General features: G+C 58.8%; 47 protein-coding genes and 1 tRNA gene (1 of these 48 running past the window's edge). 16 read left to right on the top strand and 32 right to left on the bottom strand.

Annotated elements, in window-relative coordinates; translation table 11 throughout:
• Position 1: 1 nt before the first annotated feature.
• The 4 genes from QMZ05_RS01770 to QMZ05_RS01785 all read left to right on the top strand — a co-directional run bounded on the left by QMZ05_RS01770 (position 2) and on the right by QMZ05_RS01785 (position 5,013).
• Positions 2-2,086, top strand: a complete 2,085-nt coding sequence (locus QMZ05_RS01770) for a DEAD/DEAH box helicase (RefSeq protein WP_353699199.1) — start codon at positions 2-4, stop codon at positions 2,084-2,086.
• A gap of 460 nt (positions 2,087-2,546) precedes the next feature.
• Positions 2,547-2,624 (top strand) — tRNA-Met (locus QMZ05_RS01775).
• A gap of 82 nt (positions 2,625-2,706) precedes the next feature.
• Positions 2,707-3,381, top strand: a complete 675-nt coding sequence (locus QMZ05_RS01780; protein ID WP_353699200.1) for a DUF2971 domain-containing protein — start codon at positions 2,707-2,709, stop codon at positions 3,379-3,381.
• Positions 3,382-4,164: 783 nt separating this feature from the next.
• Positions 4,165-5,013, top strand: a complete 849-nt coding sequence (locus QMZ05_RS01785; protein WP_353699201.1) for a restriction endonuclease — start codon at positions 4,165-4,167, stop codon at positions 5,011-5,013.
• Between the two features lie 112 nt (positions 5,014-5,125).
• Here QMZ05_RS01785 and QMZ05_RS01790 read toward each other — a convergent pair whose 3' ends face one another.
• From QMZ05_RS01790 to QMZ05_RS01825, 8 genes are all read right to left on the bottom strand, one after another.
• Positions 5,126-5,845 (bottom strand): hypothetical protein, encoded by a 720-nt coding sequence (locus QMZ05_RS01790; protein ID WP_353699202.1) that lies wholly within the window; start codon positions 5,843-5,845, stop codon positions 5,126-5,128.
• A gap of 71 nt (positions 5,846-5,916) precedes the next feature.
• Positions 5,917-6,897, bottom strand: coding sequence for a restriction endonuclease (locus QMZ05_RS01795; protein WP_353699203.1), 981 nt, complete (start codon positions 6,895-6,897; stop codon positions 5,917-5,919).
• A gap of 37 nt (positions 6,898-6,934) precedes the next feature.
• Positions 6,935-7,519 carry a hypothetical protein gene (locus QMZ05_RS01800; protein ID WP_353699204.1) on the bottom strand — a complete coding sequence of 195 codons (585 nt, stop codon included), beginning with the start codon at positions 7,517-7,519 and terminating at the stop codon, positions 6,935-6,937.
• A gap of 136 nt (positions 7,520-7,655) precedes the next feature.
• Positions 7,656-8,387 (bottom strand): hypothetical protein, encoded by a 732-nt coding sequence (locus QMZ05_RS01805; protein ID WP_353699205.1) that lies wholly within the window; start codon positions 8,385-8,387, stop codon positions 7,656-7,658.
• A 64-nt stretch (positions 8,388-8,451) separates the two neighbouring features.
• A complete protein-coding gene (locus tag QMZ05_RS01810; RefSeq protein WP_353699206.1) occupies positions 8,452-11,850 on the bottom strand; it encodes a TM0106 family RecB-like putative nuclease in 3,399 nt (1,132 codons plus the stop codon).
• A gap of 35 nt (positions 11,851-11,885) precedes the next feature.
• The gene (locus tag QMZ05_RS01815) at positions 11,886-14,123 is read right to left on the bottom strand and encodes a DEAD/DEAH box helicase (protein ID WP_353699207.1); all 2,238 of its coding nucleotides are present in this window, start codon (positions 14,121-14,123) and stop codon (positions 11,886-11,888) included.
• Positions 14,092-15,423: an ATP-binding protein gene (locus tag QMZ05_RS01820; protein WP_353699208.1), complete on the bottom strand. Its 1,332-nt coding sequence runs from the start codon at positions 15,421-15,423 to the stop codon at positions 14,092-14,094. The genes QMZ05_RS01815 and QMZ05_RS01820 overlap by 32 nt, the downstream gene beginning before the upstream one ends.
• Positions 15,420-17,750 (bottom strand): TerB N-terminal domain-containing protein, encoded by a 2,331-nt coding sequence (locus tag QMZ05_RS01825; RefSeq protein ID WP_353699209.1) that lies wholly within the window; start codon positions 17,748-17,750, stop codon positions 15,420-15,422. The genes QMZ05_RS01820 and QMZ05_RS01825 overlap by 4 nt, the downstream gene beginning before the upstream one ends.
• A 312-nt stretch (positions 17,751-18,062) precedes the next feature.
• On the opposite strand from QMZ05_RS01825, the gene QMZ05_RS01830 reads away from it, so the two are divergent.
• Positions 18,063-18,425, top strand: coding sequence for a helix-turn-helix transcriptional regulator (locus QMZ05_RS01830; protein WP_353699210.1), 363 nt, complete (start codon positions 18,063-18,065; stop codon positions 18,423-18,425).
• A gap of 27 nt (positions 18,426-18,452) precedes the next feature.
• On the opposite strand, the gene QMZ05_RS01835 is transcribed toward QMZ05_RS01830, so the two are convergent.
• Positions 18,453-19,478, bottom strand: a complete 1,026-nt coding sequence (locus tag QMZ05_RS01835; RefSeq protein ID WP_353699211.1) for a phospholipase D family protein — start codon at positions 19,476-19,478, stop codon at positions 18,453-18,455.
• A 182-nt stretch (positions 19,479-19,660) separates the two neighbouring features.
• On the opposite strand from QMZ05_RS01835, the gene nolL reads away from it, so the two are divergent.
• From nolL to QMZ05_RS01855, 4 genes are all read left to right on the top strand, one after another.
• On the top strand, positions 19,661-20,773 hold the full coding sequence (gene nolL / locus QMZ05_RS01840) for a nodulation factor fucose acetyltransferase NolL (protein ID WP_353699317.1): 1,113 nt from the start codon (positions 19,661-19,663) through the stop codon (positions 20,771-20,773).
• Positions 20,774-21,135: 362 nt separating this feature from the next.
• Positions 21,136-23,829, top strand: coding sequence for a PAS domain S-box protein (locus QMZ05_RS01845; protein ID WP_353699212.1), 2,694 nt, complete (start codon positions 21,136-21,138; stop codon positions 23,827-23,829).
• The gene (locus QMZ05_RS01850; RefSeq protein WP_353699318.1) at positions 23,829-24,503 is read left to right on the top strand and encodes a response regulator transcription factor; all 675 of its coding nucleotides are present in this window, start codon (positions 23,829-23,831) and stop codon (positions 24,501-24,503) included. Before QMZ05_RS01845 ends, QMZ05_RS01850 begins: the two co-directional genes overlap by 1 nt.
• 93 nt (positions 24,504-24,596) lie before the next feature.
• Positions 24,597-24,983: a response regulator gene (locus QMZ05_RS01855; RefSeq protein WP_353699213.1), complete on the top strand. Its 387-nt coding sequence runs from the start codon at positions 24,597-24,599 to the stop codon at positions 24,981-24,983.
• 119 nt (positions 24,984-25,102) lie between these two features.
• Here QMZ05_RS01855 and glmS read toward each other — a convergent pair whose 3' ends face one another.
• The 4 genes from glmS to QMZ05_RS01875 all read right to left on the bottom strand — a co-directional run bounded on the left by glmS (position 25,103) and on the right by QMZ05_RS01875 (position 31,267).
• Positions 25,103-26,929: a glutamine--fructose-6-phosphate transaminase (isomerizing) gene (gene glmS / locus QMZ05_RS01860; protein WP_353699214.1), complete on the bottom strand. Its 1,827-nt coding sequence runs from the start codon at positions 26,927-26,929 to the stop codon at positions 25,103-25,105.
• A 980-nt stretch (positions 26,930-27,909) separates the two neighbouring features.
• Entirely contained in the window at positions 27,910-28,761 is an 852-nt protein-coding gene (locus QMZ05_RS01865; protein WP_353699215.1) for an alpha/beta hydrolase, read from the bottom strand.
• Positions 28,748-29,989, bottom strand: coding sequence for an MFS transporter (locus QMZ05_RS01870; RefSeq protein ID WP_353699216.1), 1,242 nt, complete (start codon positions 29,987-29,989; stop codon positions 28,748-28,750). Before QMZ05_RS01870 ends, QMZ05_RS01865 begins: the two co-directional genes overlap by 14 nt.
• 126 nt (positions 29,990-30,115) lie before the next feature.
• Positions 30,116-31,267, bottom strand: coding sequence for a glycosyltransferase (locus tag QMZ05_RS01875; protein ID WP_353699217.1), 1,152 nt, complete (start codon positions 31,265-31,267; stop codon positions 30,116-30,118).
• A 501-nt stretch (positions 31,268-31,768) separates the two neighbouring features.
• On the opposite strand from QMZ05_RS01875, the gene QMZ05_RS01880 reads away from it, so the two are divergent.
• The 3 genes from QMZ05_RS01880 to QMZ05_RS01890 all read left to right on the top strand — a co-directional run bounded on the left by QMZ05_RS01880 (position 31,769) and on the right by QMZ05_RS01890 (position 34,355).
• Positions 31,769-32,089, top strand: a complete 321-nt coding sequence (locus QMZ05_RS01880) for a hypothetical protein (RefSeq protein ID WP_353699218.1) — start codon at positions 31,769-31,771, stop codon at positions 32,087-32,089.
• A 162-nt stretch (positions 32,090-32,251) separates the two neighbouring features.
• Positions 32,252-33,337 (top strand): GDP-mannose 4,6-dehydratase, encoded by a 1,086-nt coding sequence (gene gmd, locus QMZ05_RS01885; protein WP_353699219.1) that lies wholly within the window; start codon positions 32,252-32,254, stop codon positions 33,335-33,337.
• Positions 33,318-34,355 (top strand): GDP-L-fucose synthase, encoded by a 1,038-nt coding sequence (locus tag QMZ05_RS01890; RefSeq protein ID WP_353699220.1) that lies wholly within the window; start codon positions 33,318-33,320, stop codon positions 34,353-34,355. The genes gmd and QMZ05_RS01890 overlap by 20 nt, the downstream gene beginning before the upstream one ends.
• Positions 34,356-34,558: 203 nt before the next feature.
• On the opposite strand, the gene QMZ05_RS01895 is transcribed toward QMZ05_RS01890, so the two are convergent.
• Positions 34,559-35,824, bottom strand: coding sequence for an adenosylmethionine--8-amino-7-oxononanoate transaminase (locus QMZ05_RS01895; protein WP_353699221.1), 1,266 nt, complete (start codon positions 35,822-35,824; stop codon positions 34,559-34,561).
• Entirely contained in the window at positions 35,815-36,462 is a 648-nt protein-coding gene (gene bioD, locus QMZ05_RS01900; protein ID WP_353699222.1) for a dethiobiotin synthase, read from the bottom strand. The genes QMZ05_RS01895 and bioD overlap by 10 nt, the downstream gene beginning before the upstream one ends.
• A 696-nt stretch (positions 36,463-37,158) precedes the next feature.
• Between bioD and QMZ05_RS01905 the strand changes: the two genes are divergently transcribed.
• The 3 genes from QMZ05_RS01905 (at position 37,159) to QMZ05_RS01915 (ending at position 39,682) form a co-directional block, all read left to right on the top strand.
• A complete protein-coding gene (locus QMZ05_RS01905; protein WP_353699319.1) occupies positions 37,159-37,518 on the top strand; it encodes a Dabb family protein in 360 nt (119 codons plus the stop codon).
• Positions 37,519-37,634: 116 nt separating this feature from the next.
• Entirely contained in the window at positions 37,635-39,029 is a 1,395-nt protein-coding gene (gene pabB, locus QMZ05_RS01910; protein ID WP_353699223.1) for an aminodeoxychorismate synthase component I, read from the top strand.
• The gene (locus QMZ05_RS01915; RefSeq protein ID WP_353699224.1) at positions 39,026-39,682 is read left to right on the top strand and encodes an aminodeoxychorismate/anthranilate synthase component II; all 657 of its coding nucleotides are present in this window, start codon (positions 39,026-39,028) and stop codon (positions 39,680-39,682) included. The genes pabB and QMZ05_RS01915 overlap by 4 nt, the downstream gene beginning before the upstream one ends.
• Positions 39,683-39,862: 180 nt before the next feature.
• On the opposite strand, the gene QMZ05_RS01920 is transcribed toward QMZ05_RS01915, so the two are convergent.
• From QMZ05_RS01920 to QMZ05_RS01940, 5 genes are all read right to left on the bottom strand, one after another.
• Positions 39,863-42,967: a multidrug efflux RND transporter permease subunit gene (locus QMZ05_RS01920; protein WP_353699225.1), complete on the bottom strand. Its 3,105-nt coding sequence runs from the start codon at positions 42,965-42,967 to the stop codon at positions 39,863-39,865.
• A gap of 111 nt (positions 42,968-43,078) precedes the next feature.
• Positions 43,079-43,744: an FkbM family methyltransferase gene (locus tag QMZ05_RS01925; protein ID WP_353699226.1), complete on the bottom strand. Its 666-nt coding sequence runs from the start codon at positions 43,742-43,744 to the stop codon at positions 43,079-43,081.
• 56 nt (positions 43,745-43,800) lie between these two features.
• On the bottom strand, positions 43,801-44,052 hold the full coding sequence (locus QMZ05_RS01930) for a hypothetical protein (RefSeq protein WP_353699227.1): 252 nt from the start codon (positions 44,050-44,052) through the stop codon (positions 43,801-43,803).
• A gap of 150 nt (positions 44,053-44,202) precedes the next feature.
• Positions 44,203-45,171 (bottom strand): cytochrome-c peroxidase, encoded by a 969-nt coding sequence (locus tag QMZ05_RS01935; RefSeq protein ID WP_353699228.1) that lies wholly within the window; start codon positions 45,169-45,171, stop codon positions 44,203-44,205.
• 890 nt (positions 45,172-46,061) lie between these two features.
• Complete coding sequence (locus QMZ05_RS01940) at positions 46,062-46,262, bottom strand: hypothetical protein (protein WP_353699229.1); 201 nt, start codon at positions 46,260-46,262, stop codon at positions 46,062-46,064.
• Positions 46,263-47,167: 905 nt separating this feature from the next.
• Between QMZ05_RS01940 and QMZ05_RS01945 the strand changes: the two genes are divergently transcribed.
• Positions 47,168-47,317, top strand: a complete 150-nt coding sequence (locus QMZ05_RS01945) for a hypothetical protein (protein WP_353699230.1) — start codon at positions 47,168-47,170, stop codon at positions 47,315-47,317.
• A 7-nt stretch (positions 47,318-47,324) separates the two neighbouring features.
• Here QMZ05_RS01945 and QMZ05_RS01950 read toward each other — a convergent pair whose 3' ends face one another.
• The 12 genes from QMZ05_RS01950 to QMZ05_RS02005 form a co-directional block, all read right to left on the bottom strand.
• Entirely contained in the window at positions 47,325-47,564 is a 240-nt protein-coding gene (locus tag QMZ05_RS01950) for a DUF2274 domain-containing protein (RefSeq protein WP_082747439.1), read from the bottom strand.
• A gap of 4 nt (positions 47,565-47,568) precedes the next feature.
• Positions 47,569-48,780: a TrbI/VirB10 family protein gene (locus QMZ05_RS01955; RefSeq protein ID WP_353699231.1), complete on the bottom strand. Its 1,212-nt coding sequence runs from the start codon at positions 48,778-48,780 to the stop codon at positions 47,569-47,571.
• A complete protein-coding gene (trbG, locus tag QMZ05_RS01960) occupies positions 48,777-49,811 on the bottom strand; it encodes a P-type conjugative transfer protein TrbG (RefSeq protein WP_353699232.1) in 1,035 nt (344 codons plus the stop codon). Before trbG ends, QMZ05_RS01955 begins: the two co-directional genes overlap by 4 nt.
• Positions 49,808-50,491: a conjugal transfer protein TrbF gene (gene trbF, locus QMZ05_RS01965; RefSeq protein ID WP_353699233.1), complete on the bottom strand. Its 684-nt coding sequence runs from the start codon at positions 50,489-50,491 to the stop codon at positions 49,808-49,810. The genes trbG and trbF overlap by 4 nt, the downstream gene beginning before the upstream one ends.
• 91 nt (positions 50,492-50,582) lie before the next feature.
• Positions 50,583-51,818: a P-type conjugative transfer protein TrbL gene (gene trbL, locus QMZ05_RS01970; RefSeq protein WP_353699234.1), complete on the bottom strand. Its 1,236-nt coding sequence runs from the start codon at positions 51,816-51,818 to the stop codon at positions 50,583-50,585.
• Positions 51,815-52,186, bottom strand: coding sequence for a putative entry exclusion protein TrbK-alt (gene trbK-alt / locus QMZ05_RS01975; RefSeq protein WP_353699235.1), 372 nt, complete (start codon positions 52,184-52,186; stop codon positions 51,815-51,817). Before trbK-alt ends, trbL begins: the two co-directional genes overlap by 4 nt.
• Entirely contained in the window at positions 52,183-52,914 is a 732-nt protein-coding gene (gene trbJ, locus QMZ05_RS01980; protein ID WP_353699236.1) for a P-type conjugative transfer protein TrbJ, read from the bottom strand. The genes trbK-alt and trbJ overlap by 4 nt, the downstream gene beginning before the upstream one ends.
• The gene (trbE, locus tag QMZ05_RS01985; protein ID WP_353699237.1) at positions 52,911-55,352 is read right to left on the bottom strand and encodes a conjugal transfer protein TrbE; all 2,442 of its coding nucleotides are present in this window, start codon (positions 55,350-55,352) and stop codon (positions 52,911-52,913) included. Before trbE ends, trbJ begins: the two co-directional genes overlap by 4 nt.
• Before the next feature lie 10 nt (positions 55,353-55,362).
• Positions 55,363-55,626, bottom strand: a complete 264-nt coding sequence (locus tag QMZ05_RS01990) for a VirB3 family type IV secretion system protein (RefSeq protein ID WP_353699238.1) — start codon at positions 55,624-55,626, stop codon at positions 55,363-55,365.
• Positions 55,626-55,952, bottom strand: coding sequence for a TrbC/VirB2 family protein (locus tag QMZ05_RS01995; RefSeq protein WP_146991615.1), 327 nt, complete (start codon positions 55,950-55,952; stop codon positions 55,626-55,628). Before QMZ05_RS01995 ends, QMZ05_RS01990 begins: the two co-directional genes overlap by 1 nt.
• A 1-nt stretch (position 55,953) precedes the next feature.
• A complete protein-coding gene (trbB, locus tag QMZ05_RS02000) occupies positions 55,954-56,868 on the bottom strand; it encodes a P-type conjugative transfer ATPase TrbB (RefSeq protein ID WP_353699320.1) in 915 nt (304 codons plus the stop codon).
• A 226-nt stretch (positions 56,869-57,094) separates the two neighbouring features.
• Positions 57,095-57,671, bottom strand: partial view of an MFS transporter gene (locus tag QMZ05_RS02005; RefSeq protein ID WP_353699239.1) — the 3' portion only. The gene runs 758 nt beyond the window's last position; the window shows 577 of its 1,335 coding nt (coding positions 759-1,335); its start codon lies off the right edge, out of view; the stop codon is at positions 57,095-57,097.

The raw sequence follows: 57,671 nt of genomic DNA on the forward strand, positions 1-57,671 counted from the left end.
GATCAATGGGCTGCTATCGATCCAGAACGAATTGGCTGCCAGAAATCTGTTGATACAGCTGCTGGCAGACTTGGATCGGGCCAAGACGCCCTACCCTCAGTTGGTAAACCATATGATCCGGGCGACCGGCCTTTTTCCCTACCTGCAGCTTGAGAGCGCATCGTGGGATCAGAAATACGTGCATCGCGCGTTCGAGGTCGACGTTGGCCGCCGGTTGGCAACCCTGCACCGAGAGCAATCCTCTGTCCTAGCGAGGCTCCTGAACGGAAAGAGCATCGCGGTAAGCGCCCCAACGAGTTTCGGGAAAAGCTTTATCATTGACGCGTTCGTCGCCGCGAAGCACCCCGACACGGTTGTGATCATCGTTCCAACAATCGCGCTGATGGACGAAACACGAAGGCGGCTATTCAAGAAGTTCTCTGAACATTACACGATTATAACCGCTCCAGATACACGGCTCGGCCCTAAGAACATCTTCATCTTTCCGCAGGAGCGCGCCTTCGGATACCTCGCATCCCTGGAGATGATCGACCTTCTCGTCGTAGATGAATTCTACAAGGCGAGCCAAGAGCACGACCCTGAACGGGCCTCCACTCTTATAAAGGCGATTCTAAAACTTTCGAAGAAGGCGAGCCAGCGGTACTACCTAGCGCCGAACATCAAGAAGCTTAACGACAATGCGTTCACGCGCGACATGGAATTTGTTGAACTCCTCGATTTCAATACGGTGTATTTGAACATCCAAGAACCTTACAAGGAATTTGGAGGAGACGCCGCCAAGAAGGGCGCGAAACTAATCGAGCTGATTTCGCCCGGCGATCAAAAGTCACTCGTGTACGCTGGCACTTACTCTGAAATCCGAAAGATTGCAGACCTTGTAATCGAGAATCTTCCGCGCGTAGATCGGATATACACCACTGCGTTCGCCAAGTGGCTGAGGGACAACTACGAAAACGACTGGCTCTTGGCCGATCTGGTTGAGCGGGCCGTCGGGGTGCACAATGGCAGCATGCACAGATGCCTCAGCCAGCTGCAGATCAAGCTTTTCGAATATGAGGACGGTTTTGACAGCATCGTTTCCACGTCCTCGATCATTGAGGGCGTCAACACTTCCGCTCAGAACGTGATCGTATGGCGTAGCAAGGTTGGCAGCACGAACCTCAAGGATTTTACGTACAAGAATATCATTGGCCGCGGCGGCCGCATGTTCAAGTACTTCGTCGGCAATATCTTCCTGTTGGATGCACCTCCTAAATCCGAAGATGCCCAACTCGAGATCTCGTTTCCGGACAAGATGCTCGGGACGCTCGACGAAGATGGCGATGCGGACCAACTGACAGACATTCAAATTGAGCGAATCGTCGCGTACAAGACTCAAATGTCCGACCTCATTGGCGAGGAACACTTTGCGCGCCTGAAGAAGGAAAATGTTCTGCAGGACAGCGACGCAGATTTTCTGCTGAGCTTGGCGAAAGATATGAAGGACGCACCTGATGAGTGGAAGGGCTTTGGCTATCTCAATTCGTCAAATCCTGCCCAATGGGACACTATGCTGTACAAAGTACTCAAACTTAAGCCCGGCGGTTGGGATACTACGTGGACGAACGTGGTGAACGTCACCAAAGCGATTGCGTACAATTGGCGTGATGACTTGTCCCAGATTATTTCGTCACTGAGACAGAATGGGATAAGCATAGAAGACTTCTTCAAACTGGAGCGGACCGTTACCTTCAAATTGTCTGCCCTCCTCGGGGACGCCAATGAGCTTCATAAGATCATTGTGAACCCATCTGTCGATATCTCAGGCTTCGTAGGCAGGATGAGCCGCGCGTTCCTCCCCAGTGCAGTCTATCATCTGGAGGAATACGGCCTGCCGCGCATGATATCGAAGAAGATCCATGCGGCCGGCCTCATCAACTTTGAAGATCCTGAGATGGATCTCATCAGGACACTTGAGCGATTCAAGTCTTTGGGAACTAACGCTGTGCTGGGGATCAAATCTCTGGGACCTTTTGATCGATACGTGGTGCGTTTCTTCTTCGATGGCATCACCCCCGATGAGCTCCAGACGCCGGAAGACGCTTGATGCGATGTTGCACGCAAGGAAAGGCAATTCCACCAGGCGCAGTCGCGTGGTCCCGCAAGCGACAGTCGGTCGCTAGATCGTGTCACCGCTGGGCTCGGCTGGACGCTGGCAATTGCGCGTTCCATGCCGCATTTTTGCGCATCGCGATTAGCTTCGCGGGCGATCGCGCCGCCGCCAGCCACGGCAACTGGCTCGGCCTCTTCGCCCATTCTGCGCCGGCATGAACCCAGCGCCGCGCTTGTTCGCCAACATCACAACCGGTCCGCCATTTCGAGATATCTGCAAAAGGCATTGGCAAGCTGCATTTGCCTCGGCGTCCGACGGCGTATCGCCGCCTGGGTTTATGGTGCGCTCGGAGGGCGGTCGCATTTGGCGTGATTTCAAAGGGTTACGGCTAATGACAACGCGTTTTGGTGCATTTCATGCCCAAAAGTACCTTTGGCCCAGTTGCTGTAGAAGAGCCCTGCCCTACGCGAGGTCAGGTTGGCCCGCCGCTCATGACGGTCTGGTTGCTGGTTCGAGTCCGGCCAGGGCACCAAGCGCCTTGGAACGAAGCGCAACGAGGCACACCAGACCGCACGCATATGCAACAACTTGCTTCTTGACTAGAGGGTTTCCCGATGGCTGAAGTCCGCACACCCGACGTCCCACCGCGCCTATTTCGTTACTGCCGCCTCGACCGACCCAACGACATGGAGCATGAGCGGGAAGCCGCGATTATGCGCTACATCCATTGCTCGATGTACAAGCGCATGAACGACCCGATGGAAGGCTTTTACGAACCGAGCATCCGGTTGAAGAAGGAGCCCGCGTGGCGAAGCAAGTACCGTGAAATCCTCAATGCAAAGCAGGCGGTCGGCATCGCCTGTTTCAGTGAGACCTACGACAATGAGATTATGTGGGCGCACTACGCTGGCAACTGTAGCGGCATGTGCGTGGCGTACTCCTCGCCGAAGCTATTGAAGAATCTGCCGCCGACTGCCCGCCTCTCAAAGATGGCGTATGCCGAGAAGCCCGTTCGCCTCTCCAAGCACGATCAGGGCGACGTGTACGCCGCAGCTCACAAGATCCTCAGTCAGAAGAAATACAATTGGGCCTATGAGCGTGAGTGGCGCGTGCTCGGCGAGTATCCCGGTCAATTGCCGTACCAAGGCGATATCGTCACCGACATCTACTTCGGTTCGCTCACAGAGGCGCACCATAAGCAACAGATAAAGAGCGCATTTGCGGGTCGGTCAGTGAACTTCCACGTCATGAAAGTGACTGGCTATAAGCACAGGTGGATGAAGGCGTGAGGACTGGCGCCCCAGCTCATCTTTTCAGAACTAGTGATGCAACGATCCACGTCACGATAAGCACAGCGACGACGCCGACGGTGAACGTGCCGTCAGCGGTCAGCTCAAGCCAGGCGAGCTTGATGTGCAGGGAATCGACAGGGACATTTTCGGGAGACACGACGCACCTCTCAGCAAAAGAGAATCGGTGCGAACACAGGGGTTATAGGGGGACATGGTTTGGTCTGTGTCAAATCGCGGTCTAGACCGCCAAATCTCAAAAACTAACCTATTGGCGGACCGGTGGAATTTAGAGTTATTTCCCCACGCAACGTACAACGCAGCTCCTCCGTAACAACTTCGCCGCTATATCGCTAAGTAACTGGTATTGTTGCGGATTTTGTGAGCGGCAGAATCCACTAAACCTATCAAGCACTTACTGTCGAACCGCTGTCTGCGTGGTACGATTCGAGAGTACGCGGACAGCGTCCGCACTCTGAATTTCATTCAGTGATTTCAATGACCGACGAGCAGATGATCCAGCTTGAGAGAGAGATTCAGCCACCCTCTTCCTGTGGTCTCTGCACTGGGTGCCCGCACGTGCCGGACTTGTCGGTTCGATACGTCAGTGTCTTGGCTGTCTGTTGCCAGCATCGTTTTGCGCATGTGACGGCCAAGGTTTTTCAATTCGCATAAAGAGATATGGCTAAAGGCGGCGCAAGACCGGGTGCAGGCAGACCACTAGGCTCGACACAGAGGCCTCTACTCCGCGAGCATTCCAACCCGATTCCATAGGGACAGGGCATGGCTAACGATGGCAAGGACCTGCAGCGCCTGATTCGCATCATCGAGTCAGCGCGTGCGGCAAGGACAGGTATCAAGATCGAGTCGCCGAAGTTCTTCACGGACAAGGTGACGGGGAAACAGCGCGAGCATGACGTCGTGTTGACGATAACCCATGACCATCACGAACTCGTCGTCGCTCTCGAATGCCGCGATAGGTCAAGGCCCGTCGGAGTCGATGCGGTCGAGGCCTTTCATACGAAATGCAACGACACCGGCATTCACTCCGGCGTTATCGTTTCCTCCAAGGGTTTCTACAAGACCGCGCGCACCAAAGCCCAATATTACGGCATCCGCTGTCTAACCCTGGACGAGGTCGAGGGCTTCAATTGGTTCAAGCCCACCGATCTGAACGTCTTATCGTGCGAGCTTGTTCAGGCCCGGCTGTTCGTCGCATTTGATCCGTATCTCGATGTGCAGCTCTCAGACCTGTTAGTCTCGACGGGGGAGACCCTGACCAACGAAGCCATCAACGCCACAGCTTGCAGCGTTCTCGATACGAATCGGAAGACTCTGTCGAGAGACCTCGGAAAGCACGAGATCCATGTCGATATCGTGCCCGGATTCAGCGCGGTCATCGACGGCGTGACCCGTCACACCAGCCGCGTTGTCTTGACCACCGAATATGAGAATAAAATCACCCGCGCGCCGTTCCAGTTCCGCGATTACCGCGACCACGACAAGGACGGCCAGATTACCCAGTTCGCCGTCGCGAACGTCTCTATCGGCAATTTCAAGGCGGACTTCGTCGCCTCTACCAATCCTGACGGCACGATAGAGGTCTCGGTTGTTCCAACACCGAAAGAATGAAGCCTATGGCTCACCAGCTCGCATTTCCCATTACCAATGGTCATTACCGACAATCTGTCACTGGTCATGATGTTCGCGTACCCCATGGCGCTCGCATTGCAACGACCGGGGGTCATTTAGCCGGAGCGCGAATCGCCATCAGTACATCCGCATAGATTTTCTCCTTCGCCTTTTCATTCAGCCCTTTCATGCCTCCAGACATTCTGGTCGGTGTTGGTAAAATATAAAACGCGATCTCCCGGCCCTCGATATACTCGGACAAGATCGGCCCCCTACATTTTTCTGCGATCCGCTTCTCGTCAGATCGCAGACGCTTGCAGATTTCGTTCCGGCGGGAGATTGCGGCTCTGTATCGAGCGCCTAGCTGCGTCGCGGAATCGGACAATTTTTGAAAAGTCCAATCTGCTGCTTGCTGGCTTGTAACGGCGATCTTGTTTATGCGCCGCTTCGCCGCAAACACCAGCCGAAAGTTTGTGAGATCGAATTCTTCTATGTCGGCGTCCCGTGCGCTCGCTTCTTTCCCGCTCTTTCGTTTATATTCTTGCAATACGTCGTACATCCAGAGGTCGTTGACCATAAGGAAATTATGCCAGTTCGCTCGTCTTTGCGCGTTGTCGGATTCTTCCAGCAAGGAAATGCCAGTGACCCTGCTGAGAAGTCGCCACATCCTGCTACTCTTCGATCCGTAGTAAAAGCAGGTATCACCCGCGAGTAGGCTCATATCGGGCCGGGAAAAACGCTGCGGCGGCGCTGTACCAACGATAATCGTCGAGGCGTTGTCCGGTATCGCCTCAAGACAGTTGTAAGGATGCTTTTCGGTATGGCGCTCCAATTTATCCTCGCTGTGTCGGCTCGCGGCAAGATGCCCGTCGCCCGTCCAATATCAACTGGTGCCAGTCTCGACTAAGCTGAAATGTCCCCAACGGGCGGGTGGAAATCGAATGACGGTGGTTCTAAGTGCCAGCGCACCAGATCATCCATCGCAATAAGCACGATCCTGTCTGTCAGAGCCGCTGAGTGGATGGCGTCATCGGTGAAACTGGATGTCGTAATGATGAAACCACGGTGAGCGCTTTGTTCTTCAGCGACGCCCTTGAATTGTTGGACGGTTGGACGGCCCACTTTGTTTTCCGTCGAGTTTCGCTTGCATTGCACGATAATCAATCCGTCAGGGTGGACGGCAAAACCGTCAACGCCAAAATCGTTCGATTTTCGTGTAGCCCACGCTTCGAGTCCCGCCCTTTGAAAAAAGCTCATGCTATGTCTTTCAAAATTGAACGGGTCCATGTCGAACAAATGCTGCCGCAGCGCCATCTCCTCCTTCGGCATTGCGAAACGGGTGGGATCCATCGGCTGCTCTTTCATCGCAGCCTTCATTTCAGCGCTGGTGCGACGCAACCGTTCATCTGAAATAATCGCGTCGATAATTTCCGCAACGTGAGTTTGGGCCTCTGGGCTTGTCACGACAGCTTCAATGATTGAGGTGATGCCCGCGGTTCCGAGAAAAATCAGTAGAAGCACCGGGACGCCGAAAGCGCCGCCAAATGCTGCGATCCCGGCCGCATGACCACCAACCAACGGAATCGCGGCGAGGGTTGCAGGCAGCGCGATCTTCATGGACCAAGGCAGGTTCGATTTGCGGTAGCTCGAGACTGCCTCCGAGACACTGTTCGCAACTGCTACGATGGCCGTGCGCGAGTTGATGAGCGCGTTCAGTTGTTTGAATTTGTCGATCGCGCCGATGTCGCTCGCAACAACATCGCGCGACTGGCTGAGCCATCGTATCGCAATCACCCGATCCCCCGGCCGGGAAGTGTGTTTGATTGCCGCGGCGAAGACGCCAATCAGCCACTTTTTAATGCCGTCAGTTACATTGTCGAACACGGCCCCTCCAAACGGGCATAGCTGCGATGTAGGTACTCTATTTGCAACTGATCTCTAAATCGTCCGTATCGCGCGGCAATTCCCCTTTCTCATTCGCCTTTTGGCTTACGAATTTCATATTGACCCGAGGCGGAACGGCGAAATCTACATCGAGGTAAGCTGTGCCGAGCTTCATGGTGTTCTGGATGCGCTTCGCCGTTGCGGCGCTCGTAATGAGAGCAGAGATCAGAGCGCCCCCGCTCGTGCCCTTTGCGGCGATGGCGTTCACTTTTTGGATGTCCGCGTTGCCATTCGATTTCAACCGCAACCTTGCCTTCGGCGGAAGTCCCCAGGTCACTTTGAAAGTCGTGACCTCGTAACCCATTTGTTCGAGGATCGGCAGTGCATCGCCAACTCGTTGCGTGAAGGTATTGAACTCGGTCATGAGTTTGCCGGTCGTGTCGGAAAAATCAGGCAGCGACAAATCTGGCATCGATGGCATCGAGACGGATGGCAATGAAGGCATCGCGGGTATCATGTCCCGCGCCGATTTGGTGATGGTGTCGATGCGGCTGGGCGCATCGTCAGCCTGAGCGGGGGCCAAACTCGAAATTAGCGCAGCTATCACGAGAAGCGATCTCATTGCATTTCCTTCGGGCAGGACGGAGTTTCTTTCGCCAAAATTGACGCCAAAACGCTAGGTTGTCGAGAGGGATATGTCCGACTTGCGGTCGCGCAGGCCGCGAAGTCCGTCAAAGAGTCGGAGGCGGAGCGGACATCTAGACTTCCCAATCAACGACATGGCCGCACTCGCGACAGATGGATGAGCCGAACATTCCGGCTAGGTAATCCGAAGCCTGACCTTCGCTCATGTCGTCGGAATCTTCGTCAATAAGGTCTAACGAGTCCGCGGCATTGCACGCTGGGCAACGAGCGGGTGAATGATGCCCTGGTCCAGCGTCAGAATCGTTTCGCGTTGGCGGCTGCTCAGAAGTGGACTCGCGCTCCCTCCAGCGAGTTCTTGCGCCCTTCGCCTCAGCCACCGCATCTTGATACGGTCCCCAATCGATTTCCCACTCGACCTCTGAACGCCGCTGGTGGATGGACAGCGCGCGTTTGGTGCGACGGTCAAAATCCACCTGCCGACAGCGATTGACCCGGCGGAAGTGCTTGCGGAGCGCCATGAGAGTCTCGTGGCTTATCGCGCCACTGAGGATCAGGCGAACCGTATTTCCCCAATGAGCAATGGCATGGCAAGACCAGCAAATGATCTCGACGCGAACCAGCGTTGCTTTGCCGCGCTTCAGTCCCTCCTCATACTTCCACACTTCATGACCGTGCAGCCTATCGCTGGATCCACAGATGGAGCATTTACCGCCAGCTTCGTTCAATAAGCGGCGGCGAAGCGCTTTCCATCGCTGTGGACCAAGCCCGTGTTCCGACGAGCGAAGATTGTGGCCCCACAAGGTGCGAGGCACGAGGTCAAGCTTTAGAGCAGATGGTTTGGCCATGGGGCGTCCCGTTATACGTATACGCGACGACCTTCGCATATTCGACGCAAGACACGCTTCGTTGTTAATTCAGTCGTATCGACAATTCCAGATATCGACAAAACGCATTCGCCAGTTGCATCTGTCTCGGCGTTCGACACTCCGCTTCGAATAGTCGTGGCGATGCGACGATCACGCAAATACACTTCGCGCGCGAGGTCGCGACATTCAAGCGATTGGCGCTGTACAGGAACTCCATACCGCGGGGCGCATCGTCATGACTTGACGTCGTCATCGAATAGATCACGATCGGGGCCTCTCGCCCCTGGAATTTGTCCACGGTGCCAATCCGGGCGCCGGGAAGGCGCTCCTGCAACTCGAACACCTGAGCGTTGTAGGGAGCGATAATCAATATCTCGCCCAAGCCTACCGGCGCTTCGATGCCTTCGCGGTTTATCCAGGTCGTCCCGCTCCCCATAATGTCCATGACGAGGTCGCGAACGCAGTCGGCCTCTTCCCGCGACGAGCTCTGATTGCCCTCGTGCTCCACGGAAAGGTAGCGAAGACCCGTTCCTTGCAATCGACCGCTGGACCGAATCGACTGGTTATCCAGCCCCGGGCGAGGATATAGACGGCTTTCGTAGAACATCTCCGAATTGAAGCGGCATATCGAAGGATGAAGTCGCCACGTTTCCGGCAGAAAGAGTCCGCGATCGACCGGTACGGTCGCGTGGACGCCGAGAATGTGATCGAGGGAAGAGACGTCGACGCCGTCCGGATGACTGCCCTGGATAGGTTGCTCGAGTTGCCGGGGATCTCCGAGCAGAACGATGCTCTTGGCGGCCTGTGACACAGCCAGGACGTTCGCAAGCGACATCTGAGCGGCCTCGTCGATGAAAAGAACGTCGACGCTGCTCGCGGCATCGGTTCTCGCCCAGAACCAAGCCGTCGCTCCGCCGACCTTGCAGTCCGAATGCAGGGCGTCGAGGAAGTCCGCATTGTCGGTCGTGAACCTTAGCGGCGGCTGGTCGTCCTCTCTGTCGAATACCTTCTGGATGCATCCGATCGAGATACCCTCGCTGCGGGCCGCCACGACGACCTCGTCGAGAAGATTGCCGATCACCTTGTGACTGTTCGCGGTGACACCGACGGACCTGCCGCCCTTCGCCAGTGCGCAGATCATGCGAGCACCCGTGTAGGTCTTGCCCGCGCCGGGCGGTCCCTGCACCGGAAGGACGCTTTCCTGGAGATTCAGCGCGGCTCGAATGGCCGCGGCGAGGGTCTCCTCTCCCGCGATCTGGAGCGCTTGTCCGCGCAGGCGGGGTGCGACGCCCATCAGCAGATCTCGCGCCGCTCTGTGCTCGCCGACGCCCTCCATGCCGTGGTCCGCGGCATACTCGCCGAGCCGCATGAGGGAATCGGAAAGCACCTGGGTGTCGACGTAGCTATGGGCGAAGACGGCCTCGGGATGCAACGTGGCGGTATCTCCTCGCTTCTTGATATCGATGGTGCGTTCTTCGAGCGAAATCTCCACGACGCGCCCGAACTTGTCGCCTCCGATGCTCCTGAGTTCGTCGCCGTCGCGGATGTCCGTGTCCTGGAGCGCGAACGCGTATCGATGAACGGGTACCTTGGCCGTGCCGCCGACCTGTTTCAGGAATGTCATGTCCGACAGGCCATCGCGTTCGTGAAGCAGGTCCTCGGCGGACAGGTCGCGAAGCCGAAAGTATTCCCACCAGACGGCCTTCTTCTCCCGGCCGTGCCAGTCGAGCATGAAGGCGAGGAGCCAGCGGGCCTGCTGTTGCGGGCTACGCTGTAATATGTCGTCCGGCACGCCGAGGGTAAGCCTCGCCACGAGCGCGGCAACCTTCTTCTGCCACTCGTCGAGCTCGGCACTGATCTCGGCGGTCGGGGCCGCCGGCCTTTCGATGGTCGCCCCGTCGGCGACCACGGCCGTTCGAACCATTTCCAACCAGTTCCGCAAACCCTTTGTGGAGACGCAGTCGTCACAATTGTAGCCCTTGATGGCGATCTTGTCGGCTTCGGGAATGCCTGAAGGATCCGCAAGTTCGAGACGCGCCTGCGTCCGGGCCATCACGGCTCCGACGTCGGCCAACGGCACGTTACGGACAAAGCCGTAGAGCGGCTCGAGCTTCTTGATCGAATAGCTTTCCACGCTGGCTCTGATGGCATGACGTACGACCGAGAAGAGATCGACGAAGATCTCCCCGCGAAGAAGATTGTCGACCTCGTTTTCGCGCGTCGCGTAACGACCCATCAGGCGCTTCATCGCCGCCGGCTCGTACGGAGCGAAGTGATAGATGTGCAGGTCCGGATATTGCTTCAGACGCAGCGTCACGAAGTCGACGAAACGCTCGAAGGCCGCCCGCTCCTCCTGCCTGTCGGAGGCCCAGTCTCCGACGTATCGCTCCGACCCGTCCGCATCGGCGTAAACGTATCCAAACAGGAACTCGAGGCCGCCGTCGCCGACGAACGGATCTCCCTCGAAGTCGAAAAAGATATCGCCCGGTGACGGCTCCGGAAGACGCGCCAATCCGAACCCTGCCGCAGGAGCGAGCGTCTCGTACAGGGTTCTGCCGGCCTTGATCCCCTCGATCTGGATTCTCGCCTGCTCGCGTATCTTTTCGAAGCTCTTGGCGGCCCCACGATCGGGTCTCCATTGCAGCGGCAGAGGCACCGCCGCGAGCTCCGTGGTCGTGCGGACCCCTCGTCTTTCCAATTCGCCGATCTGGGACTTGCTGATGCCCGCGACCAGCGACATGTGGTCGTCGGCCCTCCGCTTCTCGTCGCAATGAACGCGCCAACGGCAGATTTCGCAATGCTCGATCGGCTCCGGATAGGCGGCGACGGCGTCCTGACCCGACACGGCGTTCTCGAGGCTGGCCCTGACATGGCGGTAATAGGCCGCGTAGTCTGCAACCCGGTGTTCCTCAGGCGTGAAATCCGTTCCCGGAGTGACGACGAAAGCCGAGTCCGCTTCGCAACCTTGCATCTCGGAAAGGAGATCGGAATACAGCGATATCTGCAGGATCGTGTTGCCCTTCGTTTCGCGGGACAACTTCGTGTCGGTGACCTGATACGACCACGCGCCTAGCCGGCTAGGCTTCTCGACGCGGTGAAGGACGTCGGCCCTGCCGCTCCACACGCCGCTTTGCAGCGCCGCCTGCACGATGATGGGGTCGCCCCTGCCAAGAGCTTCGCGGGTGGCAGCGACCGCCGTCGCGTCGACGCCCACACCGTCGATCGAGGTCGCGACCGTACCGGTCGAAGTCAGATGATCGACGTAATCACGCTCGTGCAAGGCACCGCGCTCCGCCAGCGTTTCGAGCACCGGGTCCCAGATCTTCGGCTTGGTCAGTTCGCCGTTCGCCACCTTGAGGTCGAGCGCGGTCAGGTACCGGCAATTCAGGTGCCCGACGAGGTCGCCGGCGCTGAGAAAAAGATTCCCGCTCGTTCGGTACATATTGTCCCTCCCCCTCGCGGCCGAAGCTCGGACGGCTACCTGCCGCCGGCCATCGCCGATATGTCGGCTATCTTTGCGCGGTTCTGCTTGGCCCAGAGCGACCGCGCCAATCCTTCGGGGACCTGCTCTCTGAATTTTCCGACCTTGATATTGGCGACGAATTCCGAAACGTCCTCTGGATCGATCTCCCGCATCTGCGCGAGCTTGTCCAAGATCGGCCGGAGCTCTTCCTGTTTTATCTTGGACACCGACACGCCGAGTTCGTGAACGCCGGACTTGAGGCCCGCCATCGCCAAGGCCGCACTGAAGACGGCCGTCGCCTGAGAACCTCGCCAGAGAAAAACGTGCATGTCCCGATCCTCGGGGACGAGCCATCGGTGTTCCAGATCCAGATTTCTGAACATCTCGCGCCCTTCGGACAGCAGGCCTCTAGCCTTCTCGTCGAGGTAAGGCGGGACATCGTTCGCGAGATAGACCGATCGCATCTCCGCGACCAGGCGGTCGTGCGCCGGCTCACCAGCCGCAGGCTCGAAGCGTGGCACGACACCGCCCGGATGCGGCGCGACCACCAACGTCATCGTCTGTTCGTCCAGGTCCAGTACGACCCACCGTCGTCCGGCGAAGACGACCAGGCCATCCTTGTGGACGGGATAGGTGATCGGCAGAGTCCCTAGCGTCCGTCCGCCGACCGTCAGTCGCCATTCTTCGCCGGACTCGAAGACCGCGAAGAAGTTGCGCGACTGCGCGGTCTTTTCGCCCTCCTGTCCGAGCATCAACGTGCCGTCCTCGGCCTGCTCGACGAAACGCACGTCGCGGGATCCGAGATGGCGCAGCAGGTTCGCGAAGTCGGCGGGAGCGATGGACGCGAAGGGCCCGGGCCCGGACAGAAGATCGTATAGCGGTTTGGGTCTGATTCCTCCCCGCTCAACGATCACAGAGAGTATTTGATGGATCAACGTCGATGCGATCTCGGGCGACGTGCCGGCCTCTTCGACGAATCCCTGAAGAAGCAGTCTGACGACGGCGACCGACCTGATCGTGTTGGACCGAAGACGGTCGAGAATTCCGGACTTCTGGTCGATGTTGGGCTCTCTCAGGTAGATGCGCAGGACCGACGGGGTGCCGCGGCGTCTGCCGGTCCGGCCCAGCCGTTGCCTTAGCGACGCCAGCGAACGCGGCGCCCCTATCTGGGCGACCGACTTCACCGAGCCGATGTCGACGCCAAGCTCCAGGGTCGAAGTGCAGACCGCCGTCGTAGGCAGCCTCCCGTCCTTGAGGCGGTCCTCCAGCTCCTCCCGCAATACCTTCGAAAGACTTCCATGGTGGGGATAGAATTCGTTCGGCACGTTCAGCTTTTCGGAGCGTCGTCGTAACCGGTCGGCGGTCGATTCGACGGTTCGCCTCGATCCGCCGAAGACGAGATTGTTTTCGCCTCGCAGCGTCTCGAAAAGATGGTCCGAGATCGAATCTAGTGCGATCCGACGGGGCAGATCTTGTTCGCTCCCTGTCCCGCCCTCGGCGTGATCCGGATCGTCCAGGTCGGGTGGCTCGACGTATCCTCTGACCTGAAGCCTCAACTCGGGCGCATCAGACTTCGCCAGAAGTTCTGCGACGCGATCTGGATCGGCTGGTCGCAGCCAGGCGCGCGCTTGTCCCAAATCGCCGATGGTCGCCGAAAGACCCACCCTACGCGCGGGGCGCGCCGCCATCGCGTCGATGCGCCGGAGCAGGCTCGCGACGTGAAGGCCCCTCGGCCCCTGCAGGAACGAGTGGAGTTCGTCGACGACGATGAAGTCGGCGGCCGAGAGCAGCCTTTTGGCGTCCGCAGGGCGACGGACGAACATCGCTTCGATGGACTCCGGCGTGATGAGCGCGATCCCGTCTGGTTTGCTCATCGCTTTCTTCTTGTCGGCTTGCGGCGCGTCGCCGTGCCACTTGACGACCGGGATCTCCATGCTTTCGCAGAGCTCCTCCAGACGCCGGAATTGATCGTTGATGAGAGCCTTGAGCGGACTGATGTAGAGAACCGAGAAGCCCGAAGCCTTCCGGTCCGCGATCGAAGTCAGGATCGGCAGAAACGCCGCCTCTGTCTTGCCGGCGGCGGTCGTCGCCGCGATAAGGATATCGCGGTCGCCGTCGAGCACCTCCATGATGGTGCGGGCCTGGATCTCACGCAGTTCATCCCAGCCCTGGTCGCGAATCCAGCGGCGGATCTTCGGATGGAGCCTGTGATAGGCGGATTCAAGTCCCGATGCGGAGGCTGGTGAGCTCATCGTCATCTCCCGCTTGCGGGCCCCCCTCCGGGACCATCTCCTCCTGACCGTGGAGGTCGGCCGCGACTTGCACCTGCCCCAGCAGATCCTGCCATTTGGCGCCCGGATTCTGTTCCAGAACGGACAGCAACTGGACGAACGCCTTGACCGTCGTCCGTGGCGTGCGGAAATAGGCTTCGCCGATCCGGCCGTCGCAGTGATGCATGAACGCGGGCAACGCCTCGTCCGGGACCAGATATTTGGAAGGATCGCCGGCCGCGAAGACGTTTCTGATGTTCGACAGCAGGACGAGAAGATCCTCAGGCGTCAGACTCTGAAGATTGATGACCGGTCCCGAAAGATCGACCAGGCCTCCCGTCGCGAACTGGTTCTCCGCGAGCCGCGACTGCAACGCTTCGTAGCTGTACAGCCCTCGTCTAGTGTCCATCAGGAACTGCGGCGTGCCGCACATCATAAAGCCGATGTTGGTCGTGTTGCCCTGCAGCGCGTCGTTGACTATGCGGAGGATCTGCTCAAAATTCAGCTTCCGCGCCTGGGCGCTCTGCAGCTTGTAGATGTTCACCATCTCGTCGAACATGACGAGAAGCCCGGCATAGCCCGCCACCTTCGTCAGGCATGCGAGGGATTTCAAGGAATCGTACACGCTGTCGTCGTCGATGATCGTCCTGACGCCGAGCGACTTGTTGGCTTCCGTCTTGGTCGAGAATTCCCCGCGCAGCCACCGCAGCGCCGCCGTCTTGAGGTCCTCGTTCGACGTCTCGCTGCCGCGCCAATATGCCTTCAGGACGGTGGCGAAATCGTAGCCGCCGACGAATTCCTGTATCGGCGCCAATTTTTCGTCGATGACCTTTTCGACCGCGATCTGCCGTTCTCCCGCTTCCTTCACGGCGTCCGTCACCAACCGTTCCACGACGGCCGCCAACGCGCCGCCTTCCGGCTTCGTCCGCGTAGCCATGTTGCGGACCGCTTCGGAATACAGTGCCCTGGCCTGGCCACCGCCGGCATGGATGCGCCGGTCCGGTGCGAGATCCGCATGGACGGTGACGCACTTCCGCTCCAGCGCGATCAATCTGATGAGGTTCGCGAAAAAAGTCTTGCCGGCGCCGTAGTCGCCGATCACGAACCTGACGGCGGCTCCGCCGTCGGCGATGCGGTCGATGTCGCGCAGCAGGGCTCCGATCTCCGCGGCTCTGCCGACCTGGATATGCGGAAGACCTATTCGCGGAACGACGCCCGCGCTGAGCGCCTGGATGATGGTATCCCGTTCCTTCGGCTTTATCGCCTTCGGAGCCTTGCTCATGTCGTCGTCTCTCTCAGCTCAGCCAATCGCGGTCGCAGTTGCGGCGCCATGACGATTTCGTCTCCCTCTTCCAAAAGAGGTTCGTCGAAGCGGTCGAAGGACCAGTCGTTTATCCGCTCCAGAGCACCCTCGGGGAGGAGCTTCATCGCGCGAGCCCGCTCCTCGAATTCGACCTTCGGTATGGATCCCTTCAGTTCGATCAGCTCCAGCAGCTCGGTATGCGGCCCGTCCAGGCCTTCGAAGGATGCACCGTTCGCCGCAGAGGCGACCGGCGTCTCGACCGTGGAAGGCGCCGGCTCTTCCTCGAAGATGTTCGCGAGCAGCTCGGAAACCACCGCAGTTTCGCGCTGAGTTCGGGCGAGACGCACGGCGTCGATCTTCACGCCTGGCGTGAAATCGGGCTTCGGAGGCGCCTCCTTGGGAATCGATATTCCGGCTTCGCGCCTTTCTTCCGAGATCGCCACTGGTTCATCGTTTCGCGGTGCCGCTCGGTGCAGCTCGGAATAGACGCGCTCCTTGGGTAGGCCCAAAGCCTTGTGGAGCCGCTCGAGGAATCTGACCTCGTCCGGGTCGACGCTGCCGCTGCCCCCTACGACGGCAAGCGCGGCGTTGGCAATCGCCTCGCGTTCGGCGTCGCTTCGCTCCGCCAATCGTTTCATCACCCTCGACAGCTTCGGCGGGCTGTTGAAGGTCGTCACGGCGAAGGCAATAAGACGGGCCCGCTCGATCGCGCTGAGGTCTTCTTTTCCGTCCCGGATGCCGGCGATCACGCGCGACATCTCGTCTCCGGACGTTTGGCCGTCCGCTGCTGCAGCGAGTACGGCGACTTCGACCTGAGCTTTCATCGTCCGATAAGCCGGACGCTCGGGATCGACATGCCCGCCGCCGGGAACGCTGAACAGGAAGACCTGATCGTCCAACTGCGGGACGGCGCTCCCAAACCGGCGATCCGGCTCGATGGCGACATCGACGAGGTCAAGCACCTGGCTCAATTGGTCGGCGAGCCCCGGCGATACCTTGCCCTGTTCCTGAACCTCGAAATTCGCCGCCTGAAGGACCGTCCGCATCTTGGTGCTGGCGCGACCCTGGCCGCCCATCACCTGCGACAGGCGGGCCTTGAACTGGTTCAATGCCTCGAAACCCGCCTCCGACAAGAGATCGCGCGGAAGCATGAGCGCGGCCTGCACCGAATTTCTCGCGTCCGGCCGTTTTCCCAGCAATCGGCTGAAGCTATCGAGTTCGTCGGTACAATCCTGCACGAGCTGCCTCAATCGTTCGGGAGATTTCGTCGCCTTCGCGACGTCCGGATAGTCTCTGTGCGGCCCGTCCACGTGCACGCTGAAAGCGCCGCTTGCCGCTTGGTATTGGACGTCGATGTTGCCGGACGTATCGACGATGAACCCCTCGGCAAACCTCGCCCGAAAGCGCAGGTGCCACAAGGCGACGAATTCGTCGAAGCACCGAACGGCGGCCGTGCGCAGGTACACGTCCTGCAGGGCCAAAACCCAGATGAGAGCATCTTCCGACAGGAGAACCCGCGACTGCGAAAGGCGCTGCCCGACATGGATACGCACGCCGAGGTCTATCTCCGTCGAATACGAACGCTCCGGAGAAATTTCCGGGACGGGCAACGGAATGCCGGCCGCGCACCTCGCCACGTCGAGGAAACGTTTCGCGTATCCCTGAAAGGAATCGCTGTCCGTACGCACGGCCGCCAGCCGCTCGACTTCGGCGATGAGCTCGGGCGCGCTCGCGAGATCGCGCTCGACGAACAACCGGTGCTCCAACCCGTAGAAGAAAAGAAAGACGTGCCCGATGCCGTACGAGGTCGACCGACGTCCGGTGGACATCCAATCGAGAAACGCGCACCTGGCCGCAGGAGGCACGTCGGCGTAGGACGGCCAGTACGGCATCGAAGCCCCCGCAACGTCCGGACGGGACGATTTCGCGGGGAGCTGCGGATTTACGGCGTAGGCGTCGATTTCCCGTCCTTCGAACCATAGGGACGGTCCGAAGTAGAATAGGCCCGAGGATACGTCGATGCTTTGAATCGTGACGGCCTCGCCTGGTCGTACCCACTTGGCCGTGCCTGGCCGTTTGGGGGGACTTTTCCCGCCGGATTTCGCGGAAGATGCCCTCGGCCCGGCGCCGATCACCGGCGCGCGGTCGATAGATCCCGCGACAGGAACCGGAGATTGTTTGCGCGTTCCGAACCTGACGAGAAGGAAAGCGAGCGCGAGAACTAAGCAGATCGTCCCGACTGCGGCCAGATGCTCAACGACGAATTGGTATACCGCCGTCAGGGCCGCGATCAGCACGCCCAACACGATCAGAAGGCCAGTTCCTGAGTTTGATCCGCTTTTGCGCCGCCCCATACACCGTCAGTCCGATGCCCGCTCGACTTCCGAAAGGCATAGCGTGTGACGACCGACAAGTACAATCGACCATTGTCTGGGTTCGACCGACCGGCAATGACACGCTAGCAGGCTTGGAAATATCCCAGAACTGGAATATTCTGCGGACTGTTCGACGATCGGCCGTCCCGACGGGCGCCGCAGCGAACCTGGTATTCCGATGAAAAGGCGGGGATCTCGAATTTTGCTGGCCGGAAACGTGGGACCGCATCGAGGGCAAAACACGTGACCCGAAGCCGCGATCGCCGAACGCCGGCCGGAGAGATCGGCTCGAACAATGTCTTCGCCGACCTCGGCCTGCCGAATCCGGAAGAGCGTTTGCTCAAGTCCAAACTCGTCTCCAAGATCTCCGATGTCATCGAAAAGCGAAGATTGACCCAGGCCGAGGCCGGCAAACTGATGGACCTTCCTCAGCCCAAGGTCTCGGAGCTGTGCAATGGCCGCACCGAAACCTACAGCATCGAAAGGCTATATCGACTGCTGACGCGGTTGGGAGTCACGGTTTCCGTCGTGCTTGAGGACCAACCTGGCTGGAAGACCGGCACCGTCGAGGTCATGGGAATTTCTGCAAAGGAAGGCCATCGCTAGTCCGCGGCGGCAGCCTGGCTCCGCCGATCAGCGGCGCCGAGAAGCCGCATTGCGGGAGAGTCCGCAGATCCTTGCGACTGCTTCCAGCTCGAGCAACAGACCAGGCCGCCGGCGTGTCGCCCTAAAGAGACGCTTTCCGTGCTTCTCGATGGCTCGCTTCTCGTCATTCGACAGCCTGAAAGATCTGGAGCCGACGAGCACGGAACGTGTCCGGTAGGCGAACTGCACGTTGCTTTCGGACAGCTTCACGACGCCACGCTCCCACACGCGGAAGATGCCTTCGTACCTCGGCCTCTTCTGATCCATGTACGAGCAGTCGATGAGCCAGGCCCCCGCAGGCATCTTGCGCCAGTTCTCGTAGGCGGCCATTCCGCTCGACCTCACGACCAGCCCATCGACGAAACGCTCCGTCGACTTGAGCGACTTCCATTTTCTTTCGGCCGCAGCCGCTTCTTCGCTGACATCCTCGCCATACATCGCGAGGAATATCTTCTGGTCGCGGAAGGCCGCAGGATCCTCGACGAACGCCTTCAGCAGCGTCTTGTTCTCGATCGAAAGGATCTTCGTTTCCTTCGCCCGCTCCTTCCACTTTATCTCGGCATCCTTGAGGCCCTGGTCGGTGATCGGCTTCGCTTCCTTCCAAAGATCGTTGAACCGCTTTCCGACGTCGCGAAGCAGATCCGCCTGATCGACCCAAAGGTTCGCCTCGCGCCATCCCTTCGCCTCGGCGGCCCCGACGACCAGACCGTTGGCGGAAACGTTCGACGAACCGATCACCGCCGCTTGTGGCGACCAATAGATCTTCGCGTGCAGTCGCGGGTGGCTCTTCATCTTGAATTTTTTGGACGCCCGGCGAAGCTTCCGGATTTCCTTGGGGTTGCAGGCGCCAGATTCGAGATTGCAGATGATGCGACCGTTCCTGGCGCCTTTCAGCGACAGCGTTTTGGCTCCGTCGGCTCCCCAGAAGGCGACGGCGACCCGCAGGTCCCTGCACCCTTTCGCGATCTTCCGGATCGGGGCATTGACGCTCTTTTCATCGTGAAATTTCGCCATTTTCTCTCGATATCAGGTCGGCCCGATCGTGGCGCGAATCCCCGCGACCGCATGCCGTGGACACCTCTACCCCGTCTAAGTAAACATCTTGATGCGAAGTCGTCTGCCTAGAGACCGCACAACTATCTTTCAGAAACGGATAGTCCGCAACAGTGCTGCGGCACAACGAAGCCAGAGGTTTTATGCTTTATCACGCAACTCTATCGACCGGCCACGGCTCACACTCGGCCGGAGCAGACAAGCGAGATCTAAGCTTTGATTTTGCCAAAGGCATACTCATTATCTTGGTGATCATTGGACATCTGCTGCAATACGTCATCTACCGAGACAATGGCTATTGGGATTCGCCCTATTTCAAGTCGATCTACATGTTTCATATGCCTCTCTTTATGGCGATAAGCGGATATCTGTCTTCGAGAGCCCTCCTGCGAAAATCATTCGCCCGTAGCGTCAATGAGCGCGCAATACAATTGTTGCTGCCGACGCTGTTTTGGTTCGCCCTTTTGGAGGCGGCCAAAGTGGCGGTCTTTTCGCCCTCGAGCAGTATAGTTGGCGGAGCCTTCTTGAACGATTTAGTCGGCTCATACTGGTTTATATGGGCGACATTTGCTTCTTTCCTTGTCGTAAAGGTTCTTCTAACGATTTTCCGTCGCCTATCGATGTGGATCGTATGCATATCTGCATTTGCGGTCGCGGTCTTGCCTGTCACCTTTTCGATAGCGCCCTCGATAAGGTACACTTACCCGTTCTTCTGCCTGGGATTCTTGCTCTCCCAGTCGACCGAATATCGGACGCACTTCCTTCCGCGCAACAGATCTCTTCTGATGTTCTTCCTCGCTGCAATTGCTTGCGCGTGCTTTCTTGCTTGGGGCAAAGACACCTACGTCTACAACAATCTCGCGCTGATTCACGACACTGCCTCGGCTGAGCAAGTGTTGCTGATGTTCGTTGGCTCCGCAGCGGCCTCTTGGATCGCGTTTGAAATAATCGTTCAGCTCTGGAAATTCAGTTCCTCAACTCGAATGGCTCGTTTTGTCGCGGTGGAACTGGGCCAGAGCACGCTGCTTCTTTACCTGCTCCAGGGCACCGTTTTTCGTCTCATGGATCTGGTTCAGTTCGGAGAACTATGGGATCTCTCGACCAGAATCTCCGTTGCCGGCATGCTCGGGGTGTCAATCGTTGTCATCGCGATGACCGTTCGCTTCCTTGTGCGCGACCTCGGATGGTTGTCTCGGATTGTGGTCGGAACGTCGCCACGCTCGGAAGCAATCAAAGCTCAGTCGGCAACCAGCTAATCAAGTCCTGTCGGCTCTGTGACAGAAGCATCAATCTGCGCAATACCGTTGGCGCCGTGTAACCGCGTTTACAGCAGGCCAGTGCATGACGATCCGTTGCAGCAATCGATCGGGGCGGGGTGGAGATGCGGGCCAAAAGCTTGAGACGCGCGCTCAGGCACCATTGTGAGCATTTGATATTGAAAGGTTTAAAAGAACTATACGAACGTTTGTAATGCGCCTTCCTTCGGCTCATGCTGAGTTCAGTGACCGCCGACCGTTCTCGGCACCGCCCACAAGTGCTGTTCGGGGCGAAAGGAACTGCCGCATTTTTGCCCAACATGTTAATCTCTTCCGCCAGAGAAGGGCGGATGGCTACAAGCATGTATTATAACCAGCTCACCAAGTTCAGACATTCAGTAACGCAGCTTATTTTCGGCAGCATTGCGCTGGCGGCGGTGACGCTAACTTCCGCATACGTTCACAGCCACTTCGCAGCGACAGCGTTTGCCTATCTGGTGGTGATATTGCTGTTTTCGCTAATGGGCAGCTTCATCGCATCCTCCGCGCTTTCCATCGTCTCCGTCGCGGCTTTGGCCTACTTGTTTACGCCACCAACATTCAGTCTCCGGATCGATGACCCCCAAGACCTTCTGGTGCTTGTCGCTTTCCTTACCGCATCAATTGTCGCAACGCACCTGATCCGAAACGTCCGCCACGAAAGGGAGACTGCGCGTGAGATCGCAGCCAAGCTACGGCACAGCGAGGCCGATTTGCGCGACCGCGAGAAACGCTGGCGCGCGATCTTTGAGCATAATCCGGTCATGTACTTCATGGTCGATGACGTCGGAACAGTCCTCAACGTCAACACCTTCGGTGCGACACAACTCGGCTATGCGCCCGAGGAAATAGTCGGCCTATCCGTGCTGAAGATCTTTCGGGACGAAGATCGCGAGGTCGTCCGCAAATGCATCGAAGCGTGCCTTACAAATATCGGCCAATCGCACACCTGGGATATCGAGAAGGTCAGGAAGGACGGCTCGGTTCTGTGGGTACGCGAAAACGCCAAAGCCATGCTGTGGGCCGACGACAAACCCATCGTCCTCATCGCTTGCGAAGATATCACTGAGCGGAAGCGGACGGTACTTGCTCTGCGGCGGAGCGAAGCCCATCTGGCCCAGGCGCAGGAATTGAGCCACACCGGCAGCTTCGGCTGGAACGTCGCCACCGGCGAGATTTTTTGGTCCAAGGAGTTTTTTCGGATTTTCCAGTACGATCCGGAGATGAAACCAGCATCGCAACTCGTCCTGGATCGCGTCCACCCAGAAGACAGGGCCTCGGTCCAAGAGACTATGGATCGAGCGTATCGAGTCGAGGATCGAGCGTTTCGAGGTCAGGATTTCGAGCACGAATACCGACTGCTGATGCCCGACGGGTCGGTAAAGCACATTCACGCGCTGGCACGGGCCACGAGAACCGCCTCTGGCGATATAGAGTTTGTCGGGGCGGCGACGGACATCACGGCAACAAAGCAGGTGGAACAGCAGCTGCGCCGGAGTGAAGCCTATCTGGCCGATGCGCAGCGGCTCAGTCACACGGGCACCTGGTCCTGGGACTGCCACCGTCGCTGTTTTGCGTATCGCTCCGCCGAAGTCAGCCGTCTGTTTGGCTTCGATCCCGAAGAGCCTGTATCGCTTGAGGCCATCCGGTCGCGTATCCATCCAGACGACTTGGCGCTGCAACAGGAAGTGCAGCGTCAGGCTATCGAACAGAAGACAGGGAACTTCGAATATGACTTCCGAATCCTCCTTCCCGATGGAGCGATAAGGCACATACACGCAGTCGCGCACGCCGTGTTGGGAAGCGATGGTTCGACCGTCGAGCTCATCGGAACGCATATGGACGTCACCGAGCAACACGCAGCCAGGGAACGGCTAGAAAACACTCTTGCTGCGCTGCGCGAAAGCGAGCAACGCTTTCGCGACTACGCCGAAACGGCGTCCGACTGGCTATGGGAAACCGGACCAGACCACCTGCTTACCCAATTTTTGGAGCACGCCAGCGCCGCGGGCGTCGTAGCTAAAGGGGTCATCGGCCTGCCCCGCCGGGAAATTGCGCGCGACGTCGAAGAAGAACCCGAGAAGTGGCGACAACATCAGGCGACGCTAGACGCACATCTCCCATTTCGAGATCTGATCTATCGCACCGTCAACCGGCTCGGCTCTCCGACCTACGTCCGGACCAGCGGCAAGCCCTTTTTTGACGTAAGTGGTAACTTTCATGGCTACAGGGGCGTCAGCACCGACATCACCGCGATGATTCGGGCAGATCAGGCCGAACAAGAGCTGCGGAAGGCCCAGGCGGAGCTAGCGCATGTGACGCGCGTGACGACGCTTGGGGAGCTGACAGCCTCCATCGCCCACGAAGTAAATCAACCGCTCGCAGCCATCATCAGCAACGCCGACGCGTGCCTCGGTTGGATGGGTCGCGAGACGCCTGACCTACCTGCTGCGCGCAGCTCGGTGGAATGGATCATCGAAGATGCGATCCGAGCAAGCGAAGTGATCCGCCGCATCCGCGCACTTGCGAAAAAAGGTGAGATCGAGATGGTCACGATCGATATCAACGACGTCGTTAAGGACGCCATCGCACTGGTGACGCGCGAGTTGGTCAATCACCAAGTCACCTTGCGGACCGAGTTGGCGCCGGCGCTTCCCGCGATTCTGGCCGACCGGGTTCAACTGCAGCAGGTGATCATCAATCTGGTGATGAACGGGATCGAAGCCATGCAAGCGGTTGACGACCGAACGCGCGAACTCGTGATTCAGTCATCCCAGGATGATATGGGGCGAGTGCAGCTCTCGGTGACTGATTGCGGCGTCGGGATCGCCGAGGATGACACCGACCGCATCTTGGATCCATTCTTCACCACCAAATCGAGCGGCCTTGGAATGGGTCTCTCGATCTGCCGTTCCATTGTCGAAGCTCATGGAGGGCGCCTGTCAATCGTCCGCAAGCAGGAGCCGGGCGCGACCTTTCAATTTGTTCTGCCATTGCATGAGGAGGTTGTATCGTGATTGGGCGCTTTGACTCGCCGCAAGAGAGCAGGAAGGCTGCGGGGCCGACAAGTGCGATCGTGTTCGTTGTAGAGGATGACGCCTCGATGCGTCGGTCGCTCGCAAACCTTTTTCAATCGGTGGGTCTGGACGTGGTGACTTTCGGATCAGCGCACGAAATGCTGCAGAGCAACGTACCGGATGTTGTCAGCTGTCTGGTTCTTGACATCCGTCTACCGGGACAGAGCGGGCTTGAGTTCCAGGCTGAGCTGGCAAAGTCGAACATTCATATTCCGATTATTTTCATCACCGGTCATGGCGACATTCCCATGAGCGTCAGGGCCATGAAGGGGGGAGCGGTCGATTTTCTCACCAAGCCGTTTCGCGAGCAGGAACTTCTTGATGCGGTGGTGGCGGCGACCGAACGGGATCGCAAGAGACGGGAGGCTGAGCAGACGGTCGCGAACCTGCGTTCTCTGTTCGATACCTTAAGCCCACGCGAGCAAGCGGTATTGAAACTGGTAGCTACTGGCCTAATGAACAAGCAAATAGCCGCTGAGCTCGGGCTCGCCGAGATTACCGTGAAGATCTATCGGGGACACGTGATGAAAAAGATGCGTGCGCGGTCGCTCGCCGATTTGATCAGAATGGCTGAGAAGCTCGGACTTCATGCCAACCGCGGCGAACAAACCTAAGTATGATTTTACAAGCTCGCCCCTCATGCCCACTTTATCGTCCAGGGTGCTGATGCCGTCGGCAAGCGCTTTCCAGCGTCAGGAGGGCTGGTCTTGTCAACGCCTTTGATTTCCGTTGTCGACGATGACGCCTCAGTCCGTGCTGCGATAGAGAACCTGCTCAAGTCGCGCGGCTACATCGTCCATACATTTGCGTCGGCCAAGGAGTTCCTGGAGTCGCCTCAGCTGGACGAAACGTCCTGTGTAATTACGGATGTGCAGATGTCGGTGATGAGCGGCTTGGATCTAGTCGCAGAAATGCGGGCTCGGGACTACGACGCGCCTTTCATTCTCATCACGGCATTTCCCAATGACCGCGTTCGTGCTGCTGCGGAGGGTGCCGGAGCCATCGGGTTCCTGGCGAAGCCCTTCGCCGCACATATGTTGATCAAGTGCCTTGATACCGCACTGGAGAAGCACCGCGGCGGCCCCGGCATCTGAACCAACGAGCCGTCCGCCCTACTCTACATCTGATCTGAGCGCCGCTTTGCCGGCATGCGCGCCCGAACGAACAATTGAACATGCACAAGCCGCAAGGAGCACTTCCGGCGACTATCGGCTTATTCGACTGTTACCGATTTCGCGAGATTGCGTGGCTGATCAACGTCCGCGCCCATCAGGATGGCAGTGTGGTAGGCCAAAAGCTGCAGCGGAATAACATAGACCATGGGCGTAAAGGTTGCGGCCATGTCCGGCAGCACAATGGTTACAATGGAGTCCATTGCAGCTTCCGAGGCTCCCTTCGCATCAGTTATCAGGATGACGTTACCACCTCGAGCCGCGACTTCTTGCATGTTCGAGACGGTTTTTTCGAAGAGCCGATCGTAAGGCGCGATCACCACCACCGGCACGGTCTCGTCGATCAGCGCAATCGGACCATGCTTGAGCTCGCCGGCGGCATAGCCCTCTGCATGAATATAGGAGATTTCCTTCAGCTTGAGCGCGCCCTCCATCGCTAGGGGAGACGACGTACCGCGGCCGAGATAGACCACATCGCGCGATCTGGCGATATCATGCGCAAGCTTCTCGATCTGCGGCTCGATGGCCAGTGTTGCCGCAATCAGCGGCGGCACTTCGATCAGCTCGTGGACAAGCTTGATTTCATCGATTTCGGACAATTCGCCTCGCTCTCTGCCTGCTGCGACCACAAGCGCCGCGATCACCATCAGTTGGCAGGTAAAGGCTTTGGTCGACGCAACGCCGATCTCCGGCCCCGCCAAGGTCGGCAGCACGACTTCGCTCTCGCGTGCGATCGTTGACGTCGGCACGTTGACCACAGAGATCGTGTGCAAACCCTGCGCCTTGGCGTAGCGCAACGCGGCCAGCGTGTCGGCGGTCTCCCCAGACTGCGAGATGAAGATCGCGAGATCCCCCTTGCGCAAAGGCGCCTCGCGATAGCGGAACTCGGAGGCCACATCGATCTCGACCGGCACGCGCGCCAGTCGCTCGAACCAGTATTTGGCAACCTGGCCGGCATAGCTCGCCGTACCACAAGCCGTGATCCAAATGCGCTGTACGGCGTTAAAGTCGAACGGCAATTTGAAAGGCAGTTCTATGCGCTCGCCGGCCATATCGACATAGTGCGCCAGGGTCTGCCGGACTACTTCCGGCTGTTCGTGTATTTCCTTCGCCATGAAGTGACGATAATTCGCCTTGTTGACCAGGAGCGACAACGTGCCATGGCTTGACGTTTCGCGGTGGACGACGCTGCCGCTCGAGTCATAGATGACGCCGTTCGCGCGGGTAAGCACGGCCCAGTCGCCGTCTTCAAGGTAGATGATGCTGTCGGTGAAGGGCGCAAGCGCAATAGCATCCGATCCTAGATACATTTCGCCATCACCATACCCAATCGCAAGCGGCGATCCCTTGCGCGCGCCGATCATGAGGTCCTCGTGGCCTTTGAACAGAAACGCCAGCGCGAAGGAACCGCGCAGCCGCGGCAACGACGCCTTCACCGCGTCCTGCGGCGAGTAGCCATTCTTCAAATAGGATTCGACGAGATGTGCCACCACCTCGGTATCGGTCTCGGAGGCGAAGTCCGCGCCATTCTGTTCGAGTTCGGCGCGTAGCACACGGAAATTCTCGATGATTCCATTATGAACGACTGCAACGTTGTCCGCCATATGTGGATGTGCGTTGCGCTCGGTGGGCTTGCCATGGGTGGCCCAGCGCGTGTGGCCAATACCAGCGTGACCCGACAGCGGATCGCAGTGCAACTTCTCCGCAAGATTTTTCAGCTTGCCCTCGACGCGCCTGCGCTCGAGATGACCGCCCTCGAGCGTCGCAACGCCCGCTGAATCATATCCGCGATATTCTAGTCGCTGGAGTGAATCGACCAAATGTCCGATGACCGGACCACGACCTAGGATGCCAATAACTCCGCACATACCGACCAATGCGCCCCAACTTCACACCACGACGTTAACTTCGGAACCACGGAACAATTAATTGATAGCGGATTCGCCGTGGAGGGCTGGCGCGGATGGACCAGGGCTGGATGTTCTCCGTCCAGCCATCAGCGTCATGCAAAGTCCGAGCTAGATAGTACGTTTTAACCATCTAAGCTCAATCAGCCTCACCGCTGCTTGGCGCGCACCGCTGGCTAAGCGGAAACACGGCAGCAGACGAAAGCGGATCTCAGATGAGCCGAACGTTCAGGTAAGTCTCGATAATCGCGCATGACAGCCAGTTCGGGCATAACCAGACCCTTCGCGCGACAAGGAAGGTGGCAGTCAGGGTCGCATTGGACGGGCTGCGTGGACACGTCTTGCAAGTCGGCTGGCCCTTGAGATGGGCGGGACTCAATGGAGGGCGGCGAACCGCTTGTCCTGCAATAGAACTTCATAATCGCAGCCCCCTCATCTTGCCCATCAAGTGCCATTCATGGTCATCCCGCCAGATCTCTCAAGAACACTCCGCTTCTCATCTTCTCTCCGGATATGTTCTGCGGCTGAATGGCGTGACCGCTATCATGCGTATCGCGAATAACGTTTTTGGCGGGATCCGGCCCTTAAGGAAGGCGGCACTAAGGACCGATGCAAGCCGTGCTAGTTCGATAGGGACGAGATTAGGTCAATTGAGAACGATGGCTCAATTGTACGGAGGTAATGCTCCGATATCGAAAAGTTTGAAGAACTATACGAGCGTTTGTCACCGCCTCCTACTGACGCCAGCGGTACCGCGCACAGGGCCAGGCCATAGGGACCCCTTCGCGCTCCCTGCGGAACCGCACCGGCGCTATACTTCTCGTGCAGACACACGCAAATGCTGTCAAATCCGATCTCACCCAGCTAGGTGAGATTGAAGGCACACGGTCGCGGCTTCCTCGCCGCACCAGCTTTTCCAGATTGACCTTAAGGCCTCTAACTCAACCTCTGCGTCTGCGGAGACCGACATCCAAGAAGCGATCGAGCATGGCATTGACCTGATCTGCAACCTCGATCGTGTTGAAATGTCCAGCGAGCATCGTCTTCGCTGTGACCAGCTGTGGACAGATCTCCTTCAGCCGATCGAGGCCGCGCGCCATATTCACCAGCGGAACATCAGCGGCAATATAGGCCATGGGAACCCGGCAGGCTTTTGCGGCCGGCATCGGGTCATAGTCCAAAATGGCGTTCCGTATCACCGAATAGGCCACATGCTGTGCTATTTTTGAGCACGGCGGAAGCACATAGGTCTCATAGATCGCCTTTCGTCGAGCGGCATCATCGAAATCGCAGCCCAGCTCCCACGCGTTCGCCTTTAAGACCGCCAGATAGTCGGATCCGCCCACGCCGTCCAGGAGCGCTTTAACCTGCCGAGATTTGCGCAAGATCGGAGACGGCATGACAATTGTATCAATCATGACCAACCCCGCGGCCAGGTCCGGATAGCGGCCGCACAGTTCGAGCGCGATCCGACCTCCCATACTGTGGCCGATCACGACCGGCTTGAGCAGCTCCAGTTGAGCGCATTGCCAAGCGATATCGTCCGCAAATCCTGCGACAGTATACTCCTGATCGGGTGCATCGCTGGAGCCATGTCCCCGAAGGTTGACCGCTACGGTCCGCCGTTTTTGAGCGAAATGGACGAGCTGTGGCGAGAAGATGCCGTGGTCACCTGTCCAACCATTGATCAGGAGCAGCGGCGGGTCTTGCGCGGCTGCAGGTCCGACCTCAACATGCCCCAAACGTACACCATCGCGGTTCAACAAAGCGGGCTTGAACTCATGGGAGGTCACGGTCTTTCCTCCTGAACCGAGCTTGCATTCGGCCCGACCACGGCGACGCATTGGCAGGAAGAACGACGCCAACGTAGGCGGCGACCGCCAATAACGAAAAAGCAAGCATCACCACCGCCATCGAAAGTAGCGAATGCCCGTCAAAGAGCGCGACGACCAAAGCGCTGGACAATGCGGCGCCTGCCATCTGTACGAATGCTCTTGCCGCGCTGATAGATCCTGCGATTTCTGGCATGGGCCGCAGCGCTTCGTAGATAACGTGAGGCGCGATCAAGCCGAACGACGACCCTACACCAACCATTATCAACACAACGACAACAGCCGATTTGTCTCCCACAAGCGCCATGAAAAGCAAAGCTATTGCCATGCTCGTCGAGAGTGCGAGGCCCGCCGCAAGCAGTTGCGCGGGCGACGCCCCCTGACCGCAGAGACTCCTGTTGAGCCAAGCGCCGGTCACAATCGACATCGAACTCGCTCCAACGATCGCACCATACGCGTTGGGACCGAAAATATTGGAGAAGAACAGCGATGATCCGGTGACGCAGGCGAATACGGCTCCTGCCGCCGCAGCGTCGCAAAGGATGTTGCCTACGCAGACAGGATGGCGCAGCACGCGACGATAATTCTGGACAACTGTCGCAGGACTAAGCCTAACGTTCGGATGAACCCTTGCGCTTTCGCTGAAGCAGGCCATTGCCGCGAGCAGCAGCAATCCTCCGACGATAGGCACGACGTATATGGCCCGCCAACCGTGTGCAAGGAAGGCAATGTCGGCGATTGGTGCAATCATCGGAACAACGTAGATCGCCAAAACGACGTCGGTCATCTCTGCCCTTGCGGTTTCACCGTCGAAGAGGTCCCTGACAATTGCGATTGCAGCAATTCCGGCAGCAGAAGCACCAATTCCCTGGAGCGTGCGAAAGAACATGAGCTGCGACAGGGAATTGGAGAAGGCGCACCCTATGCCTGCAGTTACCATGAGTACGCAACCGAACTGAACGATCGGCTTGCGGCCCAGGCAATCCGATATCGGTCCGCAAACGAGAAGCGTCATTCCAAAACTCATGACATAGGCGCTCATCGCCAGAATGACGTCGCCTTCTGTCGCCCCGAGATAAGCTCCTGTCGCCGGGAGACTTAGAGCGATCATGTCAATGCCAAACGTCGACAATGAAGCCATGAGAGCCAGCAACAAGGTGCAAGAGAACGAATCGCGATGAATGAGCAAGGTTAGGTTTCTCTTGATGGGCTTAGAAGCTAGCGCCAGCGCAGTTTGGAGATGTTCATCCGCGAGAGACAATGCATCGATCGCGGTCTGCCTCGCTGATCGTGGAATCAATACCTAACGTGGTTTTCATGAGTCGCCGCGTCGCCGACGCCCGACAGTGGCTAGGAACTCCATCTCGTTGACGAGGCGCGATCGATCGATATCGGCCTTGATGGCTTCGCCGAGCTTACGGGCTGCGACTTTGAATTCCGGTTCCGTGATCAGCCGCTTGATCGCTGCCGCTATCTCTGGCTCGGAGGCCGTCGGTGGTAACCGAAGCCCTACTCCCTTCGCCTCGACTCGCGCCGCGTTAGCCGATTGGTCTCGTCCCATTGGCAGAATGAGTTGCGGCAACGCGTTGATCAGTGAACGGTTAACAGTTCCATGGCCGCCTTGGGATATGACGAGAGACACGTCCCTCATGACGCAGTCGTGGGGAGCACCGCACACCAAATGCACGTTCTTCGGAGCGTGAAGTTCGGACACATCCAGACTCGGACCCATTGTGAAAACGGCCTCCACATCAATAGTTCCAACGGCATTGATAACGCGTTGAAACACGTCACGCTGGCCCTGCGCTCCCGTGCTGCAAGCGATCAGCGCGTGGGGACGATCCTGCCGCGCCGGCCAGGACGGCCTCCACGATTTTGACCAATTCGGCATATCGAGCAACGGCCCGATATAACGGAAGTTATCCGGAAGAAAATCTGCCTCGAAATCGAAAGCCCGACTGACCGCCAGCAGAACTCGATCGGCCTCGTCGAACAGATCCATAGCGTCTACAAGAACATGAAGACCCAATTCGACCCGGGCTCGATTGAGGATAGAAAGAGATGCATTCATCGCCGTAGAGAGAGCTGCAGAGGCTGCGTTGAGTTCGTTGCGCTCCTCCGGCGTTTTCGGCCGCCCCAATCCTGAAGTAGCCGGCGGCACCCCCGGCAGGACCCGGATACTGACGTGAGGTGAGAGAAATGCGAAAGGCACGCCACATGCTCGCGCTCCGAGCGCCGCGCCAAACAGCAGATCGAGGCCGAGCACAGCGTCAGTCGGCGCGCGGCCGATCTCGTCCCGAATATCGGCCGCGTAAGCGGAGCAGGGTTCAAAGACGACCCTGCGCATCCGATCTCGTATGTCCGAGACATCTGTTGGGTCTGCCGCCTCACCCATGGGAGCGCGGAGCCATGTCACGAATTCGAAATCGGCGGCTTCGACTTCAGTTCGCATGGTCAGATCGGCCATCACCCGAACATGATGGCCCCGCTGGCGCAATCGACGGCCTGCTGTAAGCAGCGGACTGAGATTTCCCAACGTACCCCACGAGGCTAGGAGAAAGTCATAAGAAGTCACCGGCACCTCCGTAACCGTCTCGCATTCGAAAGTCCGCGGCCCTCGCCGCGCAGCCCGAGAGACAGAAACGTTTCTGACACACATGATCTAGACGCTCATTGCCGCGCGTGCTTCGGTCATAACCCGTCGCGCCAACTACACCGCTTCCACATTCGCTTGCTTTCGCTGGCGAGATCTTCTCGGCGTGTTAAATCCGGATCTGCTTCGGACCATCTGGCGCAGGCAACCGCTCGAGAGCAACTCGACTCTTGCTTCGCTACGACGCCTTCGCCTTGCTGCGTTCGAGGTACGAATCTCAAGTGAGGCGTGAAGTTCGACTGTGAACCCGCCCACGAATTGTTGACGCCAGCGTGTTGCTTTGAGCATAGTTTCAAGCCTACAACCTAACGCTGCGTGAGATTCAAGCTGTTTTTTAGTGGTTTTGCAGACTTGATTTTATTCAGCTGGAGTGAAGCGCCCCCGCTCCTAAACCCGATTCTCGGGAGGGCACTGCGCGCCAATGCCGACACCGCCTGCAACTGCGAAACAATTCCGCCGCGCCGCCCGATTAATTCGGAGAAGATTTTGCTGCGGATTTGGGCGCTTCTCGGACATGATCACATCGTTCGAAATGGCCAAGAACGCATGCGCACCGAGATAGGTTTGTTGCATGTTGGCCTCTGGCGCCACAACCGCGATATCCTCGCTCCTGACGCCTCAACAAATGCCAAATAAATCAATGTATATGATGTGCATGCCGATATGATGTGTATGGTTCGAGTGAAATATCGCTCCCCTCCGTGGCACGTGATAGCAGGCCCGCCTATCTAGATCTTTTCGAAAATTAATTCGCAAATGACGTTGCTAAGGGCGCCTATCCGCGCAACTGGAGAGGCAATGACGGCTCAGGACTCAAAGCGGCGCGTTGCGCTGATCACCGGCATCACCGGGCAGGACGGCGCGTACCTCGCCGAATATCTGCTCGGCCTCGGCTACACCGTGCACGGGATCAAGCGCCGGTCGTCCTCGTTCAACACCGCGCGCGTCGACCATCTCTACGAGGATCCGCATGCCGGCAACGTGCCGTTCCTGATGCACTACGGCGACATGACGGATTCGACCAATCTGATCCGCCTGGTGCAGCAGATCCGGCCGACCGAGATCTACAATCTCGCGGCCCAGAGCCACGTTGCGGTCAGCTTCGAGAGCCCGGAATACACCGCCAACGCCGACGCCATCGGCGTGCTGCGCCTGCTGGAGGCGATCCGCATCCTCGGCATGGAGAAGGAGACGCGGTTCTACCAGGCCTCGACCTCGGAGCTTTACGGCCTCGTGCAGGACGTGCCGCAGAAGGAGACCACGCCGTTCTATCCGCGCTCGCCCTATGGCGTCGCCAAGCTTTACGGTTACTGGATCACGGTGAACTACCGTGAGGCCTACGGCATGTTCGCCAGCAACGGCATCCTGTTCAATCATGAGAGCCCGATCCGCGGCGAGACCTTTGTGACGCGCAAGATCACCCGCGCCGTCGCCCGCATCGAGCTCGGCCTCGAGAACAAGCTCTATCTCGGCAATCTCGATGCCAAGCGCGACTGGGGCCATGCCCGCGACTATGTCGAGGGCATGCACAGGATCCTGCAGGTGGACCAGCCCGGCGACTTCGTGCTCGCGACCGGCGAGACGCGCTCGGTCCGCGAGTTCGTCGAGCTGGCGTTTGCCGAGGTCGGCCGCAGCATCGAATGGCGCGGCAAGGGTGTCGAGGAGGTCGGCGTCGACAAGGCGTCCGGCAAGACCCTGGTGCAGATCGACCCGACCTATTTCCGCCCGACCGAGGTCGATCTCCTGATCGGCGACGCCAGCAAGGCTCGCGCCAAGCTCGGCTGGGCGCCGAAGACGTCGTTCGCACAACTGGTGAAGGAAATGGTCGCCAGCGATCTCGTCGAGGCCAGGCAGGATGCGGCCAATGGCAAGCACGGCGTTTGAACTGAAGGGCAAGACGGTCTTCGTCGCCGGCCATCGCGGCATGGTCGGCTCGGCGCTGATGCGCCGGCTGGCGCGCGAACAGGCCGATCTCCTGACCGTGTCGCGCAGCGAGGTCGATTTGCGCGACCAGGCTGCAGTCAACGCCTGGTTTGCCGCGAAGCGGCCGCAGGCGGTGTTCCTCGCCGCGGCCAAGGTCGGCGGCATCGTCGCCAACAACACGCTGCGGGCCGAATTCCTCTACGACAATCTGGCGATCTCGACCAACGTGATCCAGGCGGCGCATGCCAATGGATGCGAGAAGCTGATGTTCTTCGGCTCGTCCTGCATCTATCCGCGCCTGGCGCCGCAGCCGCTGCGCGAGGATTCGATGCTGACCGGCCCGCTGGAGCCAACCAACGAGCCCTATGCCATCGCCAAGATCGCCGGCATCAAGATGGTGGAGGCGTATCGCAGCCAGTATGGCGCCGATTTCATCAGCGTGATGCCGACCAACCTCTACGGCGCCGGTGACAATTATCATCCGGAATACAGCCACGTCGTCGCCGCGCTGATCCGCCGTTTCCACGAGGCCAAGGTTTCGGGCGCTGGCAGCGTCGTGGTGTGGGGCACCGGCACGCCGCGCCGTGAATTCCTCTATGTCGACGATCTCGCGGATGCCTGCATCCATCTGATGAAGACCTATTCGTCGCCGGAACTGGTCAATATCGGCACCGGCGAGGACATCACCATCGCCGAGTTCGCCCTCGTGGTTGCTGCTACCGTCGGCTACCGCGGCGAGATCAGCTTCGACACGTCGCGCCCCGACGGCACGCCGCGCAAGCTGCTCGATGTCAGCCGTCTAGCCAAGCTCGGCTGGCGTGCCACCACCTCGCTCGAGAATGGCATCGCTCTCGCGTACCGGGCGTATCTCGATGAGAAACAGAGATGCCGCCAAAGTCGTTTTGCTCGTCCGGAACAAAATAACTATGTCGCTCGCAGCGAGATTGACTTGGCAAAATCCCGCGCCATCAAAGAATAGCGCAGCAAAGGCGCTGCGGATCCGCCGCCGAGCATAATCGTCTCACGACCGCAATGGCGCACCTGGAGATCGTCGCCGTCCAGACGCGTGCGGTCGGGCGCAGAGCACTTATCACAACGAGAGCCGAGATGAGGATTCGAAAATGTCATCATCCCACGATCGCTGGAATTGCGAGAGCCCATGTCGCGACGCGCAGGGCGCCATCAAATCAACGCATCGGCTGCTTCGCGAATGCCGGTGTAGATGTCGTCGAGGTCTGATGCCGTAATGCAGTACGGCGGCATCACGTAGATGGTGTTACCAAGCGGGCGCAGCAGCAGATTTCGCGCCTTGAAGAAGGCCTGTAGCTTCGGACCGATGGTCGCGAGATAGCCCGCATCCCTCGCCTTCAGATCGAGTGCTGTGATGGTCCCGGTCCGGCGGACGTTTGCAAAGCGCGGATCAGTGCGGAATGGCTCAATCGCTTGCTCCTGCATCGTGGCGACCGATGCCAGGCGATCACGAGATGCGCTATCCTGCCAAAGATCCAGGTTGGCCTTTGCTGCAGCGCAAGCCACCGGATTCGCGGCATATGAACTCGAATGAAAGAAGGTACGCGTACGATCTTTCGAATAGTGCGCGTCAAAAATATCGCTGCGGCAAAGTGTCACCGCGAGTGGAAGCGCACCTCCGGTGATTCCCTTCGAATAGCAAACGATATCTGGCGTGATGTTGGCCTGCTCGCAGGCGAATAAAGATCCGGTGCGGCCCCAACCGGTCATAACCTCATCGGCGATGAACAGAACCTCAGATGCTTCGCAGATCCGTTTCATCTCCCTGAGCACCCAGGCGGGGTACATCAGCATCCCGCCCGCCCCCAACACGAGAGGCTCGACGATAAAGGCTGCTGGAATTTCGTTTCGACATACGGCCTCCAGCGCATCGAGAGTCGCCTGTTCACGACCACTTGCCGGGAACGGAACCGAGGTCACGTCGAACAGCAGAGGCCCGTAGGCCACGTTGAATACGCCGCGGGCACCAACCGACATCGCCCCAACCGTGTCGCCGTGGTAGGAATGTTGCATCACGACAATGCGTATGCGCTGCTTGCCAATATTGTGCCAATAGCCGAGCGCCATCTTCAGGGCGACTTCCACACTGCCTGAACCACCGTCGGAGAAGAAGACATGGTCGAGACCACGCGGCGCGAGTTTCAACAGCAGCGCCGCAACCTCCTCGGCCGGATCATGGGAGTACCCGGCAAAGATGATCTGGTTGAGCTTACCAGCTTGCTCCTGAATTGCGTTGACGATATGCGGATGGCAATGGCCATGGGTTACGACCCACCACGAGGAGATTGCATCTACGATGCGGCGCCCATCTGAGGTGTAAAGGTAAGCTCCATCACCGCGCACGATCTTGATCATCTCGTCTTGAAGCGCGTGTTGCGTGAACGGATGCCAGATCGGCGACCTCTTCTTTAGCGCCATGGCTTGAAATCATCTCGACAGAATGACGCGTTGAACGCGGCCTGCAGCGTGTCTGACGATAGAGGAGCAATCCAAGGCAAGCGCCCTAACCAACGCACCCGGCCCATCTCGCAAACTGCCCTCACAGCTTCCGGGTTCTTTTCACCAACGAAAGCTATTCCGAGAATGTCGACGTTACGCTTTCGGAGAGCCTCTATTGAGAGCAGCGAGTGGTTAATCGTTCCCAGCGCAGTGCTCGCGCAAAGCACGATTGGAAGCCGCCATCGCTCGAAGATGTCGATGTAAAATGCGCAGCCACTCAGCGGCACCATCAGCCCGCCGGTACCCTCGATCACAAGCGGCCGCTCCCCGATGTCAGGCACATCGAGCGAATCCGTATCGATGCGAACTTCGTCGATTTCGGCGGAGTAATGGGGCGAAGTGGGGGTTCGCAGGCGGTAAAGCTCCGGCACGATGCGATCGGACGTCAGACAGCCGAGCCGTGCAACAACCTCGGTGTCGGTCTCTCCTTCGAGGCCCGCCTGAATCGGTTTCCAGTAGCTCGCGCCGAGGAGATTGGTGAGCCCCGCGCAGAAAACCGTCTTTCCAATTCCGGTATCCGTGCCAGTCACCACGATCTGCTGCAGCCTCTCCTTCACCTCTTATCTCCTCGACCAGAACGTCGAGCATGGACGTCATCCTCGACGACATTGAGTGTCATTGAAATTCGCCAGAAGCGCCGTCCCCTGGTCTTGGCGAGGAAATCGGCAGACTACGCTCCACCTGGAGCGAGCCGCTCTCCAATCGTTTTACCTCAACGACGGCCACCCAACTGTTCCGGAATGATCCCTTCGCAGTCAAACCTTTCTCGACATACCTCGAATGTGAACCTAACGTTGATCATCGAACCTCGCGGTGTGGACCATTCCGTCAAAACCCAATAGTTGTTTGACAGATTGCGCTCGCCGTCGGCGTGCCATCGCTGTACGAACCGGACCGATCTGCGCGCACGCTCGAAAGGTGTGTCCTAAGGGCCTCAGAACAGTACGATGCGTACCACAGGCGGCCACGAACCACCTTTGATGCGTTGAGTGCACTCTTTTGTGCTGTCGAAAGGACGAGCGCGCAACGTCGATCCAGCCTGTCACCTGCTCGCGCGCCACATTCAGACCATTTGGCGCCTGGCAATTCCCATGCCTGATCAAGAAGAAGTTTCTTGCGAGCTTCTGTCGCAGGCTCCAGCTGCTGGACGAGGGTCAAACGCTTCTGACGCAAGGCGGCGGCGCCAGCATTGCGTTGAGCTTGATCCCGAGCTAAGGATGCGGCCGAGTTGCAGCGTCATCTTTTCGGTCACCATGATCCGTCACATCGTGTTCTTCACGGCCAAGGATAAGGCCGATATCGACCAAATCATCGAAGGTCTATCGGTTCTAACTACAATTCCACATGCACGCCGACTCGAAATTGCACGTAACCGCAAGAACGATCAACTCGGCAACGATATCGATGTCGTTGTCTATGGTGAATTCGACAGCGAGCGGGATCTCGCAGCGTACAAAGCGCACAATCTATATCTGGAGGCGATCCGGTGCGTACGACCACTCCGGGAGCTGCGTTTTGCCGCTGATTACGAACTATCAACAGACGTGCATTTCGCTGGAACAGCAGGGCTAAGCCAAATTGCTCGGCGCAGCCGACCGGTTGGCACGGACTAATTTGATGATCAGCCTCGAGGGTTCGTACGCCTCGCACGAAACCTGGCCTTTCTCGGGACGCCATCGCGATCGGTTCGAGCCTCAAAGTTTGCCGGCCGGCGGTGATCGGTAGCATTATGGACGTCCGCGAATTGCAGTGGATCGAGCCTATCAAGGCGCTGCGATGTCTTGCGCAGCGATCACACCTTGCCTTTCTTGATAGCGCGGTGCGGCATGAGTCACTTGGGCGCTATTCATATCTGGCCTGCGAACCGTTCAGCACCTATTTGGTCACCGACGGACGGGCAAGTTGGAATGGAGAGACCCTTAAGGGCGATCCGTGGGGAGTGCTTCGCACCCTTCTTGCCAGATACCGAGAAGAGCATCGCCCCGATCTGCCGCCCTTCCAGGGAGGTGCGGCCGGCTTTTTTGCCTACGATCTGAACAGGACATTGGAGCGAGTGCCGGCGCCGGAAAATCCCGGTCAGCGATTGCCCCAATCGATTCTGCATTTCTACGACGTGGTCGTCAGCTTCGACCACCACCACAACAGGTGCTGGATCGTCTCCACCGGATGGCCGGAGCAAGAACCCGCTCGACGAGCCCAGCGCGCACGTCGTCGCGCCGACGAGTTTGCGGCACTGCTTGCCAGGCCAAAGTCTCCGCGAATTATATTCCCTGGCACGGCGGACGCATGGCATTCGAACTTCAGCCGTGAAGGCTACGTTGCGGCGGTCAAGCGCGTCGTCGAGCTGGTTCTAGCCGGGGACGTATTCCAGGCGAACATTGCGCAGCGCTTCAATGCCAGGGTGTCGCCCCTGTTCGACCCGCTCACCTTTTACTGCCAGCTGCGGTCATTGAACCCGGCGCCCTTTGCAGCCCTCCTGCGCTATGGCGAGCTGACCATTGCGTCGAGCTCCCCGGAACGATTCCTGAAATTTGAGGGACGACAGGTCGAAACGCGCCCCATCAAGGGCACGATCGCGCGTTCCGCCGACTTGAAAGAAGATCAGCGCCGAGCTGAAATCCTCCTTGCATCCGAAAAAGACCGTGCCGAGAACATTATGATCGTCGACCTCCTGCGCAACGATCTGTCGCGCGTTTGCACTGCGGATTCGGTCGAGGTTCCAGCGCTGTGCGACCTCGAGTCCTACGCTTCAGTGCATCATCTCGTCTCGATCGTGAGGGGCGAACTTGCGGCAGGCGAGGACGCGGTTAGTCTGCTTCGTGCCTGTTTTCCGGGCGGCTCGGTGACCGGGGCTCCAAAGGTACAGGCGATGAAGATCATCGCGGACATCGAGCAAGTAGCGCGAGAGGTCTATTGCGGAGCGATCGGCTTCGTCGGCTTCAATGGGCACATGGATACAAACATCGCGATCCGCACTGTGACGATCGATAATGATCTGGCTGTGTTTCATGCAGGTGGCGGGATAACGGCGATGTCCGATCCAGAGGCCGAATACGAGGAGACGCTCGCCAAGGCACAGCGTATCTTTGAGGCCTTTCAGACCACAACACCCGGTGCAATTTGATTGTCATCATCGACAATTACGATTCGTTCGTCTTCAACATTGCCCGCTATTTCCGTAAGCTTGGTGAAGCAACGGAGGTAATCCGGAACGATGCGCTCAGCCTTACCGACATTGTCGCCCTCAGGCCGTGCGCAGTGGTCATTTCGCCCGGTCCCTGCACGCCAATGGAGGCTGGGATATCGACCGCCGTGGTGCGCGAACTTTCAGGTCGAGTCCCAATTCTCGGCATTTGCCTTGGACACCAGTGTATAGGCAGCGTCTTCGGCGGACGCGTGGTGCGCGCTCGTCGTCCTATGCATGGTCGGTCCTCCTACGTAACGCATGACGGCCGAGGGCTGTTCAACGAACTCCCGTCCCCACTTTGCGTCGGTCGCTACCATTCGCTCGTTGTCGAGCTGGATGAAGCATCCGGGCAACATCTCGAGGTAACTGCGCGTTCCGACGAAACCGAGATCATGGCCCTCGCCCATCGCTATCAGCCAACCTATGGCGTGCAGTTTCATCCGGAATCGATACTGACCCAATATGGGTCCATGCTGCTGATGAGCTTCTTGCAAATTGCACACTCCTTTGCGAGCAGGAGGATCGACGCCCACGAACCGATGGCAACAACTCTTTCGAAGGACGCATCCGAGCCGCGACCCAGGATATGATCTCGCGCACTGCAGCCGCTGGTTCAGTCTGGCCGGCTGGGTGGAGTTTCTGCTCACCGACCTCGGTGACTTGATCGTTCTAGATCAGCAATCGAGCGACCCCGGGTCGCACTGGCGGCAGCAATTGGCGCGGGTGAACAGGAAGGGCAATCCGCGGCTGCCGCGCTTGGAGTGTCAGCATCATCGATTGGCCAGATGGGCCTCAGCTGCGCCGGTGGGGTCGAGCTCGGCGGCGCTCTTGGCGTGGTCGGCACTCGCGTCGGCGCGGTGATCGGACGCGATCGCGACATAAACCGCCGGCAGCACGAAGAGCGTGAACAGCGTGCCGATCGACATGCCCGCGACGAGCACGAGCCCGATCGAGAAGCGGCTCGCGGCCCCAGCCCCCGTAGCGGTCAACAAGGGTAGGAAGCCCATGACCATCGCCGCCGTGGTCATCAAGATTGGACGGAGTCGGACGCGCGCCGCCATCTCGATAGCCGAGCGCCGATCGAGTCTCTCCTTGAGCTGCAGCTCATTAGCGAACTCGACCATCAGGATACCGTGCTTGGCAATCAGCCCGACCAGTGTCAACAGTCCGACCTGGGTGTAAATGTTCATGGTCGCCGCACCAAAGAATAGCGGAATCAACGCGCCAACGATTGCCATCGGCACGCTGATCATGATGATGAGGGGATCGCGCAAACTTTCGAACTGCGCCGCAAGCACCAGGAAAATGATGATGAGTGCAAATGCAAAGGTGATGGCGAGTTGATTGCCTTCCTGCACATATTGGCGGGCGTCGGCAAGGAAGTCGTGGCTGAAGCCTGCGGGAAGTTTCTTTGCCTCCCCGTCCAGGAAGTCCACGGCCTGACCGATCGTGACGCCGGGCATCGGTACAGCCTGGAAGGTCGCTGAATTGAGCTGGTTGTAGTGGGTGAGCACGTTCGGACCAGTTGCTGTCTCGATGGAAACCACGGTTGACAGCGGCAGCATCGAACCTGTCGCAGTCTTCAGAAAATAGCTACCCAATGATTCCGGCGTCAGGCGCTTCTCGCGCGCCACCTGCGGGATCACCTGGTAGGAGCGGCCCTGCAGATTGAAGCGATTGACGTAGTTCCCGCCAAGGAGGGTCGCGAGCGCGCTACCGACGTTCTGCATGGTGATGCCAAGGTTGTTAGCCTTGGAGCGATCGACTTTGATTCGTACCACCGGCTGGTTGAATTCAAGGTCCGAGTCGCTGACCATGAACAGGCCGCTCTCGCGCGCCGCATCCTTCAGCTTCGACATCTGCTCATAGACAGACTGGAAACCACGCGTCGAGTTGATCACCATCTGCACTGGTAGGCCGCCCGAACCACCCGGAAGCGGCGGCAAGCTAAAGGCAAATGCGTTGATGCCTTCGATTTTCGACAACTCGGCCTGGACTAACGGCTTTAGCGCGATCGATGACCGCTTGCGCTCGTCCCAAGGCTTGAGCAGCATGCCGGCCATGCCGCCTTGCGGACCGCTAGTGCCGTTGAGCACGAAGCGCAAGTCGGTCTCGGGAAACTTCTGGAACGCGTTGTCGAGCTTCGTGCCGTAGTAGTCCAGGTAGTCGATGTTGGCGTATTTCGGCGCCTTGGATATTGCGAATACGATGCCTTGGTCTTCCTCAGGTGCAAGTTCCTTGGAAATATGCGTATAGAGAAAGCCGACGAGGCCCAGCATGGTCAGCGCAAATAGCCCGGTAATCGGGCGATAGTCGAGCGAGCGGTCGAGCTTGCGGCCGTACCAGCGTGTCATGGCGCCGAACACGCGGTTCACAAATGCTGCAAAGCGCCCCTCCTCAGCGCTCTTCAGGAAGACCGAGCACATCATCGGCGACAGCGTCAACGCGATCACGCCAGACACGATCACCGAACCTGCTAGCGTAAGCGCGAATTCGCGGAACAGCGCACCGGTGAGGCCGCCGAGAAAGCCGATGGGCGCATACACGGCGGCCAGCGTAATCGTCATGGAGACAACGGGGCCGACAATCTCGCGCGCACCCTTCGTAGCGGCCTGCATGGGCGGCGCGCCTTTTTCCAGATGGCGATGAATGTTTTCCACCACGACGATCGCGTCGTCCACCACGAGACCGATCGCAAGCACCATCGCGAGGAGCGTCAGGAGATTGAATGAAAATCCCAGCGCCAGCATCATGCTGCAGACGCCAACAAGCGACAGCGGAATGGTGACGACGGGAATGATGACCGACCGCAGCGAAGCCAGGAACAGGAAGATGACCAGTACCACGATCACGACGGCCTCAATGAGCGTGTTCTCCACCTCATCGATCGACGATTGAATGAACTTGGTGGAGTCGTAGGCCACTTTCATCTTCAGAGATGGCGGCAGATTGCGCTCCAGTTCGGGAAACAACGCTCGAACACCTCGCACGATGTTCAGCGGATTTCCCTGCGGGCTCGGCTGCACACCGATGAAGATCGCGTGCTCACCATTCATGGCGACGCTGACGTCTGTGGTCTGCGCGGCAAGCTCGACCGTCGCAATGTCCTCCATGCGCACAAAGCCGCCATCATTGGCTTTGACGATCATGCGCTTGAAGTCCTCGACGCTCCGCAGATCAGTGTCGACCGTGATATCGGAAAGGATGAAATAGCCCTTGGCCTGACCGGCCGCGGCCTGGAAGTTGTTGGCGACGATTGCAGCCGAAACCTCAGCCGGCGATACTCCGTGCCCCGCCATTCTTGCAGGATCGAGCCATAACCGCATCGCAAAAGTCTGGCCGCCCAGGATGTCTGCCGCTGCGACACCATCTACGGTTGACATAATCGGCTGCACCACGCGTGAGAGATAGTCGGATATCGCGCTGGCCGTCAGTTCCTCGCTCGAGAAGGCGATATACATGACAGCGGTGGTCTGGCCGGTCGACTTCGTGACGACAGGATCGTTGGATTCCTTCGGGATCAGATATTTGACCGAGTTGACCTTAGAGAGCACTTCAGTGAGCGCCTCGTTGGAATCGAAATTGAGCTTGATGTAGACTTGGATCGTCGAGGTGCCGAGGACCGAGGAGGACGTAATGTAGTCGACGCCCTCGGCCGAAGCGACCGCCTGCTCCAGGGGGGTGGTGATGAACCCCTGGATCATGTCCGCGGAGGCACCAGGATAAGACGTCGTGATAGTGACGACCGTATTCGACAGCTTGGGATACTGCCGGATCGGCAGAACGGCGGCCGCGCGAAGGCCAATGAGCAGGATCAGCAGACTGACGACGATGGACAACACCGGACGTTTGATGAAAAGCTCGGTAAATGCCATCGCGGCGCTCGCATTCAATAGACCGACGCAAATTCGCCAAGTCAGCGCCCTATCATCACTGCGGCGACTGCGGCTAAGGCCTGTAGCGTGAGGAAAGCGGAATCGGTTACTCTAAAGGCTCATGTTCCTAAGCAACACATCACCCTCTACTGCGCGAGGATATTGGGCGACCACTTCGAATGAAGGTAGACGCTTTAGCATGGCTTGAAGGGTCAGCTGACCTTCGTAAAGCTCCTTGTCGCTGTATTCGGTGTAGATGAAGCGGGTATTGTTTAAGGTCTGCCTGCCGCCAGCGAAGACATCAGCCTCCGCTCCTTGCACATCCATCCAGATCAAATCAATCTTGTTCAGATTGGCCTCGGCGCACCAGTCGTCCAGCCGTCGCGTTTCAACCGATATCGGGCTATCGAACCGAACCCAATCATACTCGGCAAGATGGTTCTTTGGTCGCCGTATCGATCCAGAGAGGGCCCAATCCTTTGCTTCTCCATCTCCGTTGCTTGGATGAAAGTCGACCCTGCCATTCTTGTCGCTGATCGCGATCTCGAATAGACGCACCTTCTCAAGATAGAGACCCATGTTTTTCTTAAAGCGAGCGATCGCTCGGGGATCCGGCTCGAAACAGTAGAGATGAGCCTCTGGGCAAAGCCGAAGGAAACGTAAAGAGTCAGTTCCGTCGTAACTGCCAATGTCCAAGATCACTGGATCTGGCTTCTGAAGGAACGAAACAATACGCTGATGGACCTCCAACGCGGACGCGGGCTCACGTGTTTCCATTTTACTCCGTCCTCACCCCTCAATGGCACGCAACAAGATCCATCAAACGTATCAAGTCAGATTGCGGCCTTGTGCCGACCACCGACTGCCCTAGAATGATCCAGCTTCGACGTCGAAGGTACAAACAACCAGACGAGTGGCTCAATTCTACTGAGGTAAGCAGGCGATATAGAACGGGTTGCAAAACCTATACCAAGGTTTGTAGAAACGGAAGCCAGCATGAGCTTGAGGACAGCGTGATGCCAGCGTTCGGCCGCCAGGCGATCGCCGAGGCCTTGACCTTGCTGATCGAGAGCTTCGTCGCTCACGATCAAGATCCTGCCGTACACGGAAGTTCGGTCAGTTTTGAGAGACCGGAGTATGCTCGATCGGCCGAGGCCACAGCCTGCCGAGAACGGATGGAACTGACAGGTCGATCAATTGATAATACGTACGACTCCCGTCGTTGAAGAACGACACTATCTGCCTAAGGAGGGTGGTGGCGTCTCGTTGGTCCGCGTTGGCAGTATCGGATACTCGATCTTAGGTAGCTGCCCGGTCAGCGAATTCAGAAACGCAACAATATCGTTCTCCTCTTTGTCGCTAAGCTTTTCACCGAGCTGGACCTCGCCCATAACGCCCACAGCCTCCTTGAGACTCCAAACCTGACCCGAATGGAAATATGGGGCTCGCAAAGCGACATTCCGTAAGGGCGCAACGCGGAACACGTATTCGTCGCTAGCGACCCTGGTAACCGCGAACCGCCCCTTATCGGCTGTAGGACGCAGTTTGGTATCCGGCTTCTCCATCACACCAAATGGAAAATAGCCCTGCCCACCAATATTAACCCCATTGTGGCAGGACGAGCACCCCTTATCCATGAACAGCTTCAATCCAGCCTTCTGCTGATCGTTGAGAGCGCTGCCATCGCCGTTGAGGTACTGATCGAACGGTGCCGCCGGCGTAGTAAGAGTCGCCTCAAAAGCCTCGATCGCCTTGGCGACATTTTCGAAGGTAACCGGCGGCGTACTATCCGGGAAGGCCGTCTTGAACATAGCGACATACGCGTTCATCGAATTTAGCGTACTCATCACGTGATCCGGCGTTGCATTCATTTCCGCTCTCGCCTGCACCGGTCCCTTGGCTTGCTCCTTGAGGTCTGGCGCGCGTCCGTCCCAGAACTGCGCAACATTGAAAACCGCATTATAGACGGTCGGCGCGCGACGCACGCCCTTTTTCCAGCCGTGACCGACCGAGGTCGGTCCGGCGTCCACGCCGCCGGTGCCAAGATTATGACACGTATTGCAGCTGATGATCCCGCTGGCCGAAAGGCGGGGATCAAAGAACAGCATCTTGCCGAGCTTGACTTTCTCGTCAGTGACAGGATTGTCGCTAACTGCTGGCGTAGCCGAGGGAATCGGCTTGAAAATTCGTCCTGCAGCCAACATCACATCGTCATGCGCGATAGCATGTGATGCGACTAGCAGCACAGCCGTAGCGACAGATAGTCTACGCATAATGTAAAGACCTCCAGCTCTCCGGGCTCATTCCACAAATTTCATTGGCCGGTCAGGCGGCAGCGACCGCACCTCCATCAGCGACAATGGACCTCTCGAGGGTGTCGCCCATCACATCCTGATCTCAGATTTCTCGCGACCGTTGGCGCGGGCTGCGAGATCGGAGCCGGCCTCTGCTCGTGGAAGGATCAACGGGCTGTCGGAGGTAAGCCAAGCCACCGACCATGTTTCTCGAGGCACGCACCCATCACGTCTTTGCTGCAACCGTTGCAGGAATTGAGCCAAGCCGAACAGGAGCATCGCTGCAGCGTTTCTCTGTCGGGTGCCGGCGTGCGACGACGTTTGGAGGCTCTCCAACTCGGAGGCGTAAGCTTTCGTACAAATGCCGGGCTTGCTGCCGCGTCTATCTCGCAGTAGCTGCGCAATGTCTTGTCTTCATTCCGGATGGTCGCGCTTAACGACGTTCTTATGGCTGGTCACTCTTGCCGATTATCGGAGCAAATGCTGCGAGCGCCGGGCGACGGCACATCTTATGACCGGTTTCGCGCGGGTACGTCGCTCTCGATGCAAGGCCGACAAAAGGGAAAAGGACAATGAACGGAAGAGAACGCATAAGATCCGTTCACCGCGCTATAGTCCTGCCGATCGCAATATCTCCCAAACGCCCTTCTATTTCAGCAAGGAAAGCGCCCAGCCGGCCAAGTTTAAGATCCGAATTGAAGTGCAAGCTCCGTACAAAATGTACAAACACCACCTCGTCGTCCGTCCGCGGAATTGTGCCGCTTCGCGGAAGTCTGGACGGAGTCGGCCGGGACAAGCCGCTACCGCCACATCGTGGGCGCCCCGGTCAACGCCGCTCGGCCTATTTGCCTGAGGACATCGACCGATGTCTCTCCCCGCGTGGCTGCTTCGAGGAGTTTGCAGGCGACGTGAGTTCGGATGCCTATCTCGTGACGGGATACACCTTCACAAACCTCGTCCAGAACCGCACGCAATATGGCAGCCAATTCGGAATCGACCATTTGAGTGCCCTCAATTTCACAAACACTATCATCTGCTCTGAGCGTGGCGGGATAGAATTTGGTTGAGTGAACGCCGGGCCAATATATGCGCGTGTCCACGTCTGCAGCACAGTTTGAGAATGTGAGCAGAACGTTACACATGCGCCAGTTGTTGGCACACTCTCTCCGCCAATCGCAAATAAATCTCGCTCGCTGGAATTATTCTCGATTGGGGGAGGAGTTCACTCTCGAAGCATTACTTTTGGCTGCCGTCCTGCAGAGGTCTTGGATTCCGCGCGGTTTGCGAACAGACAGGCAGCAGAAACTTTCTCTCTCGATGTCCTTTGCGATAATCCAATCTATGAGCCAGCAAAACGCCGGCTTCCGTAACCGAAACACACGCCACGAAGTACATCCTTGATCCCTCAACATCGGTCGTACCGAGCCCTTCCTACACGTCTTCTCTGAAGGTTTCGTGGACCAATTGAGACTCACGCAAAAATGCGAGCCAATCGTTCGTAGGAGTCCGAGAAGCGGAATGCGGTGCGCGGCGATGGCGGAGCTGACCAAAATTGTCGGCGTCAATACCAATGAGCTCCGCCCTCGGCGTGAAACCGAGGTCTCCGTGCGGAGGGCTTCGACCGAATATCAGTAGGTCCACGGCAGTCGACAAGCACTCATTCGTATTACTCTCGTCCGACTGATACCCCCATAAATGTCTTTGATGCCTCATCGGATCACCGCAAGATCCGCGTGTGGCAGGTAAGCTTCTAGGAAACGCGACTTGGCGGAGGGAATATGCAAACTTGCCGCGCTCTCGGCGGGTCGGGCGAGAACGACATCGTGCCTGCCGTGCTCGCGATCGAGCGCCCAGCGTTCCCGCAACCCCTGAGCGATACATTGCGACGGTGCGGAGTGGAGACTGCATGGCTTCTATGTTCGGCGAGGGACGTTCGGCGCGCTGTCTTCTCGACCTCGGCAACATCCTGATTGGCCACGATCATGGCATCGATTATTTCGCTCACTGGGGAGCAGGGAGCGAAGAACCCGACGTGCTCAATTTATTGACTTGCTGACCGAACGCTATCCAACGCTCGTATCGCGTGCCTGAGATAAACGCCTCAGTTTCGTGAAGCCACGATCAGTGGCCATAAAACGCCCGAGCATCGGCGCAATCAGTTTAAGTGGATCAATCGCCTGACCGGTCTCACGCGCTAGCGCTTCCGCGTACGCGAGAAGATCGCGATGAACCGCTGCGGGCAGTTCGGCAGTTACTCTGACTGGCCTGTCACTGGGAATTTCCGAGATTCTAAGCTTTGGCACGGCATCATCCTTTGTATGGTTCGAGCTGAAGATCGCGGTTGACAATCACCCGAACCGGAAAACCTGGACGGATGGTCAATGTCGGCTGGATGTTGAGACTGCGCCGAACGACTTGCTGGCCAGTTTGGTTCAACGAATCCCCTGCACCGTGGCGCAAAGCCTGGATAATTGAGCTGTCGTTGCTGTTCGTGTCGGAGCCGGAGCCAAGCTCTGTTCCGACAGCAAGTAAAGTCGATAGGGCGGCTGCCTTAAACAACTCGCCCCAATGATTGTCGACTTGGTCTTCTAGACCTGCATAACCGGCGTTGTCCGCATCAGGCTGTCGCTCAAGTATGATCGAGCGACCGTTGGGCATGATCAGACGGGTCCAAACCAGCAGCACGCGGGACTGGCCGAAGGCGACCTGGCTGTCATAGATACCGATCAAACGGGCTCCCTGGGGCACAAGCAAGAACCTTCCGGTGGGAGTATCGTAGAGATTCTCCGTCACCTGCGCCGTGACCTGACCTGGAAGGTCCGATCTGATTCCTGTGATCAGGGCACCGGGAATCACTGTGCCAGCCTGCAAGAGGTACGGCGAAGCTGGCTTAGTGATGCGGTCAGGACTCACTGTGCGGCGATCTACGGATGCGTTCACGAAGGCGAGTTTGGTATCTTGACTGTTCTGCGCAGATCCGACGCCGCTGGTGCTCGTTGAGCTCGGCGGCAGGACACGGTCGCTTCCCGGAGCGGTAGCGGCGGTCGGCCGCATTTCTCTCCCGCTGCTCGAAGCGAACAAATGGCTGATACGGGCTGCTTCGGTCTCCTGGTCCCGGCGCTGTTGGTCCGGATCACCGCCCATCGTCGGCGACTGGCCCTGAGCCGCGAGGATCGGTCGACCGAGGTCCCCAGGAAGCGGCGGACCAAGCTGCGGTATCGGTTGACGTGGAACGCCGGTGTAGTCCTTCGGCAGCGTGGTAATGCCGTCGGCAACGTTGTGATGGTCGGTGCTGTAGAGCTCATCGGCCGCTTGATTTTGAGGACGATTATTCTGCAGTGACCACAAAACGGCTCCGCCGATAACGAGCAATGCAACAGCACTCCCTCCCGCCAGGACTTTCCGCGACAACCGCGTCACACGCGGATGCTCTGCTCTCAAACGAAAATTCCTGGATTGCTCGTCTTGCGTCTGCGGCGGAATGGCTCGTTCGTGTTCGTTTCCACTCGAGGTATTCATGACGACGGCCTCCCGTCAGTCCTGACAATTCTGACCTTCTGCGGATGCTCGCCGCCGAGCCGGAGTTCGGCCGCTGCAAACAGCCGGTCGACGATCAACACGTTGCCGTGGACACGATAATTGACGAGCTCAGCCTTGCCGTCCGGTCCGATGACGAACAGCGGCGGCATCTCACCTTGCACGATCCCCTGCGGGAATTCGACATAGACCTTGCGGCCATCGTCATATGCGGTGGCCGGTCGCCAGGGCGGGCTGTCCCCTTCAATCGCGTAGCGGGCGATGCGGTGCGCCTGATCTGGAAGAACGGGTCTCAGGGCAACTGAACGCGATCGTTCGCGCACGGTTTCCGGATAGTACCAAGCGACGGATGGCATGTATGGTCGTTCGCGGGAGCGAAGCTCTATCAGGTAGGTGCGCCGGTCGGTATTGATGACAAGATTGGTTTCGATCGATGCGCGGGTCGGCTTGACCAGGATATGGACCCGTCGCGTGTCGCCACTCCCGCTCTCAGTATCGCCCACGACCCAGCGGACGGTGTCGCCGGCCGCGATCGGTCCTGATCCGGTCAACTGCTCTCCTTCCTCGAGCGCAATATCCGTGATCTGCCCCGGTGCAGCGTAAATCTGATAAAGCGCCCCGGGACTGTAAGCGTAGATTTGCGCTGCATTGAAATACCCCCGCTTGCGCGGTTCGACCCGGGCCGCACTGTTCGCCGTCTCAACCCGGCTCACAGGTTCGGGCTCTTCTTTTCCTCCCGACTTGCTGCCGAGAGTCGGCTTCCAGAGCGGTGGAACGTGAAGCGGTCGCGATGTGTCATCGAGAGGTGCTGGAGGCGCCGGCAACGAAGGGACTTCCGCATCATAACTGATCTGCGGCGGAATGTAGGTCGCACACCCACCGAGCGCCGATGAACAAAGCAGAAGAGCGGCCAGAATTGCTCGCTTCGAAGTCACGAACGCGGACCAAGGCAAATTTAGTCTGCTGTGCGGGATAGGAAGTTTCGAATGAGTGTCAGACGGCGTCTTGGTCACTGACCCAACTCCTTTGACCAGTTGATGGCGCGGACGTAGATGCCAAGGGGATTCTTGCGTAGGCGTTCGGTGTCGCGCGGCGTCTCGATCACGATGGTGAGAATGGCAGTCCAGCGTTCGGTCGAACTCAACGAGCCGTTATCGTAGCTGCGTTGCGTCCACGCGACCCGAAAGCTTTCAGACGACGCGCGAATGACGCTCGATACGTCCACGGAGATCTGCGCCTTGCCCAACTTGGCAAAAGGGTCATTGTTGCGCGCATAGTCATTCAGCGCGGCGGCGCCGCGATCGGTCGTAAAATCGTACGCCCGAAGCCAGTTCTGGCGCAGAACAATACCGTCCGAGGGCAGGCCTCTGACATCCTCGATAAAGCGCGCGAGGTGGTAGGCGATCTGCGCGTCGTTCGGCTGATAGTCAATGTTGGCGGGCGCAACCCTCTGGGCCTGACCGAGATGATCGACTTCAACCACCCAAGGCGTGATCGATCCTCGGCTGGAATGCCAGACGAGGCCCCCGGCAAGGCCGGCGGACAGCATCAAGCAGCCGAACGCCATCAAGCGCCAGTTTTTGGCCTGCACGCGGGCGGACCCAATGCGTTCGTCCCAAACCTGCGCAGCCTTCTGGTAAGGCGTAATCGGCACGGGCATGCGCCCGTAGTGAACGGATGGTCGTTTGAACATTGAACTGCCCCCTAAGTGATCGGTTTCGAGTCGTGCGGTGTCCGGGATTGAGGCATCGGCCCGCGGTGGGTGGTAAGGCGCATGCCGCGTGTCAGTGCTCTCCTTCGGACAAGTCGACGGAGGAACCGCTGCCAGCGTGGTCGCCGGAGCGCACCGCGCGGCCGGCTGTCGACGCACTATGCCGAATGGTATGGGCACTTTTCATGCGCCGCGCCCAATCGGGCTGCGCTTTCCCTTCTGCCGAAGTGCTTGCGGCTTGCCCGCCCGCCTGCCCACCGCCGCCGAGCGTAGCCGCTGCACGACGCAACGGGCTCATGGCCGCCGAAGCGCCCGCCTCCGCGACGCCAGCAAGGCCGCCACTTCGATAGGCGGCGGATGCTCCACTCAAGACGGCGCTGCCACCGCGCGCGGCGCCTGCAATCGCGCCGCCAGCGAGACCAGCACCTCCGGCGGTGAGGCCTGCACCGGCGGCAACGACACCGCCAGCGGCAAGTCCCGTACCGGCCGCGGCACCGGCGCCGAGCTGCGGTCCGCCAGAGACCAGACCGTTTGCGATTCCCGGACCGAAGATACCGAGGCCAAGCAGGGAGAGCGCCGCAAGGACCAGCGTCATCGCGTCTTCGATGGTTGGCTGGCCGCCAGCAAAGCCAGAGGTGAACTGAGAGAACAGGGTCGATCCAATGCCGAGGATGACGGCCAGGACCAAGACCTTGATTCCGGATGATATGACATTGCCCAACACCCGCTCTGCCGCGAACGCGGTCTTGCCAAACAAGCCGAAAGGAATGAGCACGAAGCCCGCCAGCGTCGTCAGCTTGAACTCGATCAGGGTCACGAAGAGCTGGACCGCCAGAATGAAGAAGGCGAGCAGCACCACGACCCAGGCGAACAGGAGAACGACGATCTGGACGAAATTCTCGAAGAAACTGATGTAACCCATCAGGTTCGAGATCGAATCGAGCAACGGTCGGCCGGCGTCGAGGCCGACTTGAGCGATCTTCCCTGGTCGCAGGAAATCCGACGCAGATAAGCTCGAGCCGGACGCTTTCAGCCCAAGACCGGCAAAGCTTTCGAAGACGATACGTGCGAGGCTGTTCCAATTGCCGATGAGGTAGGCAAATACGCCGACGAAGAGCGTCTTCTTGACGAGGCGCGCGATAATGTCCTCGTCCGTTCCCCAACTCCAGAACAACGCGGCGAGCGTAATGTCGATTGCGGCAAGGGTCGTCGCGAGATATCCGACATCGCTACCCAGCATCCCGAAGCCGTTATCGATATAGCGCGTAAACGTTTCCAGGAACTGGTCGATAATCCCGGTACCAGTCATGGCTTGCTCGCCTCAGGTGTTGCCAGGGGCGGATATCCTTGCTGAATCCGGCTCTGATCCTTTGGGGCGGGCGCTAAGCTCGCGGCGGAATCATCCTGGCCAGGAACTGCGGCGCCATCCTTCCTGCCAAAGAAACGACGCCGGTTTTCGTCCCAAACCTGCTTACAATGCCGGTAATCCGCCGTTTCCTCCGAGGTGACACCGCGGCAGCGTACGAGGTCGGAACTGGTTGCACCTGTCGTCTGCGCTGTCTCCGGCAGCGGCGGAGACTCGTCGCCACCACGAAGCTGAATCGTGCAGGCAGCGACGACCAATACGCCGATTGTCGTAAGCAGCGACAACGCCTTGAATGCGTTTACGTCGGTCATCGGTGGAACATCCGCACGTCTTGGGATTGATAGCCCTGGCCCGGTGTCAAAAACCGTCGGAGCTGCTCTCGGCCTTGGTCTTGGGCCGCGGCGCGCTGCGCCGCTTCAAGACTCTGCGCCCGACCTTGTGCGGTCATGACTGCGGTGAGGTCGGCGAGCTGCTGCGCGCTCAGCGCGAGAATCTGATTGCCGGCCTGCGTTGCCTGCAAGGCCCCGCTGGCGCTTTGGCTTGAAGTTACGAGTGCGGACGTTTGGATGCGATTGGTATCGAGGTTGCCAACGATGCCGGCCTGAACCCGGAGCGCGTCTTGCGTTGCCGCATAAGTATTTTGCCACCGCGATTGAGCGTTCGTGACCAGCAATTCGCTGGACTGGCTGCCGGTGACCGGCGCGTAGCTGGTCGAGAATGCGCGATCGATCTGCTGAACGTCGTAGGCGATCCGCTGGGCTTGGCTCAGCAATTGCTGGGTGCGCTGGATCGACGATTGCAGTTGCTGCAGCGATGAATACGGCAGGTTTGCCAGATTCCTTGCCTGGTTGATCAACATCTGCGCCTCGTTCTGCAACGAGGTGATCTGGTTGTTGATCTGCTGGAGCTCCCGCGCGGCGGTCAGGACATTCTGAACGTAGTTGTTGGGATCAAAGACGATAAGCGCCCGTGCGGGCACCGCGACGCCAACCACCAGCGCGATCGTGCCAGCGGCCGCCAATAGGCCAAGACGCCTCATAGCGATTTCTCCACATTTGCAAGATTGGGGATCAAGTCTACGGCCCAGGCGACTCCGCGGTGCTGGAGCCAGGCCGGCACGAACCCGTCAGATCCGTGTTCGGCGAGGAGCTGCGCGATCGCAGCCTGGTCTGTCTTGGAAGAGGCGGCGGTAAATGCGAGCGCGACATCACCAAGGCCAAGTTCAAACATCCGGTTGCCGCGACGCGATTGACAGTAGTAGTCGCGCTTTGGCGTTGCCCGGCTCAGAAGCTCGATCTGCCGGTCATTGAGGCCGAAGCGGCGATAGATGGCAGTAATCTGCGGTTCAATCGCCCGTTCGTTCGGTAGTAACAGGCGCGTTGGGCAGCTTTCGATGATCGCCGGCGCGATTGCGGACCCATCGATGTCTGAGAGCGATTGGGTGGCGAAGATGACAGACGCATTCTTTTTTCGCAGTGTCTTCAGCCATTCACGGAGCTGACCGGCAAAATCATCGTCGTCGAGGGCGAGCCAACCTTCATCGACAATCAGAAGTGTCGGCCGGCCATCGAGGCGGTCCCCGATACGATGGAACAGGTAGGCCAGCACGGCCGGCGCCGCGCTCGTTCCAATCAACCCTTCAGTTTCAAACGCCTGGACCGAGGCCTCGCCAAGGCGCTCGAATTCGGCATCGAGCAGGCGTCCGGACGGACCGCCCAGGCAATAGGGTTGCAGCGCACGTTTCAGGGAGTTCGATTGCAGCAGGACCGACAGGCCCGTCAGGGTGCGCTCCTGCATCGGCGCCGAGGCGAGCGACGTCAGGGCCGACCACAGATGATCCTTGACCTCCGGCGTGATCTCGATTTTTTCCCGCGCAAGGATCGCACCGATCCATTCCGTCGCCCATCCACGCTCGGAAGGATCGTCGATCCAGGCCAGCGGCTGCAGCGCAACCGGTTGGGCGTCTCCGTCTGACGATGCGCCGCCGAGATCATGCCAGTCGCCGCCCATCGCGAGCGCGGCCGCCCGGATCGAACCACCGAAATCGAACGCAAAGACCTGAGCATTCGGGTAGCGGCGGAACTGCAGCGCCATCAGTGCCAGCAACACGGACTTGCCAGCCCCCGTCGGCCCCACCACGAGAGTATGTCCGACATCACCGACGTGGAGGGAGAATCGGAACGGGGTCGATCCCTCAGTCTTGCCGAACAGAAGGGGCGGCCCCTTGAAGTGCAAATCCCTCGTCTCACCCGCCCATACCGCCGACATCGGAATCATATGGGCGAGGTTGAGGGTCGAAATCGGCGGCTGCCGCACATTGGCGTAGACGTGGCCGGGTAGACTGCCGAGCCAGGCTTCCACTGCGTTCACCGTCTCGATCATGCAGGTAAAATCGCGGCCCTGAATGACCTTCTCGACCAGGCGGAGCTTTTCATCGGCAGCATGGGGATTGCCGTCCCACACGGTGATGGTCGCTGTGACGAAGGCTTGCCCAATCTGATCCGAACCGAGTTCCTGCAACGCCGCATCGGCGTCCAGCGCCTTGTTGTGAGCGTCAGTATCAAGCAGCGTCGACGCCTCGTTGGTCATGACCTCCTTGAGAATGGCGCCGATGGACTTTCTCTTCGCGAACCACTGGCGGCGAATCTTGGTCAGGAGCTTCGCGGCATCAGTCTTGTCGAGCATGATCGCGCGGGTCGACCAACGGTACGAGAATGCGAGGCGATTCAGGTCGTCCAGAATCCCCGGCGTCGTCGCGCCCGGAAAGCCGACGATCGTCAGAACCCGGACATCGGCCGAACCCAGCATCGGCTCGAGCCCGCCGGTCAGCGGCTGGTCGGCCAACAGCGCATCGATGTACATCGGGATTTCCGGCACTCGAACGCGATGACGCTTGGTCGAAATCGTTGAGTGCAGGTAGGTCAGCGTGTCCTGATCATCGAGCCAGGCGCATTCGGGCATGAACCCTTCAACAAGCTGCAGCACGCGATTGGTCCGATCGACAAATCCACGAAGCAGCTCGCGCGCGTCGGCTCCAACGGCGCGATCGGGGCCCTCATAGAGCAGTCGCTCTGCCCTCGCGGCCCCCTCCTCTGGCGGCAGATAGAGGAAGGTCAGGAAAAAGCTGGACTCGTAGTGGGCGCCTGCCTCCTCAAACTGAGCCCTGCGTTCGGCGTCGACCAGCGCTGACGCGACATCCGGAAAGCTATTCGGCGGGTAGGCGCCCGCAAAATGACGCTGCGCTTCAACGAATACGGCCCAGCCTGATCCCAGCCGCCGCAAGGCGTTGTTCAAACGGCCGGCGACGGCGACAAGTTCGGCCGGCACCGCGCTGTCCAGGTCAGGTCCCCGGAATTTAGCTGTCCGCTGGAACGAGCCATCCTTGTTCAAGACGATTCCCTCGTCGACGAGGGCAGCCCAAGGCAGGAAGTCGGCGAGCCGGGCGTTAGAGTGGCGATATTCGGCGAGATTCATCATGATCAAGGGCTCAGGCGTTGAGATGACCGGGAATGCGCAGATGTCGGCGCACCACATCGACAAAGGCTGAATCGCGCTTGGCGGCCCAGACGGCGGCCATGTGGCCGAGCAACCAGAGGACGAGGCCCGCGATCCACAGCCGCAATCCAAGCCCAAGGGCCGCGGCAAGCGTACCGTTGACAATCGCGACCGACCGCGGTGCTCCACCCATCAGGATTTGTTCGGTCAGAGCACGGTGAACGGGCACGACAAAGCCGACGACAGGTTCATCCATCAAATCACCACCCCGCCGCCGAAGGAGAAGAACGACAGGAAGAAACTCGACGCCGCGAACGCAATCGACAGACCGAACACGATCTGGATCAGTCTACGGAAGCCGCCCGACGAATCTCCGAACGCGAGCGTCAGCCCGGTCACGACGATGATGATGACGGCGATGATCTTGGCGACCGGGCCTTCTACCGATTGCAGGATCTGATTGAGCGGCTGCTCCCACGGCATGTTCGAGCCAGCCGCCCATGCCGGTGCTGCCGCCAAAAGAACCGTGCCGAACGCGGCAAGCGAGGCCGCATCCCGAAGAAAGCGAAATTGCTGACGCATGTCAGTCTCCTGCTGATGAAAGGCTGTAGTCGCCAGCGGCCCCGAGGCCTGACACGACGGCTAGCTCGGCGACGCGGCGATCGGCACCGCGACCCGCAAGGACGGCGACGAGATTGATAGTCTCGGCTATGAGAGCGCGCGGAACCGCGATGACCGCTTCCTGGATGAGTTGCTCGAGCCGGCGCAGTGCACCGAGCGCGGTGCCCGCATGAATGGTGCCGATGCCGCCGGGGTGCCCGGTGCCCCAGGCCTTGAGCAGATCGAGTGCTTCGGCACCGCGGACTTCACCGATCGGGATACGATCCGGACGCAGTCGCAGCGAGGACCGAACGAGATCTGATAGTGTGGCGACACCATCTTTTGTCCGCAAAGCTACGAGATTTGGCGCTTTGCACTGGAGTTCTCGGGTATCTTCGATCAGCACGACCCGATCGGACGTCTTCGCCACCTCGGCCAAGAGCGCATTTGTCAACGTTGTCTTGCCCGTCGATGTCCCGCCGGCGACGAGGATGTTCTTACGTGCGGCGACCGCGCTCTTGAGGATCCTGGCCTGCTCCGAGGTCATGATCTCCTTGGCTACGTAATCGTCGAGCGTAAACACCGCGACCGCAGGCTTGCGGATAGCAAAAGCCGGTGCAGCAACGACCGGAGGCAAGAGACCTTCGAAGCGCTCCCCGGTGCCAGGCAGTTCGGCAGAAACCCGTGGCGCGCCGGCATGCACCTCGGCACCAACGTGATGCGCCACCAGGCGAACAATGCGCTCGCCATCCGCTGCGGACAGAGTTTCGCCGGTATCGATCAGGCCGTTTGACAACCGGTCAATCCACAGCCGCCCATCTGGATTGAGCATGACCTCGATAATCATTTCATCTTCGAGGTAGCCGGCAATCGCCGCGCCAAGTGCGCTACGCAGCATTCTCGCACCGCGCGAATTCGCTTCCGATTGAAAGGAATGGATTGCCACCGCTGTCCCCACCGAACGAGGGCTCCACAGAGCGCCCTCAGATGGGATAATTACAAGGGCAGCAGTGGACTTGGCGCAACAAGCCCTTTCGGTGATCGTAGACCGGCGTAGAAAAAGAAAGTCCGCTGAACTGAAAATTGAGACCTACGCGATCGGATAGCTCGCTGTGAGTCGCTGCTCACCACTCCCCATCGTCATCCGTAGGAATTAGTACGACCGAACTCTCATACAAACCAACCGATTCGACGGCGTCGCAAATGTTAGCCGGCACGAAGAAGAAAAACGAACTCATCCATGAAGCGGAGCATCGGAGCCAAGGAAGCGCGAACCAGAGTAATGCCGCGACCTGCACTGCCACGTTGAGACCGAACGCGACTTGATAGGCGATGATGGGCCTATGTCCATCGGTCGTGAACCATTGCTCCAGGATAAGGCCCGTTGCGTACTGTGCGAGAAATGCCCAACCGAAATGCAGAACGTTCAAGGCGCCGTTGGCACGACCGGCAAACTCTGGCGGAAAGTAATCCGCTATCACCGCGAAGCTGACCACGGTTGCCGTTCCGACAATTGCGACAACGGACCAGGGCAGGATGGACGGCAGAGGCGCTCGCAGGATCAATGCCAACTCGGCTGCGATAAACAGCACCGCAACCATCGCTAATATCGTCTCCACCCCAACTTCTCTCCGTTTGATGTGATGGACCGTCGTACCGAACAACCAGGCACCGCCGCAAAGTCCGATCGACATTATGAAG

The organism is Bradyrhizobium sp. INPA03-11B, from assembly GCF_040446015.1.
Classification (GTDB): domain Bacteria; phylum Pseudomonadota; class Alphaproteobacteria; order Rhizobiales; family Xanthobacteraceae; genus Bradyrhizobium; species Bradyrhizobium macuxiense_A.

What these genes read in the sequence shown, in the direction of transcription:
- QMZ05_RS01955 (WP_353699231.1), bottom strand. Translation starts at nt 48,780, where the DNA reads ATGAATACCTCGAGTGGAAACGAACACGAACGAGCCATTCCGCCGCAG.
- QMZ05_RS01805 (WP_353699205.1), bottom strand. Translation starts at nt 8,387, where the DNA reads ATGGCCAAACCATCTGCTCTAAAGCTTGACCTCGTGCCTCGCACCTTG.
- QMZ05_RS01875 (WP_353699217.1), bottom strand. Translation starts at nt 31,267, where the DNA reads ATGGCCGATCTGACCATGCGAACTGAAGTCGAAGCCGCCGATTTCGAA.
- QMZ05_RS01815 (WP_353699207.1), bottom strand. Translation starts at nt 14,123, where the DNA reads ATGAGCTCACCAGCCTCCGCATCGGGACTTGAATCCGCCTATCACAGG.
- QMZ05_RS01810 (WP_353699206.1), bottom strand. Translation starts at nt 11,850, where the DNA reads ATGTACCGAACGAGCGGGAATCTTTTTCTCAGCGCCGGCGACCTCGTC.
- QMZ05_RS01940 (WP_353699229.1), bottom strand. Translation starts at nt 46,262, where the DNA reads ATGGTCGATTCCGAATTGGCTGCCATATTGCGTGCGGTTCTGGACGAG.
- QMZ05_RS01990 (WP_353699238.1), bottom strand. Translation starts at nt 55,626, where the DNA reads ATGGATGAACCTGTCGTCGGCTTTGTCGTGCCCGTTCACCGTGCTCTG.
- QMZ05_RS01925 (WP_353699226.1), bottom strand. Translation starts at nt 43,744, where the DNA reads ATGGAAACACGTGAGCCCGCGTCCGCGTTGGAGGTCCATCAGCGTATT.
- gmd (WP_353699219.1), top strand. Translation starts at nt 32,252, where the DNA reads ATGACGGCTCAGGACTCAAAGCGGCGCGTTGCGCTGATCACCGGCATC.
- QMZ05_RS01995 (WP_146991615.1), bottom strand. Translation starts at nt 55,952, where the DNA reads ATGCGTCAGCAATTTCGCTTTCTTCGGGATGCGGCCTCGCTTGCCGCG.
- nolL (WP_353699317.1), top strand. Translation starts at nt 19,661, where the DNA reads ATGCTTTATCACGCAACTCTATCGACCGGCCACGGCTCACACTCGGCC.
- QMZ05_RS01845 (WP_353699212.1), top strand. Translation starts at nt 21,136, where the DNA reads ATGTATTATAACCAGCTCACCAAGTTCAGACATTCAGTAACGCAGCTT.
- trbB (WP_353699320.1), bottom strand. Translation starts at nt 56,868, where the DNA reads ATGCTGCGTAGCGCACTTGGCGCGGCGATTGCCGGCTACCTCGAAGAT.
- QMZ05_RS01945 (WP_353699230.1), top strand. Translation starts at nt 47,168, where the DNA reads ATGGCTTCTATGTTCGGCGAGGGACGTTCGGCGCGCTGTCTTCTCGAC.
- QMZ05_RS01785 (WP_353699201.1), top strand. Translation starts at nt 4,165, where the DNA reads ATGGCTAACGATGGCAAGGACCTGCAGCGCCTGATTCGCATCATCGAG.
- QMZ05_RS01905 (WP_353699319.1), top strand. Translation starts at nt 37,159, where the DNA reads ATGATCCGTCACATCGTGTTCTTCACGGCCAAGGATAAGGCCGATATC.
- glmS (WP_353699214.1), bottom strand. Translation starts at nt 26,929, where the DNA reads ATGTGCGGAGTTATTGGCATCCTAGGTCGTGGTCCGGTCATCGGACAT.
- QMZ05_RS01920 (WP_353699225.1), bottom strand. Translation starts at nt 42,967, where the DNA reads ATGGCATTTACCGAGCTTTTCATCAAACGTCCGGTGTTGTCCATCGTC.
- trbF (WP_353699233.1), bottom strand. Translation starts at nt 50,491, where the DNA reads ATGTTCAAACGACCATCCGTTCACTACGGGCGCATGCCCGTGCCGATT.
- QMZ05_RS01800 (WP_353699204.1), bottom strand. Translation starts at nt 7,519, where the DNA reads ATGAGATCGCTTCTCGTGATAGCTGCGCTAATTTCGAGTTTGGCCCCC.
- trbK-alt (WP_353699235.1), bottom strand. Translation starts at nt 52,186, where the DNA reads ATGACCGACGTAAACGCATTCAAGGCGTTGTCGCTGCTTACGACAATC.
- QMZ05_RS01895 (WP_353699221.1), bottom strand. Translation starts at nt 35,824, where the DNA reads ATGGCGCTAAAGAAGAGGTCGCCGATCTGGCATCCGTTCACGCAACAC.
- QMZ05_RS01780 (WP_353699200.1), top strand. Translation starts at nt 2,707, where the DNA reads ATGGCTGAAGTCCGCACACCCGACGTCCCACCGCGCCTATTTCGTTAC.
- pabB (WP_353699223.1), top strand. Translation starts at nt 37,635, where the DNA reads ATGGACGTCCGCGAATTGCAGTGGATCGAGCCTATCAAGGCGCTGCGA.
- QMZ05_RS01935 (WP_353699228.1), bottom strand. Translation starts at nt 45,171, where the DNA reads ATGTTGGCTGCAGGACGAATTTTCAAGCCGATTCCCTCGGCTACGCCA.
- trbL (WP_353699234.1), bottom strand. Translation starts at nt 51,818, where the DNA reads ATGACTGGTACCGGGATTATCGACCAGTTCCTGGAAACGTTTACGCGC.
- trbJ (WP_353699236.1), bottom strand. Translation starts at nt 52,914, where the DNA reads ATGAGGCGTCTTGGCCTATTGGCGGCCGCTGGCACGATCGCGCTGGTG.
- QMZ05_RS01820 (WP_353699208.1), bottom strand. Translation starts at nt 15,423, where the DNA reads ATGAGCAAGGCTCCGAAGGCGATAAAGCCGAAGGAACGGGATACCATC.
- trbE (WP_353699237.1), bottom strand. Translation starts at nt 55,352, where the DNA reads ATGATGAATCTCGCCGAATATCGCCACTCTAACGCCCGGCTCGCCGAC.
- QMZ05_RS01835 (WP_353699211.1), bottom strand. Translation starts at nt 19,478, where the DNA reads ATGGCGAAATTTCACGATGAAAAGAGCGTCAATGCCCCGATCCGGAAG.
- QMZ05_RS01890 (WP_353699220.1), top strand. Translation starts at nt 33,318, where the DNA reads ATGGCAAGCACGGCGTTTGAACTGAAGGGCAAGACGGTCTTCGTCGCC.